The organism is Nocardia asiatica NBRC 100129, assembly GCF_000308415.1.
GTDB classification, from domain to species: Bacteria; Actinomycetota; Actinomycetes; order Mycobacteriales; family Mycobacteriaceae; genus Nocardia; species Nocardia asiatica.
Genome location: NZ_BAFS01000250.1, coordinates 57,672 through 98,280, shown reverse-complemented (window position 1 = coordinate 98,280; position 40,609 = coordinate 57,672). Strand labels below are relative to the sequence as shown.

The following is a 40,609-nucleotide window of genomic DNA, read 5'->3' as shown; positions in this document are numbered from 1 at the left end:
TCGGCATTCGCGCGACTCGCCGAACCCTCTCCCGCACACTAGCAACGTCCTGTATTACCGCGTGACGCGCGGGTCCGACAGACCACGCAAAATACCCCAAAGATTGACGGGCCGAGACTATTTCGACATCCACCATAAACCGTCACGGGTTACGGACGTGGTGTTGCGTTGTTGCACGACGCAGCGGGATTGACACCCCTGGAGGTGATCGCTACGGTCCAGCCATGACTGATGGGGGAGCTTCAGCCTCCGGCGCAAGCATTTCGGTTGTGCCAGAGAAGGTTAGAGAGGTTGGGCAATACACCTACGAGCTAGCGGAATCCTTGCAGTCCGCCCTGCGGTCCGTAGCTCAGGACGTCGCGGCTTTGCTCGACGGGGGCTGGTCTGGCGGCGCAGCGACCGACTTCTCCGCAGGGTGGTCCGAGGTCCGTGATGGGGGAAGTCAGATCATCACGGCGTTGAGGGAGATGGCTGAAAAGCTTGGTGTTTCCGCCCAAACCTACGAAAGCCGCGACTGCACCAACGCATCAGCGTTGAACACCTCCGCATCCAGCCTGGAGCTTCCGTGAGCGAGTTCACCGTCGATGTCGACCAACTGGACCAGATCGTCGCCAGGTTGTCCGGCCTGGCCGGATTCATCAGTGATCACCTCGACGACATCGACGACAAGGTAGCAGGACTCACCGGTACCGGTTGGGAAAGTGTTGCAGGCCGCGCATATTTCGAAGCGCATACGAAATGGGTCACAGCCGCGCGGGAGTTCGCGGAGGGCGTCCGTGACATGAGCGACGCCGCCCGCAAGGCACACACGAAGTACATCAACGCTGCCGAGGTCAACAAGCAGATGCTCAACGGCGGATAACGCCTATGGGGTGGACCATCGATTCCGGCATCTACTTCGATGCGGCCAAGAAATGCCAGCTGCTCGCCAGCGACATCTCTCTCGCGTTGGGTCCGTTGCTGTCCACGTTGGTCCACGAGTGCGGCGGAATGGCAGGCAACCACGAGAAGTGCCAGGCATGGATCACCGCCTACGACCAGTACGCCAGCGATATAGTCCAACTGACAGCGGCCCTGGCGAACGCACTGCAGCGATACGGCGATGTGCTTGCCGCCACCGGCTACAACTGGTGGCAGGCTAATCGCTCCACCGCCAGCGGCGCCGAACCGACACGTCCAACAGAGTCCGAACTGCTGTACGACACCGGGATGGACCTCCCTGCTACCGCGAAGGGGGACAACGGGTCCGGAATCGACAGCCCGATCACGGGTCTACTGGAGAAGGTCGGCAAGATCCCCAACGGGGACGTCACCAAGTTGCACACTGCCGCGGAGGCGTGGAAAACGTTCTCCGAGCACACGAACATCACCGGGGCCGCAGAGCGGATCAAGGGCATCAATGCCGAGTTCGCAGACAGTACCGACCCGAACATCATCGCGATCGAAGAGAAGCTGTCAACGCTGCGGAAGGCCGCGGAACTGTTGGCTCAGGCCGCGAAAGCGTTATACGGACCGGTCCAGGGACACTACGACGCTCTCGACAAAATGCGCTCCGACATCCAGAAAGCTGTCTCCGACGCCAACAAGGAGCTCGCCGCATCGATAGCTGTCACGATCGCGGTCGTCGGAGTCCTAGCCGTCGTAACAGGCGGTGTCGCCGCTGGGCCTGCCGCCGCCGGTGGCGCTGCGGTGACCACAGAAGTCGTCACGGCGACGGCAGCGGTTATCCGCACTGCTGTTCATGCCAGTGACCTCATCCACATCTACGAGGCGGTCACCTCCGTTGGTTCTGCCGGCTCGGGCGTGTTCTCGGCCATCCCCGACCTCTCTCAGGGCGGCACCAAAGCCGCTCTCGACGGTATCGCGGCAATGACCGTCAAGCTGACCGATGGCGGCAGTAGCGGGAACCAGTGGGACAAAGTGGAGGGTGCGAAGCCCAACCCGGCGAACATTACAATTTCTCAGAAACGACGGATCCATATCCTCGACGGCGACGGGAGTGACGACATCAACGGTGGTGGGCACGCGCCCGGGACTGGAATGCCCAACAAGACCGAGTTCCCCGACACCGACGATTGGGAAGACGACAAAATCATCGACCGAATAGTCGACGTCGCGAAGAACCCAGATCAACCGCCAGTCCTCCAGGACAACGGCAACTGGAAAGTCAACGGCACCCGCAACGGCGTCCAAATCGAAGTCATCGTCGCTCCCGACGGCTCAGTCGTGACCGGTTACCCCGTCGGTGGCGAGGGTGTAGTCAGGAACGACGCGAATGGTGACCCGATCAAATAGGCTAGGAGAGCGATGAATTCAGACAGGGCGGCACGAGAAGCGCGAAAGCGTCAGCGGGATCCGCAAGCTATCGAAGCCCGTAACCGGCGGCTGAACAAGATGAGCAAGGACTCGCGAGACCTTCTCGAGAGCGTCGCCGACCGTCTGCCTTCGGACCTGGTCGAAAGCTACCGGACCTATAGCGACGTTGGTGAGTGGGCGATGCTGGTCGACGTGCTGTGCGCCAGTCTGATCAAGCGCCGGATCCCGGTCACTGAAGCGGAACGCGATGCCGTGGCGAACGTGCTCGGCCAGTTCAATCTCCCAGTGGAGGGATACCGCTATCTCAACGATCCCCAAGGCGTGCTCTCGGAGCTTAACGTGGTCACCGCGTAGATCCTTGTGTTCTCGGTCGAGAATGCGTTCAGATGGGCTCGCGTCCAGGCCGTTCGGCATATGGCTGCGTGCGAGCGGACGGGCCTGCGGTGGAGCGAGACGACAATTACTGAGATCGTGACAGCCCACACCTCCCGGGCAGTTACCGTCGTTCCGTTTACCCAGGAGCCGAAGTTCTCAGTGGTGCCGACTGGGTCTGGTGGTGGGTGGACGGCGCGCGACGCTGGCGCGCTCGCAACGCGAGGTGCTTCGTTCCGCTGCTGCGGCGCTGGGCCTCCTGCCTGTATATGCGCTTTACCTCGGGACAGGTGACTACCGGAGGTGGGAGCGCTGCCCGGACGTTCACCGGAGCGGGCGCTGTGTCCATTGCGTCAAGCGCACTACTCCCTGATGCCTGCCCTGCTTGCAGACGAACTGCTTGTGAGTGACGCTGCGTCGACCTATGGGCGGTCTGTGGCACTGGAGGACATGTGGACACGGCCCCCGGCGAGCCCACCGCTGATACCGGCGCTCAACAAGCAGCTCGCACCGGAACTCTCGGACTTCCTACAGAATCGGCAGGACGGCACACGAGCAGTCGCCCGTTCGATGATCGACCGTGTTGAGAGCTCGCTCCGAGCAGTTCAGCGCAGTATCGACGAGTGTCAAAAGCGAGCACTATGGCGGTCATGAACAGCTTGGCCCGGTCTTCTACGACGTCCCCGACGACACGGGGCACTGGGGTCTAAGGTACTTCGAGCACACGCTCAACCCTCTGCGGCACGCTCCGCCCGGCTACGTCCTTGAGATCACCACGGGCGACTTCAACGAGGACCGCGTGATATCGAACCTGCCCGACAACGTCGCAGGCATCGTCGTGGTGCGAGTGCCGCAATACGAGTGAGCAGCAGCGGGTAGCCAGCCGAAAGCCCCGGGCTTCGATCTTCCCGAAGGTCATGACCTCGACAAATGTCGGGTGCATGTTTCATCGAGCGTCGCAGGTGCCGGTAATCGGCAGAACACACAACATATGCGCAACTGGAAAACGCTTGGTGATCTTGGGTACGTATCCCGCCTGACAGATCGTATGCCCTGCCGGAGTCGGTCAGGCGGCTTTAGCTGATGGTCTGGGCGAAGCGTGGTCTAACATGCGAACGGCGACGACCCGCGGTCGGCATCCTGCGGGGTCGTGGATCCGCATCGATCGGCTATATTCTGGTGGTGCCCAGCACGGGGGCGCGGCTCGATGTTGTGGGTCTCCGGCATGTCCTGCAACGAGTCTCAAGGATGCTTACGCTCCACACGTGTGCAGAGAAGCCGATTGTGTTGCGCAGGATCCATGTACCTGCCTCTGACTGCTGAGCCGGACAGCACGGAGGATGTGGCATGTCCGTGCTCGGACCTACCTCGCTCATGGCCTTGGTGCCTTGCGTTGTCGTGCTGACGAGGGCCGTTCGTGTAATAGTGATCGTGCGCACGGCGAAGTCCTTGGTGGAAGACTGTGATTCGGATCAACGAGCGGATTTGAGTGCGCGCTTGGTCGGTGTCCTGGCTGCGGGTCATCGGCCCTACCGGACCTCGCGCCGCCGCCGGACTGCGGCGCTTGGAGAAGAGCGTGACTAAGTCGTCGAACAGGGCTCAGACGGCAAGAATTTGTTCTGCTGCCACCGGCATAAGCTACGTCGAGAGTCAGAGGTGGTTCGATCAGGGGCTGATCAGCCGACAACGGCCGGTGCCTGAGGCATCGACCACAGATCAGAGGAGACTCGAAGCCATTGCGGCGCATGAACTGGCCGAAGCGTTTGGTGATAGCCAACTGGACGGAGCACTACTGGGGATCCAGAAGGCCAAATCCGTGCAAGAGGGATTCCTGTGGCTTGAGCCGCATCCCGCAATGGCGTATGCAGTTGTTCACCGACTCCTGCCGTACCACGACCATAACTATGGTGGACTACGGGGCGTTCCGGGCTTGCGTCCCCGCAGTCTCAAAGACGGACTGCTCGTGCTCGCCGATTCCTTGTCGACCGCTGGGCTAGTCCTTCGGGTGCCATCTGGCTTCTCCTTGCGACCCGTGTCATCCGACGACGGCCACTACGACGCGATCTGGCACGACCATCCCGACCCAATCCATGAGAAGGAAGATGACTATCTGCACAGTTGGTCGAGAACATTCGACACTCCCGGAGCGCACCGGCGTGACCTCGTCCTCAGCCGATTGCTGAGGAGGCCCGGAATACTGCGGCGGATAGGCACTACGCACGGTCTGGCGCACACGTGGTCGCACTGGCCCAGAGATATCGTCATTGCATGGTGCTGCGGTGCCTCTGAATCGGAGGTGAAATTTCGACTACGAAAAAGTGGTTTCACTGACGAGTTGGATGGCGTCGAGGTAGACGACCGCGAGTCAGAGCGTAGGATATGGTGGGGTGACACGGGGCTCGATTTGAGGCACGTTTCATGTTACGTGCCCGACGAGGATTGGGCGGGCAATATCGTTGCGAGCTACAAGATCGACGAAGTTCTGGGCAGGTATCCGTGGTTTAACCGCTATCCTCTGAACTTGCGAAAAATACGTACCGCCGAGCTTGAGATAATGACTCAAGCGTTGTTTACGAAGATGGGGTGGGGCGCGGCTGCCCCAAGCTCGGTCGACACGGGCGGAGACTTTGTCCTGATCGATGACTCGCCGGAGCACAGGATTTGCGTCGTTCAGGTCAAGCACGTAAGCAACGCGATAGGGGCAGACACGGTTCTATCATTCGTCGACCTCGTAGCCCGCAGGAAATTTTGCGAGGGGATCCTCGTGACAACAGGAGGGTTCACAGCGTCCGCTCGTGAATCTTCTCTTCGACACGATCGAATTCAATTGATTGACGGTGATGGCCTGGTGAAGGCGATGGCGGAGCACCTCGGTATCGGCTTGACTCTGTAAGGCTCCTCGGCTCCTCTTTACGTGTTTGGCTCTGGTCGGCCAGAGCTGCGGATCAGACCGCTCGGCTCGCCGCACCACGGTATGCGGGCAGGCCATCACGAAGCCGGTTTAATCTATGGCGCGCAGATCCTCATTCGATGGAACGGTCTCCGATGGCAACGTGGTCAGGAGAAGTTCCTGCGCTGGACCGCGCCCGTTGCGTGACGATGCGGTGTAGTTCAGTGTGACGGTTCTCCTCACGATCCGCCACGCCTTGGTGCCCAGTAGTTCCCGGCTATCCTTGTCGGGATGCATGCGCTTCGCGGCGTAGAGGGCGTCGTCCTTGAGAAGGCGCGCGTCAAAGTCGTAAGACAAGATCCACCGGAACTGAATGTGGCGACGCAGGTATTCCGCGAGCCTTTCGTGTTGAAACATCGACACCCAGTCAAGGTCAGCCTCAGCGGAGTTGTTGGTCGAGTCGAACGAGCGCCGATAAAGCTTGCCGGACTTCGAGAGGTACGGGGGATCAAGGTAGGCGACCACACGGTTCGGGAGCAATGTCTTGTAGTGAGACGCAACCCCGCTGAGGGTTTCCCGCCAGTCGGCGCGCCAGACATCGATGATGCGGCCGGTGTCGTAGAGGTGGCCGACATAACGGAGGCGCTCGGTGAGGGGCTCTAGGTTGAATCGGCACCCGATTCCGTAGGCGGAGGTCTGGGCGCGGCCGCCGATCGGCCCGGCTTGTCCGTGCAGGATTCCGGAGAACGTGGTCCGATTCAGGAACAGGCACTTCGTCGCGAGTTCCAAGTCGGTCGCTGCCCGGCTGCAGCCGGGGGCAGGATTCCAGAATCGCCAGTGGTCCCAGCGCTCAAGGGCGGTCGCACCGCCGGGCGCGATAAAGCGTTTGTGCTCATCGGTGATACGGTCGATCAGTTCGTCGGTACGTCCGGCAGCGACCTGCCAAAATGCTGCTACGAGAGGGTCGGCATCCGCCAGGAGTGCTCGATCGACGATGCCGGCGCCGACAAGACGCAAGGCGGTCGACGCGCCGCCGGCGAACGGCTCGACGAGCAGTTCGACGCGGTGAACCTGCTGCGAGGTCTCGGCCGCAGTAATCATTTCGCCGATGACTGTTGCCAGGCCGCCCTTGGCCCCGGGATAACGTAGCGGGCTCTGGTATCGGCCCCGTGCGAGCGAGTGCTCGATCGTCGCGGGCGCAGCGCTGATCTTCCGGGGCTGGTCGGCGATTGCAACGAGGTTCGGATCGGGACGCTGTTTGGCGCTCGCGCCAACCACTCGGTTCACCTGGAATAAGTTATCGGGTTGTCGGCCTGAGCATCGAGACCGAGTCTTTTGGTCGCAACGAGGCGAAGGACGTCCGTGCCGACACCGATCGGGAAGGCAGCCTTGCCGTGCGCGGCGGCGACAGGAATGATCCCATCGATGTACATCGAGGAACCTGTTCGGTCGATGACGTCAAGGATGGCGGGCAGTGTCGGGTAGTTCTGGGGGTCACTGAGCCCGCCGTTGGTGTCGTAGGGAGATCCAGTTGGCGGCATAACGGTAGGTACGACAATGCGCCCGTCCAGCGTCCGGTAGATGAACTTGCGACCCCAGTAAGTCTCCTTGCCGTATCCAAGAGCGTTGGTCGCGTTGGTGACGCGGCCGATGATGTCGGCGTCGCAGACGAGGAGATCGCCAGGGGCAAGAATGTCGTGTCGAGCGAGTTGGCGGGCGTAATCGACCATTGCGCCGGTCTTTTCCAGGCCGCAGACGTACGGGGCACTCCGGGGTGAGGCCTTGGCCATGTGCTGGAAATACTCCAGCGCCCAACCCCTCAGCTTTGCCGGGGGCCCGTACATCGCGAGCGGGCCATCGACGATGAACAGTGTCTGCGGCAGGATCTCCCTGCGAGACTGCCCCCACAGCAGAGTCGCAAGTCCCACCAATACGAGGAGTTCTACCACGGACATCAGGCGACTCAGGGCTGACTGGTTCGTTCCCTCTTCCCCCACCTCTTCGTGAATGCGTAGCACGTCGGTCGGGAACAAGTGCTCGCCGCACGCGTGGCATTTGACGCCGGCTGGGGGCACCGGGACATCCTTTTGGCAGTCCCGTTTAGGGCAGTTGACCGGAACGTGTGGGGCTGGATCTCCCGGTTTCCCGTGGAGCATGAACAGCAGGTCGAGGAGGGTCTGATCGAGCCGGTTCACCTCGATCTTTTTGAGTCGAAAGAGCTGATCAATCGCTTCACGCCAAGAGGTCGCGATGTCGACACCTTCACGCGTATAGGCGCCGGCGACGGGAAGGTCCAGGGTGACCAACGCGGAGTTCACGGCCCGGTTGATCTCGTAGGGGTCGACGAAGCGCTCTGCCTTCTGAGTTTCCATGATCCCCAGGTCGACGTATGCGGCAGCTGCTTGGGCGAATCCGTAGTACACGGATGGCAGGCCGTCTCTGATCTGCTCGACGACGTACGACCCGTCGACGGCGATCGCCGAGGTGAGCTGGACTTCTGACGCCGGGAAAGCAAAGTCCGTTCGCGTTCGGATTCGCTTCCTCACCTCATCGAGGCCACGGAGCGCCTCGGCGGGGACGTGGAACGTGCGCTGGTCAGCGACTGCGCGGACTGCGGCCGTGGAGTGGCTCAATCGCGAGGCGATTTCGTGGGTGCCGACGACCGTCTCATACGGCATCAGAAGAGCACCTCAGTAAGCAGTGGCGAGTCGCCAGCGGTCGCCCGTGCCTGGTTGACGAGCTCGGTGTCGTAACGATCAATCTGGACTGGAACAATATAGGGCGACGAGAGCGTCTTGAGGCGTACGTAGCCCCGATCCTCGGCGGAGAGGATCGCATCGGCAAACGACCCGAAGTCGTAGAATTTTCCGAGCTCGCTGAGCTCCTTGGTGTTGTTGAGGTGGGCGACAACCCAGTTTGCGGTATTCGCCTTGACCTGGTGGGCCACCCCCGACACTTCTTGGGTGGCATACGTCATGCCGAGGTTGAGTTTGCTCGCCTCCTTCGCGAGCTTGATCCATACATCTGCGTCGTCCTTGTACCGGTCGCTCGCGAAGAGGTTGTGCGCCTCCTCAAGCATCACCTGGATCGCTGGTGGTTCGACATCGGCGCCCGAGGTAAACACCTCCGTCTGCTTCGCAAGGATGCGGCGAACGATGTTCTCGCTCAGAACGCGGGTGATGACTGGCGTGCCGACGTGAAGGTCCACAATGACGATACGGCCCTGGACCAGCTCGGTATAAATCTCTTCGGCAGGGTCGCGTTGGGTATCCGGATTATGGAAGTCCTTGAGTTCGATCAGGTTTCGCCACCCACGGACACGGCCCGAAGAGCCCGAGGTTGAGCCTGTGTAGATGGGCTCCGTCGACTGCCAGCGAATGTCGTCGCAGAACTCATCGGCCTTCGTGTTCCCGGCGTCTCGAAGGGCGAGGATCGCGTCGATCACGGGGCGGATGTCAGCGGTCTGAATTCTCCAGAGCCGCCCCGCTGACTTGAAGGGATCTTTTCCGATATGTCCGGTGATGGCAGCACGTAGGTCCCTATCCATGCTGATTAGGACAGAGTATGGGTAATTGGTGCCAGTGTTAAATTCTGGTACCGGGAAGGCCGCGCGGAGCAGGCATCCGTAGAGCAGGAGTCGACCGCGCTGGGCGCGTGTCGTCTGTGAGTAGTCGTTTTTGACGTCGCCGAACTGAGTTGAGGCAAAATCGTTTACGTATCCCGATGATCCGTCAGACCGGAGCTTGTCGGCGATGAGGCCTTGCACAGCGTCGATCTGCTCAGGGTCGAAGAAGTTGATTCCGAGCGGACGGACGTGAGGCTGCTCATTATCGGCCCCGAACTTGAAGATGCGGACGTGTCGCTCCCCGATCGCGGCGATCTCGGTCCCGTCCTGGGAATTCGGGTTGGCGTACTCACCTTGTGGGTCGAAGATGACCTGACCAATGGGCGTCTTGCCCGCGGCACGGCGATCCTCGGACACCATGAACGTTCGCGCGATGATGGTCTTTGCTGTGTTCGACTTACCCATACGAGTCATGCCGAGGAGGGCGGTCTTGTTTCCGATGAAGTCGTGGATGTTGACCTCGACCGCCGCATCTGCCTGCTTGGACGCCTTCGCTCGTCTACGGGTGGCGGAGTAGCGAACGGCACCGATGCGCACCCGCTTCACTTCGCGATCCGTCGGTTTGAGGTAGGAAGCAATCGTCGACAACCCCTCGCCGACTGGCTTCAGGACCCGGTAGGTCGAGGTGGCGTAGAAGTTATCGACATCGGCGCCGAACTCCAAGACTTTCTCCCCGTCGACGTCGTCCTCGTAGAAGGTGCCCAAGACCTTGCACTTCAGACCGGTGAAGGAGACCCGGTTCCGGGTGAACGGATCCATCTCCACATCGAGGACCGCAGATGGCGACGGGTCTTGCTTGCGGGACAACGCGGCCCGGAGGGACTCCTCTCGGACTGCGTGGAGGTCAGCTTCCATGCTGAGCGCGGCGGTACCTTCGACTCGAAGCAGGAGCACCTCGTCGTCGTCGACCTCGGGCGTGTTGATGTCCTGTGCGGTCGCAAGGAGATAGGAGAACCGTGGGATGCCGCCCGCTTCGAACTTCCAGCGGTCATGGGTGAGCACGATCGCCTCGTTATAGTCGAGGCGGTAGATAGCCCCAATCCTGGTCGATCGATCATCTGCCAGCAACTGGGACTGCAGCAAGGAGCCGGCGCCAACGCCGGGGATCAGCTCGGTCATGTGTCCTCATGGAACGGGTGAACGGTGACGAGGTTGAGAGTGCCACAGTCCACCGACAGCAATGATGGAAATCCCCGCGGTGGTCGGTCGCGACTCACCATCCCCGATGTCGTTATGCTACAACGTTTTTGAAGGGCATGTCCGGCTTCGTATCGATGGGGTGATAGTGATCCACTGGAGCGCCCTTGCCGGCAGCAGGCGTATGCCGCGTCGGCGCACGCGAGCCCCATACGCGCACTGCATCGGCCGCGCCCGATCGGGTCAAGTCCGGGGGCGTGGTGTATTTGGGCGGTCACTGCATGATCCGGTTGTGGGTCAGGCGGTGAGGGCGGCTGGGGCGGTTTCCTCCTGTTCGTCGGTGTCGGTCAGCCCGCGGGAACGGGCCAGGACGTCGAGTCCGAGGTAGCGGCGGCCTTCGATCCATTCGTCGTGTTGTTCGGCCAGGACCGCGCCGACGAGACGGATGATCGCAGTGCGGTCGGGGAAGATGCCGACGACGTCGGTGCGGCGGCGGATCTCTTTGTTCAGCCGTTCCTGTGGGTTGTTCGACCAGATCTGACGCCAGATCTGCTTGGGAAAGGCAGTGAATGCCAGCAGGTCCGCTCGCGCTGCGTCGAGGTGGGCGGCGACTTTCGGCAGCTTCTCGGTCAGCGCGTCGAGCGTCCGATCGTATTGTGCTGCAACCGATTCAGTGTCGGCTTGGTCGAACACCGAGTGCAGAAGGGTGCGGACCCAAGGCCAGGAGGTTTTCGGGCAGACGCTCATCAAGTTCACCGTGTAATGGGTGCGACACCGCTGCCAGGAAGCACCCGGCAAGGTCGCCCCGATCGCGGCGACCAACCCGGAGAGGGCGTCGGAGGTGACGAGCTGGACTCCGCTCAGGCCGCGGGCGACCAGATCACGGAAGAACGCCAGCCAGCCGGCGCCGTCCTCACCGGAGCTCACCTGCAGGCCCAGGATTTCTCGGTAGCCCTCGGCGTTGACGCCGGTCGCGACCAGGGCGTGGACGTTGACCACACGGCCGCTCTCCCGCACTTTCAGCACCAGCGCGTCGGCGGCGACGAAGGTGTACGGGCCTTGGTCGAGGGGGCGGGTGCGGAACGCTCCGACCTGGGCGTCGAGGTCGCGGGCCATCATCGACACCTGCGATTTGGACAGGCTGGTGATGCCCAGTGACTCGACCAACTTCTCCATCCGGCGGGTGGAAACACCCAGCAGGTAGCAGGTCGCCACCACCGAGGTCAGCGCTCGTTCGGCGCGTTTGCGGCGTTCGAGCAGCCAGTCCGGGAAGTAGCTACCCTGACGCAGTTTCGGGATCGCGACATCGATCGTTCCGACGCGGGTGTCGAATTCACGGTGGCGATAGCCGTTCCGGGAATTGACCCGCTCGCTGGACCGTTCGCCGTAGTCGGCACCACACAGGGCGTCGGCCTCGGTGCTCATCAGCTGCTGCACGAACATCGACACCATCTCCCGCAGCAGGTCAGGGCTGTTGACGGCGAGTTGATCGGCGAACGACTCACTCGCCTCGATAGGCTTGATCCTGGTCATCGCGTGAACTTCTCCTTCGTTGAGCTTGGCGGTTCAAGAAGGATCACGCGGTGACCGCCCACTATCCGGCTACGACACGCTCAGGCATTCGCGCCGAAGCCGCTGGTACACCACTCTGCTGGACGCAACCCCCCGCCACCCCTACGTGCTGCGCTACTACGTGCACCACCAGCAATGCCACAAACGTATGTTCGGCAAAACCCGTAAGGGCTACGGCTACTACACCTGCCAGCCGCAACTCGACCGCGTCGGCAACCCCGAGGCGTACGCCGACCACCCCCCGACGGTGTACGTGCGCGAAGACGCGCTACTGGAATGCGTACAAACCTTCTTCAATGAGCGCGTGTTCGGTCCCGACCGCGCCGTGCTGCTACGCCACCAACTACGCGACCACGACTCCAGCGACCGCGACGACATCCAACAGCAGATCGCCGCGATCGAGAAGGCAGTCGCCGAGATCACCCGCCGTCAGAACAACCTCCTCGACGAGCGCGAATCCCGCAGCTTCTCCAGCGGTGACGAGACAGCTGACGCCTGGGCCGGACGACTGCGTCACCGGTTCGCTGAACTCGAACACGAACGCCGAACCAAGAACACCGCTCTGGAGGCACTGCGCGAACAGGCCGCCCGACGACCACCGAACGAGCCCGACCTGATCGAAGACCTACCCCGACTCGCGCTGCAACTCACCAACGCCCCCGACGCCCTGCAACGCGACCTGTACGAGGCGTTCGGTCTCAAGATCGTCTACGACCACAACGCCAAACGTGCCACCATCCACGCCACACTGACCACGGAGACACTCCCCGCCGCCGCACAAGCCACCGCCGCGCTGACCGCACTTGCACCCCCGGAGCCCGCCGTCGAGCCGCCGCCAGCATCAAACCAAACCAGCACACGGCCCGTCACAGGTAGGGCAACAACTGAAAAAGTTGCCCATGTTGGTGGTGCCCTCGGCAGGATTCGAACCTGCGGGGAGCACTGATCAGTTACCGCTGGTCAGGTACCCTGAAATGCGTTCTGACCTGCGGAAACCCCACCGGACAAGATCGGTCACAAGTAGTCATAAGTGGCCATGTGATGACTCCTGAAGGGAACGCCAAGGGAACGCGGAGACCCGAAGGAACACGATCATGGCAAAGAAGACCGCTCGCCGGAGCTGGGGCACCTGCAAGAAGCTGCCGAGTGGACGCTACCGGGCGAGCTACGTCGGACCCGATGCCATCACCTATGCCCATCCCGGCGGCACCTTCAGCGCGAAGGTCGACGCGGAGGGCTGGCTCGCGCAAGAACGCCGGAAGATCGACCTGGGGACATGGCGGCCACCGACCGTGGAGGCCCAGAGCGGGCAGACGCTGAAGGACTACGCGGCCGACTGGCTGGCGCATCGCGACCTGAAACCGCGAACCCGTGGGCTCTACGAAGACCTACTGCGGCTGCACATCAACCCGGCGCTGGGGGACCGCGAATTGGGGTCTATCCGTCCTGCTGACGTTCGGCGCTGGTATGGGCAACTCCAGAGCGGGAAGACCCGCCGCGCCCACGCCTATGCGCTGTTGCACGCCATCTACTCCACCGCTGTCGCCGACGAAGTCCTGGAGGCGAACCCGTGCCGGATCAAGGCGGCCATGCGTACCAAGCGGCGACGCACGATCAACGTCATGACGCCCGCCGACCTGGTCGATTTGGTGACAGAGCTGCCGGAGCACCTGCGCCTTGCGGTATTGGTGACGGCATGGTGCGGGCTACGCCCAGGCGAGTTGAAGGAGCTGCGACGCAAGGATTTCCGGTCGCGGGGACGGGCGATTCGGGTTGAGCGAGCAGTGTCCTACCGCGCCGGGCGCAGGTGGGTGGACACCCCGAAGGCGGAGAGCTGCCGGACCGTCACGATTCCGCCGCATCTGGTGCCGCTGGTGAGGGAACATCTCTCGCGCAACGTCGGTCCGAACGTGGATGCGTTGGTGTTCCCCAATGAGGAGGGTGAGTACCTCAAGGACTGGACGCTGCGGAACTGGCTGAACCGCGCCAGTGAGCGGACCGGCAAGCCTCGCGTCACGCCGTACACGTTGCGTCACTGCGCGGGCACCTGGACGGCTCAGAGCGGGGCGACGCTGCGTGAGTTGATGGACCGACTCGGGCACGTCACCCAGAACGCGGCGCTGCTCTATCAACACACGGCTGCCGGGCGCGATATCGAAATAGCCCGCCGCCTGAGCGAGCTGCACAACGGCGGTTGATTTCGGAATTGAAATAGGGGCAGGTTGACACGTAGGCATCAGAATGCTGTTGACAAACCTACGTGTCAATTCGCCTTTCTCGTGGTGAGACGAAGCTGTTACCCCACCGATGCAGATTTCCCCGGGAAATCGTCCCGCCGTGTCCGCTAACCTGGCGAAAGTCCAATCGGGACTTAGTACGGTCAGAGTTTTTGGAGTTTCGAATGAATCCGCATGTTACCCAGCGGCCTCGCTACGTCTTCTTGGCGGAAGCGGCGGCCTATTCCGGGGTCTGCACCAAGACGCTCAGGCGATACATCGCGGCGGGGAGAGTGCACGCCCACCGCTTCGGACCACGCCTCATCAAAGTCGACCTCAACGAAATCGACGGCCTATTGCGCCCGCTGAATGGGTGAGGCCGAATGAATGGCGAAACCCCCCGCACCGCTGAGCACGAGGGGAATCACTATCCGGCCGACCAAACCGATATCGACGAGGGTACGCGCGTCTGCCGCGTCCGGCACGGTGTTCGTCTGCGTCGGCGCCGCTGGGGCGATGGCCGATTCTTCGCTACCCACCCTTATGTCCGGACGTATACCCGCGCGCCGACCGATTCGGAGATGGCCGCGCTGACCGAGGCGCTGGGCGTCCGACCCGTCGGTGAGATTCAGGTTGCCCGCGATGGGACGCGCGTCTTCGTCGGATCGTTCCGGCTACGCGGTGGCGTCGGCACACACCAATCAATAGAAGCTTCAACCCGAAAGGGACAACATGAGTAATTACGGTCCACGGATCGAACCCGGTTTCTGGGACGACGATCGAGTGCAGGAATTGATGCAAGGTGACGATGCCGACCGTCGTGCGTTGTTGATGTTGCTGGAGGTGCGGTCGTATTGCATGGCGGCGGAGTCGGACGGCTTCATCGGAACCGTGGCGTTGCGGAGGGCGTCCGTCCATCCCGATCCGCAAGCGGGAGCCGCGCGGCTGGAGGGTCTAGGGCTCGCCGAGAAGGTGATGAGAGACGGACGCGAGGGTTGGCAGATCGACTGGAGTGACCAGCTGACGACGGAGAAGATCAACAAAACGCGCCGGGACAAGGCCGACTGGGATCGGCATCTGCACGGTAACCACGCAGCATGCGGCAATCACAGGGGCTACCGCTGCCATACCAACGGCGACTACAAGCGCTACATGGCCAATCTAGGTAATCATCTAGATCACCTAGACGAAAAGACTGACTCGACTCGACCTGACTCGACCCGACCCGAGAGGGGAGTGGGAGATGTCAGGGATGAGGAGAGAAAGAGAAACTCCTCCTCGACCGACGAGACGGACTCCGCGCTGGCGCGCTCCGCCGCTCGCGGCTCGTCGTCGCCAGGCAGCGGTTCCGGCGCGCCAGACATGGGTAGTGATGATCCTTGGGCTGGCGAGGACGAGGACTTCGACTTCGACGACTGGGAGACCGCCGACGTTTCCGCCGAGGTCTTCGAGCAGGCGCTGGAGCGGGAGCTGCAACTCATCGAGAAGCACTATCGCGCGGTCCCGGACTCGGTGGAGTTCAAGATCAAGGGCACGATGATCGAAGCGCGTCTGGTCGAGCCGCTGTGGCGCGTTGTGAAGAACTGGGCCGACGCGACCCCCTACGACAGGGCGCGTATCGACGCAGCCGAAGAAGTGGTGCTGGCGGTCTTCGACAACTTTGCCGGTGTGGAGTGGGACGAGGACAGCGATGGCTTTCCGTACCGCGCCAGGATCACTACTACGCGACGGAGCAGTATCGTCCACGACCTCGATGCGATGCTGTCAAAGATGGCCGGAACCTGCGCCGAACGGAAGCGGGAAGCGCGGGCCGTCGAGAAGGCGATGTCCGAACTGGCGGCGCTACCGGTGGACGCGGCAACGATCACCGAAGCCGGGGCAATGGTGGAGGTAAATCGGGACGGCCTGTGGGTGGAGATCCGCTTCGCTGGCAGGCTGCCGCAACTGTGGCGCGCGTTCAGGGATACCGGAGACCTCCCCGCGCACGATCGTCAACTCTTGGCGGCGGCGGCGCGGATACGACGGTCGTTTTCGATGCCCCCCACCCCCGACGACGACTACGACTGGACGGTGTCCCTCATCACCGACGGGCGAGCGGGCATCGAGGAGGAAATTCGCGGCAGGCTCGCCGAAGCGCTCGAGCAGGCGCGCCGGGAAGCGGAAGTGGGGGTCGGGTGATCAGTAGCGATCCGCCGGACGCGCACAGGTCAGGGGCTCGGCGTCCCAATCCCAGTCCAACGGGGTCGAGTACCCGCCGGAGCGTCCGTCGTATTCCTCGTGGATGGCGACCTTGCCCCAGCGTCTGCCGTCGTACACCGCGACGCGATCGGGGATGTCGGTCCATTCGTCGTCACCGAAGAGGATGCGCATGGGGGTGGCCTTCTCGAAGAGGGGATGGTCGGGGTTCCGCGCTCCAGGATAGCCGAGAAATCTCAACCTTTATCTAGGTTTACTCTACAACGCCAATTATCCATCTGGTAACCCAAGACCAATTCAAGGAGAAGAAACAATGACCGAACAGTTCGACGTGGAGGGCATGTCCCAGAACATGGCGCAGAAGATCAACGCGGTGATCTGGCACGGCATCGAGCGACTGAGCGACACCGACCGCGCTGAACGCATCGCGGAGGGCGACGGCACCCGCACGCACTTCGATGGGGATGACGTGGTGTTCACGTGGGGGCATCACGTCGACGGGACACCGAAGTTCTTGTACCGGATCGAGCGCGCGAAATTGCTCGACGAGTCGGTGACCGTGGAGGACCTCCACCTGCTCGATGACATTCCGGATGACCCGAGCGCGCTGGGATAGCGATTCCTGCCCCCAGAAGCCCGCTGGAGCGATTTCTCGCCACGGGGGGTAGGTCCGTACCTCAGCCGTCTCCGAGGGCGCTACGGCAAATCATTCCCCGAGTTATGGTTTGATCTTGGTGCCCTCAGACCGCTGGAAGCGCTCACGGCAAATCCCTCTTCGAGGCGGAGTTTGATCTTGGCTCTTCGGCTGGCCCGACAGCAAACCCTTACCCCCTAGTGGTATAATCATTCACAAGCTCGGCATCCGCACTGCTTCGGCGTAGACCCGGACGGATCGGTCGCACGAGCACCGGCATCCCCAGCCCGGACGGGTCGGACCACCCCCTACCAGCTGCCGTCGCCGCGAACACAGCCCGAAACCGAGGGCTCTATTCGACGCGCGCACCGAAGGGGATGCCAAATATGAGCAACGACATTCTGCGCAGATACGCAAGCCTGGACGGGGCCACCGGCCGGACGATTCACGGAGTGGCGATTCCGTACGGCGAAGTCGCCGAGGTGCGTGACGGCTACGGTCCGCCCTACAAGGAGAAATTCCTGCCCGGCGCGTTCACCCGCAGCATCCAAGAGCGCGGCCGGAAAGTGCGCCTCATGGCGATGCACAACACCAGGTCGTTCCCGATCGGGCTGCCGGTGACGCTCGCGGATACCCCCGAAGGGTTGGCGGTCGCCTTCCGCATCTCCGACACCGTGGCGGGCAATGATGCCTTGGCGTTGGTGCGCGATGGCACTGTGACCGGTTTTTCGGTCGGGTTCGTACCCATCAGGTCGCGCACCGTGGACGGCGTCGTGGAGCGTCTGGAGGCGTCGTTGCGCGAGGTGAGCCTGGTGACCGAACCCGCCTACGAAGGCGCGCAGGTGGCCGGTATCCGCAGCAAACAGCAGGTGCCGCGAATTGTCACCGCAGACCACGCCCGTCGCGTGATGGCCTTCCTGGACCTGCTGCCGTAACCCTTCTTCTTTGACACACGTAGGACCACATCATGAACAAGAAACTATCCATTGCGGAAGCTCGCGCCGAGTTGACGAGCTTGAAATCCGAAGCGTCGGAGATCATGACCCGAGCCGGCGGTGCCGATCTCATCGACGACGACGCCACCCGATTCGACGAGATCACCGCTCGGGCCACCGAACTGTCCGAGTACATCGAAGAGACCGCCGAACGCTTGGAGCAGCAACGCCAGTCGATGATCGACCGGTATCAGCGCGGTGACTACATCTCCGGCGACGGTGCCCGCCAGGACCACCTGCGGCGCAAGCCCGAGCCCAAGCGCGAGCTCGCGGGCGCGAAAATCCTCACCAGGGAGCAGAAGCTCACCGACTGGAGCCGCGACAACGGGCACGCCGACGAGTTCGCCGGGGAACAGCCCAATTTCGACCGCTGGCTTCGCGGCGTCAGCACCGGCGACTGGCACGACGCACCACTGGAGCGCGCGTTGGCCGAGGGAACCAACAGCGCTGGCGGCTACGTCGTTCCCAGCCCCATCGCCAACCAGGTGCTCGACCTCGCCCGCAACGCCACCCGCGTCGTGCAGGCAGGCGCTCTCACAGTGCCGATGACCTCGCAGACCCTGCGCATCCCGCGACTGGAGAACGAAGCCGCGCCGTCGTGGCGGAACGAGAACGCCGCTGTGCCGGAAGTCGATCTGGTATTCGGCGCGGTCACCCTCCAGGCCCGCAGCCTGACCCGTATGGTCAAGATCAGCCGCGAACTCCTCGAAGACAGCGACCCCAGCGTCAGCGATGTCATCGCGCGGTCGTTCGGCGCTCAGCTCGCCTTGGAGCTGGATCGGGTCGCCCTGCGCGGCAGTGGAACAGCACCGGAGCCGAGGGGTCTACTCAACACAAGTGGAATCACGGTCACCAGCCACGGAGCCAACGGCGCGGCGCTGAACACCTACGACTGGTTCCTCGACGCGATCGGTGTGGTCAGGGCATCGAACTATGAGCCCTCGGCGGTGATCCTTGCGCCACGGTCGATTACGTCGCTGTCGAAGCTCAAGGATTCGCAAGGTGCCTACCTCGCACCGCCCGCCGGTCTGCCGCCGATCCTGCCGACGAAGCAGGTACCGACGAACTTGACGGTCGGAACCAGCAACGACACCTCGGAAATCTACGTCGGGCAGTGGAACATGTTGGCGATCGGCATCCGCACTTCCTTTGCGCTGGAAGTACTTCGGGAACGGTTCGCGGACAACATGCAGGTGGCGTTCCTTGCGCATATGCGAGCCGATGTCGCCGTTCTCCAGCCCGCGGCCTTCACCTTCGATGTGGGCGTTCGTCCGTGAATGTGAGGTTGCTGCAATGCGATTCGAAGACGTCGTACGGATGTGGCGGCTCAACCGCGAGGACGCCGAACGGGAGTTCTACGAAGACCTCGACGCCGAGAAGCGCGAAGGTATCCCGGTGGAGTTGTGGCGGGCGCTGCCGGATTCGGGACCGGAAGGGTGAGCGCTATGTACATCATCGAATGCCGTTCGCTCACGTGGACGCCGGATGCCGATACGCCGGAATGGTTGCGCGGCAATACCTTCTGGTGGACGAGGCATATGCCCGACACTGCGGTGACATGAGAAGGATTCCGCTATCCCCTGGGTTTTCCGCCATTTTCTCGGGGGGGTAGCGGATGCGGTACCGCTGCGGTTTTCCTGCCGGGGGTGTTCCTGCAAGTTCTACCCCGGATTCCTTTGACGCGGCGGTGTTCGCAAAAGTGGTGGGCTATTTCGAAAGGGCCGGGGTTTTCGTCCGGTTCCCCTCGGTCCATCGGGTAGCCCACCACCCCGTGATGGAGTGTGAGAGCTGATGCAGCACAACGGCAGAAGGCAATGCCACCACGGTCAGCGCTGTGGTCGCACGGTTCGACACCTGCCGCTCCACCGCCTGCTGCGCCTGCGTGAACAGGCAGCACGCGCCGGGAACGAGGCAGCGGTTGCGGTGCTGGACAGGCTGATCGCTCAGCGCGACACCGACACCGACACCGACGATCCGACGCCGACTGCGAAGTACACCATCGAGCCCATGCGCTCACCCGATGGTCTGCCCTGACCTATAGTGCCTGCCTGTGCACTGCCACCGTGGCTGCCTGCGCCCTGTGCCTGTGGTGCCTACGCTGTTGGTTGGTGTGCCGTGATTCGAAGCACGATTTGCGCTGCGCAGCGTTGACACCCACCCGCGTACGTCGTCGATGTCAATAGTGCAAGCTTGTAATTTGACCCGTAACCGTCAATGCCCGTGTAAGGAAAATTTCTGACGCGCGTCCACTGCCGACCGACCGAGACATTATCGGAATCGATTTACGGACCTGAGCGTCATCGACTCAAGCCGCGTCGGCGTCCGGGCCGTCCGGCGAAACCCACAGGCAACCCCCTGCCCCCTGGGCGCGACAACCGGCCGGTCGTAGGGAGGGGGGAGGTCTTCGCCGAGGTGAGAGAATGAGACGATGAGACGACAGACCTGTCGGGCCGCCTCTCTCCGGGGATCGCGATTTCTGGGATCGATCTTGAAAAAGTGCTTCTGACCTGCAATTATGCATATGCATATTGACGCCGCAGGGGGCAGGCCGACCGCGACCGCGATGCCGACCTCGGTCCAACTCATCGCGCGCACCTCGACCACGCGGTGACCCCTCGGGGAGTGACCGACCAGCCGGAAGCGTGCGCCGACGAACCGTAGACGTCTCGTGGCGCTACGTAGCGTCGATGATCGCAGTGATGGCGGTTGCGTTGGTATAGTCCTGACCGCGTATTCGGGCGATGCTGATCGCCATGACGTCGCGCATGTTCTCCACGGCCTCGATGTGCTCCAAGATCACGGCGTCTACCGAGTTCTCGCCGCTGGTGGCCTGGCTGAAGAACTTCTTGCGCAACTGCTCGGCCATGTCGAAGTCACCGAACCCCGTGACGTTCTTGGCCTGGTCGACAAGTTGAAGCATGCCACGCAGGTCATTGATGCGGTTGACGCACGCTTTCAGGCATTCCTGGGCCGCCGTCTCGTCATCGAGATACAGTTCCCCCGCTCGCGCCTGTCCCGCCAGACGAGCCCAATGCCCGCCGACACCGTCGCCCACTTGGTTCCCCCTTCCTACTTCGGCATCACCGGCACAAGAACCTGAGCAGCCTGATCGAGAGCCGCGCACGGGTCGGCAGGGCCATCTTTCCCCGGCCACCCCAGCAGCGCGATCTGGAAGATCCCCTGACTGGCCGGAATGATCAGATCGCACTTGAGGTTCTTGGTGGTGCCGTTGACGCGGAACTGCTCACCACTGCGGCCCGCAACCGTCACCGGCCGGAAGTCGACGTTCTCCGGCTTGCTCTTGAAGTAGTCGACCCCCTTGGCCGACGAGTACACCGTGAGCCCGTACTGCGTGCCCTTCCAGGCGCAGATCTCCCACCCAGATTGGTGCACGCCCCCGATATCGCTCTCCTTGCTGGTCGGGTCCAGCCCGAGGGTGCGCACGCTCGCGTCCGAGATCTCCGAGCACGGATTCCACAAGGCCGCTGGCGCTGCGCTCGTGCTGGTCGACGATGCCCCGCTGGTGTCGTCCGCGCAACCGGCCAATACCGGCCCTGTGACCAATAGTCCCACCATGAGGATTGCGCTTGCGATCGGCCGCATGCCTTCCCCCGCTTCCTAGTACGCCGCTCGGTCGTCTCCGGCGACTATACCGGCGGCGCGATCTGACGGCTGCCTGCCCGCGATCAGCGATCAGCGTCCCAAGGGGTTGACCTGAAACCCGCCTCACGCATATCCCGCTTTGCTTCTTCGATGAAGTCGTCAGTCTGCGCTTGGAGTGTCTCCAGATAGGTTGCGGTCTCGCGCTTCGCATCGTCCTCGCTATAGCGGTCGATGCCGAAATGGTCGCGGAAGACTTCGATGAAGGCATTCAGCTCTGCTGCCGCAGACTTGAACGTTACTGGCCTAGCGAGAGGTTGCGTGGTCGTCCTCATCAGCTCCTGGAGGGCTCGGTACACGCGAGTCGCCGACTGCATGATCGGTCCCGGCGCTTCCAACTTGAGGTCGCTGTACGCCTTGCCGACTCGCTTCATTTCGTCGACCTGTGTCTCGGCGAACATGGCCTTCGCCATCGCATTCGGATCGACCTTGCCGGTCCGATCGTTGAGAGCGTCACGGAAAACGTTGAACACACCCTTGACGTCCAACGATGCGGAGAGGACCTCCTCGCAGGTGCCTGCGAATGCCGAGCACGCTTTGCGAATCCGCTCGTCACTCTCCTTCTTGTCCTCTCGCGACTCGGTGCGATTCATCTTCTTGTCTTCGAGTTTCGAAGCTCGGCGATCGCTGATCCAGCCGTTGATGCCTGTGCCGAACTGGGTGAGTATCGCGCCGCATGCAGCGCCGGGTGCGAAGGCTTGCCAGAAGCTCCACTGCGTCAGGAAGTCTGGAACCAAGTTCATGCAAGAAGCGTACTGAGAGCAACCGACACGCGACGTTCGAAACGGCACCGACGCTTCCATCCGATGTGGAGGCTACGGCTCGTAGTCGAGCAGGCCCACCGTTGTCTCGTCCCAGTGGAGGAGTAGGTCGCCGAGCGTAGTCTCCGTGCCATCTTCGAGCCTGACGATGAAACCGGCCAAGTCCTCGCTCGGTCGGCCGTCCTCTATGACGACAAGCTTGCGAACTAGCTGTGTCTTGACCACATCTCCGTTCGCGCGTGTCAGCCGGAACCGCATCGGCGGCGAGACCTCCACAAACCCGTAAAGAGTCATTGCTTCTCCTCGTCAGTGCTCGCCGGAACGTGCCCGTCAGGTGCTCTTACGATGCATATCGGAATGCCGACCCGATCGTTAGACCCCCGCCCCAAAAGGAACGGCAGGGGAACGACTCTTGCCGTTACCCTGCCTGACCTGCAACAATATGGTGCGCCTCCGTGAATCCCTTTCAAGTTTTCCCGCCCCGTTTGCGCGGCTGGTTCGGGAGTTGGGGGAGGAGCTGGAAGTTGAAGTCGAGGGCGCTGAGCTGGGAGTTTGTAATAAACACGGCGATGATGTGGCGTATCGACCGAACCGGAAGTTGCAGCCGAACGAGGTTGCGGCGTTGGTGGAGCGGTATCGGCATGGGGCTTCGATGATGGAGTTGGCGGCAGAGTATCGGTTGCATCGGAACACGGTCGAGGCTCACCTGCGGCGCGCTGGGGTGGCGAAGCGGCCGATGGTGAAGATGACCGAGTCGTTGGTGGAGCGAGCGACGAGGCTGTATGTCGAAGAGTCGTGGACGACGGCGCGAATCGGCAAGGAGTTCGGGGTAGATGCGAGCACGGTAGCGAAGGCATTGAAGCGAGCAGGGGTGAGGATGCGACCAGCGGCCGCGGAGCGTGGGAATCAGGGAGAGAACGAGTTGGATTAGGCGGCGGTTCATTGCAACCGAGCGTGGAGCCCGAAAGATGGCGAGCGTCTACGTAATCGGCGGACTTACCCGGCTGGCGCGGGTAGCGTAGCCGTGACATCTTAAGCAGCATCAGGCGTGGCGATGGGCCGGGTGCATAGAGAAGGGGGCGGCGTCCATGACGCTCGATTGGTCGAGCATCGGAGCCAAGACTTCCACCCCGTTGGTCCGGCCGCGCGACATCTTCAACGCGCTCCCGAAGCCACCGTGGTCCTACCTGCGACAGGAGCAGGGCGAGGTGCTGGAGAAGTGGTACGCCCAGCGCGATAACCACGACAACGTGATCAAGCAGAACACTGGCGGTGGAAAGACAGTCGTCGGGTTGCTGATCGCCCAGAGCACCCTCAACGAGGGTGCGGGCAAGGCTGTATATCTGGCTCCCGATACGTATCTCGCCGCCCGTGTTCGCCAGGAGGCGTCGGCCCTCGGGCTCGCGGTCAGCGAGTCACCGAACGATGCCAGCTTCCGCGGCGAGCGCTCAATTCTGGTCACCACTTTCAAGACCCTGGTGAATGGGAAGTCTCGGTTCGGCGTCTTGGGCGACGGACGTGACCCTATTGACCTGGGCGTCGTGATAGTCGACGATGCACACGCGGCTCTGGCGGAGGCTGAGAAGCAGTTCCGGTTGACGATCCCAGAGTCGCACGACGCGTACACCGAGCTGTTGAATCTGTTTGAGGATGACCTGAAGCTCCAGTCGCTGAAATCCTGGAACGACATCCTGAGCCGCGATTATGCAGCGCTACTGCGCATTCCTTACTGGGCGTGGTCAGATAGGCATGAAGATGTGTGGGCTTCGCTGTATCCCCACCGGTTCAAGGACGAGTTCAAGTTCGAGTGGCCACTGATATCCGAGGTGCTTAGATTATGTGCTGCGACAGTTACTTCTCGCAGTATTGAGATTCGCCCCCCGGCCCTTCCGATCAGCGTGATCCCGTCCTTCGTTCACGCGAAACGCCGTGTCTACTTGACCGCAACGTTGTCTGACGACAGCGTCCTTGTCACTGACATGGATGCCGACCCTTCCACTCTCACACGAGTGATTACACCAGGTAGCGCTGCAGATCTCGGCGATCGCATGATTCTGGCGCCGGTTGCATTAAATCCCTCGCTCGATGATGAAGCTGTGCGAATCCTCGCCCGCCAGTTCGCCGATGGCGACCGTGACGGCGACGGCGTAGCGGATGCTGACCCCGTGAATGTTGTTGTACTGGTTCCGAGCAAACTGGCTGCAGAGCGTTGGGGTGCCTACGCTGACGTGACTGCTTTCGTTGGTGATCTCGAAGACACGGTAGAGACACTGAAAACATCGCATGTGGGCCTCGTGGTGTTGGTCAACAAGTATGACGGGGTCGACCTCCCCTACGATGCCTGCCGACTGCTGATTCTGGACGGCGTACCCGAGCCTCTGGACGCGACCGAGCGCCGCGAGGCAGCTGTTCTTGTACAAAGCCAAGCACGTCGAATTCGAGCGATTCAGCGCATCGAGCAAGGGATGGGTCGGGGTGTCCGCGCAGCAGATGACTACTGCGCGGTGCTGTTGATGGGTGCGTCCCTCGGAATGACGGTCAGCGAATCGCAGCAACGTAAGCACTTCTCGCCAGCGACACGCATCCAGCTTGATCTCAGCGATGATATTGCCCTACAGATCGAGCATCAGGGTCTGGATGCAATCCGAGTCGCCTTAATCGCCTGCCTTACTGAAGATCCGAACTGGGTTGCGCGCAGTCGCCATGCCCGTGCGGGAGTACTGTATGCCGACACCGGACTTGTTCGGCCCGAGGCAATCGCGATTCGCGAGGCTTTTGACTCGGCCGCCTGCGGACAAATCCGCGCGGCAGCCGATCGACTCCAGCGGGCGATCAACGACACAGGCGACATAGCCCTGCGGGGCCTGCTACGCGAACAGCAGGCAACCTATACCCACCTCATCGATCCCAATCTTGCACAGCAGCAACAACATGCGGCTATTGCCGACAACCCGCTGTTACTGCGGCCGGCATCTGGGATCAATCCGACCAAACTTCGCGCAACCGCTACCCAGGCGCGTGCTGCCGCCGAATTCTTGCGAGGGTCATACACCAATCCGACGCAGTTGGTCCTCGGCGTCCGAGCCCTTTTCGATGAGATTATCTGGGGTGACGAGAATCGAACCAAGCAGGCGGAAGCTGCGTGGCAGCAGATCGGATGCCACCTCGGATTCGTCTCGGAACGGCCTGAGCAATTGTACGGCACCGGCCCGGACAACCTATGGCTGCTTGACAACGCCCGACATGCGGTTATCGAACTGAAGACAGGTTGCAGCACAGACACAATCGCCAAGAAGGATGCTGACCAGTTGGGCGGCAGCGTGCGGTGGGACCAGAAGGAGTATCCAGATGCATCGCAGCTGCCCATCATGCTGCACCCCAGTTCGGCACTCCATCACGATGCAACCGCCGTCGACGGCATGCGGGTTGTGACACCTGACAAGCTTGATGAGTTTAAGCAGGCAGTGGCCGGCTTTGCTGTGGCACTTGCTGATGGCCTTGGCCGGTGGGGAGATGAAACTGCGGTCGCGACACAACTGGCTCAGTACAAACTTAATGCAGGCACGCTCTTTGCCACTTTCTCGGTACCTGTTAGACGTCCATAAATTGACACAATCGTTTAAAGTTTAGATGGGCTTATCGAACTAGTCCGCTTGTCGGCTACCAGTGATGGACCGTCCTGAATGAGTATTTTGTGCGAGCCTCCATGAAGGATCGCTGAGATCAAACTGCACATATCGGCAAGCCAAGGTGCTTACTTCGCGCCGCTGCTCCTCGCTGCTTGAATTATCCATCATTACTTCAAAAAGTCTTTTGATATCCATACTCTTAATCGACGACTGCTGTCGCACAACGGAGCGGTACTCATCGACGATGTCTAGTGCGATCGCATCATCGGGATGATGGATTACCGCGACCCTTGCCGAATTCTTGCATTCATACGACGTTCCCAAGAATGAAGTTAGTGCATGACATCGCACTAATTGATTGATTCGTCTACTTCTAATCTGCGGACTGTCCAAGTCCCAGGAGTTGCAGTTTCCACGCAGGGTGAGGTCTCTGTACCTATCATTCTTCCACACGGGCAAGAATCGACTGCTGAATCGGTCGGCGTATTTGACCTCTATGCAGGCTGATAGACTGCCAGAGCTTGTTGCTATGAGTAGCCAGAGGTCGAGTCTGGTCTTATCGCCGAGTGCGAGAGAGGGGCGAGACGGTGCAAATTCAATCTCGCACCGATGGATTTTCTTGACATCAATATCGAAAATATTGCTGAGCACTACTCGGAACCATCGGTCGCAATGACGAAGTGGAGCAAATGCATTGAAAGTCAGCGCTTGACTTGATGTCATAACAGCCGTGCATCGGATGGGATCAACTCCCCATCCCTGTGCGCGTCTATTTGTGTACCAGTCGAACGCCTCAGCCGAAGTGAAGTTCTTTCCCTCCAGCGCTGCCGCGGGCGGCAATACGCTGCCTTTGGGCACCTGTCCATTGGCTGCTGGCATGCACCCAAATCTTTCGATTCCTAGAATCCCTGCTCGATACCAAGCTTGGTGGAATCGGATGCGCGTCGATAGCCTGCTTTCAGGAAAGAAGACCGGACCTATGTTCTGGGGTTCAACTAGGTAACTTGATGCCCGTTCCAGCACGATATCGCCTTCTATGCTGCAATACCGCCAATGCGGCTGCAAAGTCTTGTTAGTGCTCACCGGCGTCTGCGCGGCCATCTTGTGCGGTGCGACTGACGGTTGGGCGCCCTGTCGATCGAGCCCACTTCCTGATGTCTCGTATATCCCAAAGGTCTCCGGCGCGAAGCCTCTTCACCGGCTTCGGGAAGTCGGCGTGACGAGTCTTCCACACATTGACTGTGTTGGACTCAACACCTAGCAGCGAAGCAATCTCGGCTGGCCCGACCAGGTACTGGGCGAGTTCGCGCAAGCTGGCACCGTCTTCGTCTGTCACAGGATCAAGACTATGCGGCACCACGGCGGGATGCGCGGCCACCACGCACCACGCGGGGTGCCGCTGCGGGCCAGACCGTCGGAGATGTCTTACACTGTCGGCATGTCGGTGCCCCATGCAAACATTCAAGACCTCATGACTGGCTTGGATGATGACGAGGTGAGCGAGCCCTTCGCGGCTGGCGAACGCCCCAATGGTACGACGTGGCAAGTGCTACACGGTGATTGCCGCGTCGCGATGAAATCTCTGGAACCCGCCTCGGTGGACTGCGTCGTGACTTCGCCGCCGTACTATTGGCAACGGGACTATGAGGTAGCCGGCCAGTTTGGCCTTGAGCCAAGCATCGATGGCTTCGTAAACAACCTGCGAGAAGCATTCTCGGCCCTACGCCCAGCGCTCAAGGATACCGGCACGGTATTCCTCAACCTTGGAGACACGTACTACAGCGCCAAAGGGCGCCCCCACGGCCATGACGCCAAGCACCGAAGTCGGCGGCTTCCTGGGCTTCGGGCTGTGGATGGCCCCGGCCTAGGCCTCCCACGGAAGTCGCTTATTGGCATACCGTGGCGCGTCGCGCTTGCGTTGCAGCAAGACGGCTGGACTCTTCGCAGCACCATAATCTGGGTGCGTAACAGCGCGATTCCGGAACCGACCAGTAAGGATCGGCCCTGGAGGAAGTACGAGCACATCTTCCTGTTCTCGAAGTCACCGCGCTACTTCTTTGATCGGGAGGGTCTGGAAGGAGAAGAAGACGTGTGGTTCATCGAGCCGGACCGCCGCTCACTCGCCCGCGGAACACACTACGCGCCGTACCCACGCAAACTCGTTGAGCGGTGCATCAACTCAGGATGCCCCGAGGGGGGTGTTGTGCTCGATCCCTTCCTCGGCGGCGGAACCACTATGTACGTCGCTGACGAGATGGGACGCTCTTCGATCGGCGTCGAACTCAACCCCGATTTCTGCTCCCTGGTCGCAGACAACATGGAGAAGCCGCAGTCTCAGAAGGACTGATGCCCCGGTACAGTTGCCTCTGTGTCATTTGCGCCTGCTGCTCTCATCATCAGCGCTGTTGCTGCCCTGGACGGTGCTCATCCGTTTGCAGTCGTTACGTTTCCAGCACTACTACGTGCTGCGGCGAGGAACAGTCGGGATCCCGTAGTGGAGGGCGTTGAGTTCGGCTCTACCGAGGAGACGGCACTCCTGGAGGAATACTTCACACTCCCGCGTCCACCCGAGCCGGAGCGACCGTACCGAGCGCCATGGTCGTCAGCGCAGCCATGGCAGAAGAAGAAGTACGCTGGCGGTGGGCTGCAGCGTCTCCGGACCGACTGGAGTGGTCGGGGACGGGTGATCATCCAAACGAAGGCGACGGGTAACGGCTTACGCCGCGATTCGTGGCGCATAACCCCGGACGCTGGCAGTGTCCTAGTGGAGGCTGGCCAGCAGCCGGTGAGGATTGTTGACCTCGCATTGTGGTTTGGTCGCAACATCGACATCGATAGCTTGAATCCTGCCATTGTCGCAAATCTGGGCAACTCCGCGACAAGTATTGACAAACTAGTGGCATGGTTCAAGAACGAATTCAAACCACAAGCGGCGGATCTTATTGGCACGCTGTACTCAGACGACATTCCGCCCGAATATGGTGCAATTCCGTTTGAGCCTCAACCGATCGGAGAGGAAACTCTCGAAGTGTTGGGCAGCCTTCCACCCGCCCCTACGGTTAGCATGGGACTTCCTGAGCTGGTCGCCAAACTTGAAGAAGGGCTTACTAAACAGGGATACCAGCTTCCAGTTGGTTTGGTTCGTCGGGTTCTCACCGCCTGGCTGCGTGGCGATATCGTCATTCTTGTGGGGCAACCCGGCACTGGTAAGACGCTATTCTCGACACTCCTCGGAAAAGAACTGTCGCTGCTACTCGGGTTGGACTCTCCCATAACGGTGGCGGTCCGGGCCGATTTCGATGAAACTGAATTAATTGGATATGAACGGCTAGACGGTAAACCTGAACTTCGTCAATTTGCGCAGGAAGTTCTTACTAGCACAAACCCGCTAGAAGCCAAGATCGTTCTACTCGAAGAGTTCAATCTTGCGGCCGTTGAGACCTACCTTGCCTCCGTGCTGGTAGCTACCCAGGAGCAAAGTAGGAGCATTCAACTTCCAGGAGGCGACCATGGCAAACTCCCTGTGGACACTTTCATCATAGCCACTTGCAATTCATATAGAGATGAACCTGAAACAAGGACGCGAGTCAGTTCCCCCACGAAGCGCCGTTCAACAATCATCACCATGCCAAACGTACTTGGCGACCATTTTGAAGAAGATCCCGAACACGCCGTCCTGGACCTTGTAGAACCTATAGTTAGGACAGAGTCAAACCGCATAGCAACCCGACGCCTGGAATCGCGTCCGTCGCAGTTCGACGCGATGCGCAGCGCGGGACTTGACAGTATCTCTTCATTGGACGATTTCTCGGAGGAGGTGAAGGATACTCTTGTCGAGATCACCAGTGCAATTCTCCGAACAGCAGTTGGACGCTCATGGTTCACGATGGGCCTCCTGCGGGACGTAGTGCTCGCAATATCCCACGCAGACCGTGACGAAGAAGCGGAACTGCGCGCACTCGGTGAAGTCGTCGCGGATAAACTTATACATCAGGTCCGCGGCACGCATGCTGATATCGAGGAACTGCGCGAGGCGTGCGCAGATCTTCCGAATGCAGACGAGATTGCGAACATGATCGACCGCATAATGGACGGGCCGTCTGACGAACTTCTACCCTTGCTCTAGCTCAGAACGGTGGAAGCTGTAGAGAGCCCATGATTAGTGGCAATGAATCTTCAAGCCCGATTGAGGGTCGGAGTGGGATCTCATGAATCGACCGACCGTGTCCACTTATCGTCTCCGGAGAACCGTCACCGGGATAAATAATCGAAATAGATTCTAATCCGTACAGTCCAAGATATGAGGTAACTTCTTTCCTGCTATCTTCTGAGGCTTTCCCATCTTGGGCTATTCTATACTTGGCATCAAGAATAGCGACGCGACCCGTCTCTCTCTCATGTAGGAGAATGTCTGGTCGAGAATGATCTGGCCGGCTGCTCGAAGCTCGCCAAGAGCGTAGAACTGCTGGCGGACATACGGTGTCGTAATAAAGATCGAACTGTGGACCAGCAAAGGCTATGGCGGATGAGCCGAGTATCGGCTGCGTCTGATGCAGCCCAAGTTCTTTAGCTAGCTTAGATGCGACATACGCTTGGTAAATTTGATCGGACCGGTCTATATAGCTGTACCGCGGAAGGGGTGCAGATGAGGCTGACCAGCCGAACAGTCGGTGAATATCGGTAGCCATGGTGTAAGTCGTCCGGTATCTGCGGTCCGTCAATTCCTCGGGCTGTCGCAGCGCTGGTTGACCGTGGCGTATGTGCTGCAGCGACTGCGCTACTGGCTTTAGTGCGAGCGTGCTCGCTCGATTAGCCCACAGTCGGCATCGTGTCTTCGCTCTTGTCGATGGGTCGCTTGCAAGCACTTCTTTTGTTAGCTTTATTAGCCAAGTAAGCAACTCGACAACTCGCCTATTTGCGATAGTGTCCAGTGTTGAATAGCGTTTTTTAACGACTACCCGAAGCGGGTCGTAGCGACGCCCATCGGGCATGGTTAGGATGCCCTCGGCGTCTGGAGCCAAGTACTCACGAGGCGCAGATCGTAAAAGTTTTAGAGTTGGTGCTCGAAGTACATTGGCTCCTCCTCGGCGGCTCAGCGCTGTGGAGCGGGTGTTGATCATCCGTGGAGCTGCCAAAACTGCTGCAGCAGCGGTCAGCGCGAGTTCCGCATATGCATCAAGCCACCCGTATACCACATGCGGATCGCGCATGCCACGACCATCCGAGAACAGCATTTGCCCACTCCAGCCGACGCCGAGGCTGTTGAGCTCGTTCAGCATGCTCTCGATGCCAGCTAAACGAAGTTTGGCGTCCTCAGTGCCGAACCAAAAAGTCCGGCCGTCTACTTCAAACCGGTGGTACCCGGTTGACCGGGTTAGATCGACAGGCAGCAAGCCGCTTGACAGCCGCATCAACCTGCCGTCGAGTGATACTGAGCTGCTCTGGTTGCCTTTTACCACCAACACAAGTGGTGATGCTGGAACAATCCTGGGCTCGTCTGCCAAAATCCAATCCCGAGCTCCAGCTACCAGCCGAACGCTGATCTCTGTCACATCAACAGCATTCCAGACTGCAGACTGGATAGCCACGCCACGACAGGCAGACGCCCTGGAGTGAGCACGCCTCCAGCGGGGACGCGCATCCACAACACCCAGCAGCAGATGCGGGAGACGGGCGCCGGGTTCCCAGGCGACCGGCGCGGCCACCAGAAGGGAAACGGCTCGGATCGAGACGACAGCGGAAATGAGCTCATTGGGCGGAAGCACAATCGGGGTCGGTCGCTCGGTGCGTGAAAGGTCGTGGCACTAAAAGGTCGCATGCTGTCGCCTGTTCGATACGGCAAGCAGAATTTGTCACCGCTGCCAGCGAGAAGGTAGACACTCGGCAGGGCTCAGCTGGCGGCTTCGGGGTGGCATAGACACTTGGTGCCAAGGCCTCGGCCCAATGCTGGCGTGCGATCTTCGAATAGGGGTTGCCGCCTCCACGCAGCAGGGATGATACCGAACCGGTCACGGCTGATGTCCTCAAAGCCATGCACTTCATCGTCGGTGTTGAACCGCAACGAGTAGCTAATCCCACACGCCTCGCGGGTCTTGCGGGGCCAACCGCACGGACGTCACTCGCGATCCGGCGAGTGGGTACGTGTGACCGAGGTGGAAAGTTATCGGCGGCACGCTGACGTGATGATCGCCGTCCGCTCGCTGGTGCGGCTGCCCGCGGGCGTCACCGTCTAGGAGTCGTGCGGTGGTTACTGCATGTCGCATGACGGAGCCCTCTCGATCACCGTCTACGCTTGCCTGTTCCGGCAGTCTGACGAACATGAAGGGGCAAAGTACGTGGCAAGGAAGGTCACCGTCGAGCTGGTCGACGACTACGACGGCAAGTCCAAGGCCGAGGAGACCGTCGTTTTCGGGCTCGACAGCACGACCTACGAGATCGACCTGTCCGTCCTGAACGCCAGCGCGCTCCGCGGGTTCTTCGAGCAGTGGACGCCACATGCCCGCAAGGTAGGGCGAATCCCCAAGGGCAAGAGCGTGGCTCGGTCGGCGACAAGTCGCGAGCAGACCCAGGCGATCCGCGAGTGGGCCCGCCAGAACGGTTACGAGGTTTCCAGCCGCGGACGGATTCAGGCGGACATCATCGAGGCGTACAAGAAGGCGAACGAATAGGGGGCGAACACCTCGGTGTGGCGCCTTCAGCTGGGTTGTGCATATCACCGCTCCCCGTGGGCAGCGGTACTGATCTCATTCTCCAGATAGTTGCATGCCTAGGTATATCCCACGCACAGTGTGGTGTCGCACCCGACAGTTACGATCGTCTAGATGACTGGGGATGGTGTCGGGCCAGGCAGTCTCGGCACGATCGAACCGTCCCGTCCGCTCGCGTGGTGTGACCTACACTCGTAGCCAATCAATGCCCACCGTTCTTGGGGGATCATGCGGCGAGATTCGCGCTCGACAGACGTCACGAACGGGGCTGTGGCTGTCTTCCTGGATTTTGAGAACCTTGTCCTCGGTGCTGGCAGCAATGGTGCAGGAGCCAAGGCGATTCCCTCGTCCGCACTGCGGTGGCTCTGCCGCGGGTTCGGCAACGCCTCGGTACGCCGAGCGTACGCCGACTGGCGTGATGAGCGGTTCGGCCAATACGAGCAGGCGCTGGCGGAGAACGGCATCGACCTAGTGCAGCTCGGCCGTTTCGCACCGGGCACACACAAGAACGCGGCCGACATCCGGCTGGCGGTCGATGCCATGGAGACCCTGATTGCCCACGCTGACATCGGCGTCTTCGTCCTGGTGACGGGGGATAGTGACTTCACTCCGCTGGTGCAGAAGCTGCGCGAGTTCGGCAAGCACGTCATCGGCATCGGCACCAACGAAGCCACGACCAGCGCTCGACTGGTGTCGGTGTGCAGCGAGTACAAGTTCTGGGAGACGGTACTGCGTCAGGCCGAGCCGAGTGCGTCCCCCGCCGGCGTAGTGAAACCGGCTGGCTCGGCGTCTGGCTTGATGCCTACTTCGAGCGCGAAAAACAAGAGGCCGACGAAGCGCGGCTCCGGCGGCTACTGATCGAGCAGGCACCCGCCATGAAAGAAGCCGTCATCAAGGGATTCGCCTTTGCTGACGATGACCTGCGGCGGGTGGCCACTCCCGAACTCCTGGACGAGATCATCGTCAACAGCTTGGCAATGCGACTCAAGGACAGAGAGTTCGCCCGCGAGCTCTACACGGACATTCGCGACCAAGCTGTGCAGTCCATCGAGCGATGGCATGACGTCAAGCTTTCGGTTCGGATCACCACCCCGACATCGAATACCGCCCATGCAATCTCCGCCGATCCCGCCGGGCTTGTCATCACGGTGCGGCAGGAATACACCACCGTGCCATCAGGCACCGTGCGCCGGTTCGTATCGGTATCAGATGCCGACGAGTACCGCGCCCTGACACACGATCCCGCCTCCACTTTCGCCTGGTACTACAACCCGACCAGCGGCATCGACGCTGGCGCCAAGGAAGCCTTCGAACTGGTCCAGTTCACCGTTGACGGCGAGGAACGTGCCATCCGGCGAAGCGCTCGAAAGGGAGCGCAAACCTACACCGTCGATCTCGGACTGCCGGATGAGGATGGTGATCGGACGCGGCCACGGACCATCGCTTTCACCTACCGCCTACAACCCGCGCCGCAGAGCCGGTGGCTGCAGTTCACGGTGGATCAGCCCAGCCGCGGGATCGACATCGACCTGGACTACAGCGATACCGATATCGCCTACGTCAACCTGATCGACTTCATTGCCAGCAGCCACAAGACGGTTGTCACCAAGAGCCCGGACATGGTGCCGGGCAGAACGATCGGCCTGCAGTTCGATGGCTGGATCATGCCAAGGAGCGGCGTCGCCTTCGTGTGGGTGACGAAATCCGAACTTGAGCTAGCATCGTCCGCCTACCAGCGCAGCTCAGACGTGGCCGCACTCGCCAACCCAGAACGGGCCCGGCGGTGACTCGATCACGAGATATGCGCTGGCGGGCCCGTAGTCGGGGCGCTTGGGATCGCTCGGTCCGCGCCTTGGGCTCCTTCCCCAGCAGCTCCGAGGTCGCGAAAAGACCCATTGCTTCGAGCGCTGTAGGGCTGCTGCTCAGATCTCTCCCCATCGTAACTGTCAAATAACGTCTCACCGCGTCTTGCGTACGTATCGAAATAATGCAGTCGCCGCGTAGGCCACTACCCCGAAGACGGGCACTATCCACCAGCGGCTAGTGGTGTCTTCGGCGGGAATCTTTTTATCGAGCCAGAGGTAGACGAAGAGGACGAATCCGGTGCCTGCGCCCATTAGAAAAGGTAGAGCTTCGTCGCCCACGTCGCGGAATCGGTCATCATCAGCCTTGAGTGCCATTACTAAGTCGATGGCAAGACCGGCAACGGCGACAAACGCGCAGCTCCAGGCTATGGTGCTGTAACTACCGGGTGGGAATTTGACCCTGTCGGGGTCGAACTGCGTCAGAAATTCTATTGCTTTCATCAACGCAGACAATCCGACCCAGAAGATCACCAGAATGACCGAACGCGCGATGAATTGTCCTCGCGCAGAGCGGACTCCGGCTCGATTGTAGCGAGGGCGAGGCGAGCGGGGCGCGGATCGATAGTCTCCGATGCCCCTACCGGACGTGTCAAACCGTGTCAGCGCCCGACGCAGTCGGTCAGTATAGTGCGGGACGGCGTAGTTACCTGTCCGGAACCAGCCTCGCCCGTCTTTGCCGGGAGTCTCCTGATAACAGCGGTCCCAATCGATGATCGCAAGCGGGCTGATACTCAGCTTGTCGGTGGTGAGACCACTCGGGATCAGTTCGGTTGTCTCGCGTCGGCCACCATGAAGCCGTCCGTCCCGACCGAGGATTGCCACCTCCTGCCAGTTCCACCGCTCGTGATTGTCCTCTCCGATAGCGACTGGCCGTTCCGCGATAATCCAGCCTTCGATGCTGGATTCGTTCACCTGAGCGGGCAGATCTTGATGTCGGGCGGCGACCTCGCGTGCAAGCGCCTCAAGCTCTCGTGTCGCTTCAGGGGTGACGGTCGGCTCGTAACTGGCCTCGTCGATTGTCATATTTGCTACCTTCTTACGCCTGCGGCAGGTCAAGGCGGCGGAAGAACGCCGTGAGCCGTGGTGCGCGAACGGCAGCCCGAGCCGCTCGCGACCCATGCGACTGCGGTCGACCACACATACAGAAGCCCCACCGACCTGCCAAGATATGCCGAATACTCCCGACCCGCTCAGCCAGTATCCCTGTACATGCCCGCTGGACATCCGAAATGGACAGCCGTCACGCTGTACGCCTTAGGATTCCGGCACGAGCATCGTTTGGCAGGAAAAATGTCGAATCCGACATGAGGCATCGCGCCGCTATTGCAGGAACCCATCCAGACCCAGCCCTCGTCCTGGTCCCGCTACGACACCGCCCGCCACAGCACACCCCTGTCTCCGCTGCGGAGCGACCGCACTCGCACCTCCAGCTGCTCGGTCGCGGCCGGCTTGTGCGGCGCCAGGCGGATGTACGACGCGATCGAGTGCAGCTCGGCAATGTCCCGCAGCAGTCGCCAGCCCGGCCAACTGAGGATGTCGTAGCCGTAGGCGTCGAGGAACTCCCGCCGCTCGGGCTCCGGCCGCTGAAAATGATCCGGTAGCCCGCCGATGAGATCCAGTTCTCGTGGGCCGATGCAGGATTGGTCCCAGTCGATCAGCACGTAAGCGTGTCCGTTCCAAACGACGTTCTCGGTGTGGGCATCGGCGTGGACAACTCCGATGCCGAGCGGAAAGTCGGTCGCGTGGTACGCCCCGACCAGTTCCTCAGCCCGGTTCCGTATCCACTGGCGATCATCCACTGACAGTGCAGGCTCCCGCCGGGCGTCGTCCAGGTCGAGCGCTTCGCGTAACCGATGCAACGGTCGGTACTCCGGTACGGCAAACGGCGGCATCGGCTGGCTGTGGAGACGACGCAGCAAGGTGGCGACATTGGTCAACGTCGCCGGGGTGTTCGGTGGGCAGTACGGCCAGAAGGTGGCAACGGCACCAGCTGCGAACACCGGTTGATCGCCCAGAAGCGGCTGCAGGCCAATCGGTTCCGTTGCTTGTTTACTCAGCCAGCGCGTGACCGTGACGGCGGTGGTTGCCCGCTGCCTGCGCAGATCGGTATCCGGCGCCAAACGGACGATGACGCCGCGCTCGCCCTCCCCTGGCAGCAGATAGACGGCGTTCGAACGGTGGTGGAGTTGTCGAGCACCCCGGCTGTTCATGCCGAAGATCCGGCACACCGTCGCGAGCGCGTTGCGGCCGGGCAGCTCGCTGTCTGAGCGGCCCGGGGCTGCACACACTGCTATGCCACCACGGGAATGGCTGCCCGGATGTCGGCGCGCAGGTCGGCAACCTCGGGCTGGCCAGCGAACGGGGCGGCGGCTTTGGAAAGATCCTTGAGCCGGGCGTAGCAGCGGGTCGAAGACACGTTGCCGATCGCCGAAATGGCTTGGTAGCCAGTCTTGATAGCGCTTTCGGTATCACCAGCGCGGAACTGGGCAGCAGCCAGCGGCGGCAGGTTGACCGCCCGGCTGCGGGCATGGGCGTTCTCGTAGCTGCCGACGGCCTGGCCGAGCATGGTGACGGCCTGCGGTGCGTACTCCGGCTGTGATTGCGACAGCAGGTGCATGGCATAGCCCTGCTGCGCCGTGATCTCGGCCTCGGACACGACACCCCGCCAGCACCGTGCCCAGGACGGCACTGGTGCGGAATTGGCGTCGTCGTAGCGCTCTTCGGACTGACCGAGCGCCCGGCGCATCGGTTCGACTTCACCGCGGGTGGCGCGGGACCATCCGAGTACGGCGAAGATGTACGCCTCGGTGGTGATGGCGGCCGGATGCTTGCGGTTGCCCGCGGTGGCCTGGGCCAGCTGCGCCACCTTGAGCGCTTCGTCCGGCCGACCGAGGTGCAACGACTGGTGCGCCATGTCCAGCAGAACGCTGACGGTGAGATCGGTGCTGCGCGGGTGGTCCTCGCCTTCGTGCGCGGCATCGAGGGCGTAGGTCCACAGCTTGCGGGCGGCGTCGTGATCTTCGACGTCGTAGGCCAGCCAGCCCGCCATGCTGGCCAGTTCGGCGGTGGCGATCAGGAGACGCGGCCGGACATCCTCCGGGCACGAGGCACTTTGGAGCGCTCGTACTTGCTGGAGTTGGGTGAGCGCGGCGCTGCGGCACAGCCCGCCACCGTGCGCCAGATCCCACCGCCGGAACCCGTCAGTAATCGCCTCGATGGCGTCGATATCGGCCGCCCCGATGTGCGTGCGCGATGACGGCACGGCTTGCCCTGGCAGTTGGTTGCCCAGCCGGGCGAGTTCGGGATGCAGATTGGAGCCGAGTGTGGCTGCTGTCAGGAGTACTAAGAAATCGCGTCGGTCCACCCAACTCACCTCCTTATTGGCCAGGCTACCGGTCACTCCGGCGGCGAAGCCGAGTAGTTCAGCTGGGATCCCCAGCCTGGTGGCAATGCGTGCCACCAACTTCACATGGCCAATGCCGCGCTCGCCGCGTTCCACCGCGGAGACCCGCGATTGGCTCATATCGAGCAGCTCGCCCAGCTCCGTTTGGCTGAGCCCGGCCTGCTGGCGAACGGCAAGGAAAATCGCACCGAAGTCATAGCTGCCGAGGGCAGCGCGCAGCGCGGGAGATTCGTAGAAATCCTCGGGCAGGCGCCCCAGCATCTCGGCGATGGACGCGCACGACGGGCAGTCGCTGATCGAATTCGCCTCTCCGGCACGGCATGTACACCACGCCGGTATCCGCCTGTTCATGGCCGCTCTCGATTCGTCGATTGGTAACAGCCTGCCGTTGTCGGTACGCCCCCGGAATACCCCGGAATGGCCGGTATTTCGGCCCCTCCGGCGACAAAGTGCCGTACCGCGTTTTGCCAGGTAAACCCACCAAATACGGGCCTGTCAAGCCCCATTGGGGCTACCCCTGCCGGGCCTTGGCCCGTCCCCGCACCCCGATCAACGCTTGACCTGCACCCGGTACCGGGACGACGCCGTACCCCCTTGCGCGGCGCACCGGCCGCCAGGAGTGGCTAGCCGGTGGCGAAAGCCCTCGGTGCCGGGTGCCACCTGACCGTTTCGCCCCAGAAGAGATGACCCACTATGCCCACAAGTTCCCTCGCCATCTACCAACTCATCGCCATGTGCGACGAAGCTGCCCATCAGGCACCACACGTGCCATTCACCATCCAGCAGGCGCACACGGTGATGCGCTACCACGTCGCCTGCCGGGCGAAGCGCTGCCCGCGGAAGGCGTCAGCCCTCCAGACTCTCGTCGACGCCGGCGCTGTCGTGCCGTCCCAGTGTCATCCGCGGTGATCGCAGATGACCACCGCATCAAGTGGCGACGACCACGGCGAGCGGCCAGTAGACGCTAGTGAACCCGATTCTGGTCAACCGGCACCGGAGTGGGCACCGCTGGAGCCGCTGCCATCGAGCCAGATGTTTCTGTCGGCCTTCGCGGGGACAGCGCCACTGACAGCTGCCGACATCCTCGATCCGGCCTTCGATCTGGTGGCCTGCCAGACGCAGTACCGGCTGGCTTTTGAGGTCTTGGGAAGCGATACGGCGTCAGCCGAACAGCTGAAACACGCTGCCACGGAACTGGTGACAGCGCAGGCGGATATCGAGGTTCTGATCGCCATCATCAACGACTCCGTGGCGGACCGGTTGAAGCAGCGACTCAATCGGGCGGAAATGGCGACGCCTATGCGGGACATCGCCCCGATCGATGGGCTACCGCTCAAGCCGGTCCATACCGAGTCGATTGGTGAGATCGCGGCGCGAATGGCGAGTCTCTGGGAAACGATGATCGACAAAGCCAAAAAGTTTGCGGTCGAGGAATTCCCAGAAGCCGCCCAGCTGATCGAGTTGTGCTGCGGCTACGACTGCCTGGCGGCGGAGATCGAGACCGGCCGGCGCTTACCGCCGGGAGTGTGATGCCAGATGCAACCCCCACGACCACCCCGCCGTATCCGCCACATCCATATCGAATCCGGCGCGCTGAGCCTGGATTACCAAGCCAGCGCCGAGCAGGCGCAGAACGTGGCCGACGAACTGGCGCAGGGGTTTCCGGACCTGGTGGTCACTGTCGATGACGACGTGCATGCCGATTTGCCGCCCCTGCCCTGCGCGGCGCTCTGGGATTGAGCCGGTCGCCGCCGGATGCGTGAGCGGAACCAACCGCGGCACTTACCCCATCTGCCCATGACTGAATGAAATACGAAGGGATACCTACCTGTGCCGTCTGAACCTTCGCCATCGAAGTACGTCGTCTTCGGAATCACACCGAACAAGCCTATCGCTTTCACGGTTCCGCCCGTCGAAGCTCAACCCGATCAGCCGCTGCCAGATGTGGGCCCGTTTCTGCGGCTGTGCTCGGGCGTAGAGGAACCGACCACGGTGATGCTGCGCTGCGCACGTGGGCTAGTCGGTGAGTGGCGCTATGTGCATGAGCACAGCCGGATCGCTTCGAACTCGGTCAATGAGCAGCTCAATTTGCTGATATGGCTGATCGACCGGGAGGCGGGCGGGCATACCGGCGGGATTGTGCTCAAGGCCGACGCTCCGACATGTCCCTCGTCGTATGGCGACTGGGTGGCGTGGCTTGTGTGGAAGTACGTGCTGTACGCGCTCAGGCAACACGAGCCGGAGCATCACGAGCGTGATGCGGCCGAGCTGTCGCGGTGCATCGAAGCCTTCGACCGGTTGGTGGCCGACGTTCGGGCGGGGCGGGTTCGGCTGCCGAAACAGGCGACGGATGTGTACCCGCCGCAGACGGTCAGGGCGAATGCGGAACCGGATGAAGCGGGTAGCGGAAGGGAGCTGTGATGCCAGAACCGCTGCGACACAGAACGTTCGTGCAGGCGGACGGCATGCTGGCGGAGTTTATGTGCCAGGTGCACTTGATGGAATTGAGCGTCGAACGCGCCGAGCAGCTGCGGCACATCCACCGCTTTCATCACCCGGACGAGTGCGTGGTGCACATGGAGGCGGCGTACTTCCTGCTGACCGAGGACGGCGACTGAATGGTGTCGCCTC

The 40,609-nt window shown here is 61.5% G+C and carries 40 protein-coding genes; 26 read left to right on the top strand and 14 right to left on the bottom strand.

The genetic code is table 11. The features are described from left to right. The first annotated feature begins 224 nt into the window (after window positions 1-224). The 6 genes from ON27_RS24740 (at window position 225) to ON27_RS41535 (ending at window position 5,581) form a co-directional block, all read left to right on the top strand. Window positions 225-569 carry a WXG100 family type VII secretion target gene (locus tag ON27_RS24740; protein WP_043732574.1) on the top strand — a complete coding sequence of 115 codons (345 nt, stop codon included), beginning with the start codon at window positions 225-227 and terminating at the stop codon, window positions 567-569. Then, window positions 566-862, top strand: a complete 297-nt coding sequence (locus tag ON27_RS24735) for a WXG100 family type VII secretion target (protein ID WP_043732571.1) — start codon at window positions 566-568, stop codon at window positions 860-862. The genes ON27_RS24740 and ON27_RS24735 overlap by 4 nt, the downstream gene beginning before the upstream one ends. Window positions 863-867: 5 nt before the next feature. Further along, window positions 868-2,295 carry an EndoU domain-containing protein gene (locus tag ON27_RS24730; protein WP_043732568.1) on the top strand — a complete coding sequence of 476 codons (1,428 nt, stop codon included), beginning with the start codon at window positions 868-870 and terminating at the stop codon, window positions 2,293-2,295. Window positions 2,296-2,394: 99 nt separating this feature from the next. Further along, a complete protein-coding gene (locus ON27_RS24725; protein ID WP_043732565.1) occupies window positions 2,395-2,670 on the top strand; it encodes a hypothetical protein in 276 nt (91 codons plus the stop codon). A gap of 598 nt (window positions 2,671-3,268) precedes the next feature. After that, entirely contained in the window at window positions 3,269-3,553 is a 285-nt protein-coding gene (locus ON27_RS44890) for a hypothetical protein (protein WP_043732562.1), read from the top strand. 711 nt (window positions 3,554-4,264) lie between these two features. Continuing rightward, on the top strand, window positions 4,265-5,581 hold the full coding sequence (locus tag ON27_RS41535) for a restriction endonuclease (RefSeq protein WP_157227327.1): 1,317 nt from the start codon (window positions 4,265-4,267) through the stop codon (window positions 5,579-5,581). Window positions 5,582-5,689: 108 nt separating this feature from the next. Here ON27_RS41535 and ON27_RS24710 read toward each other — a convergent pair whose 3' ends face one another. The 4 genes from ON27_RS24710 to ON27_RS24695 form a co-directional block, all read right to left on the bottom strand. After that, entirely contained in the window at window positions 5,690-6,865 is a 1,176-nt protein-coding gene (locus tag ON27_RS24710) for a DNA adenine methylase (RefSeq protein ID WP_043732558.1), read from the bottom strand. Beyond that, entirely contained in the window at window positions 6,862-8,256 is a 1,395-nt protein-coding gene (locus tag ON27_RS24705; protein ID WP_043732556.1) for a hypothetical protein, read from the bottom strand. Before ON27_RS24705 ends, ON27_RS24710 begins: the two co-directional genes overlap by 4 nt. Next, window positions 8,256-10,322: a helicase HerA domain-containing protein gene (locus ON27_RS24700; protein WP_043732553.1), complete on the bottom strand. Its 2,067-nt coding sequence runs from the start codon at window positions 10,320-10,322 to the stop codon at window positions 8,256-8,258. The genes ON27_RS24705 and ON27_RS24700 overlap by 1 nt, the downstream gene beginning before the upstream one ends. A gap of 315 nt (window positions 10,323-10,637) precedes the next feature. After that, the gene (locus ON27_RS24695) at window positions 10,638-11,873 is read right to left on the bottom strand and encodes an IS256 family transposase (RefSeq protein WP_043732550.1); all 1,236 of its coding nucleotides are present in this window, start codon (window positions 11,871-11,873) and stop codon (window positions 10,638-10,640) included. A 19-nt stretch (window positions 11,874-11,892) separates the two neighbouring features. Here ON27_RS24695 and ON27_RS24690 point away from each other — a divergent pair, with 19 nt between their 5' ends. From ON27_RS24690 to ON27_RS24675, 4 genes are all read left to right on the top strand, one after another. Continuing rightward, window positions 11,893-12,858 carry a hypothetical protein gene (locus ON27_RS24690; RefSeq protein ID WP_157227326.1) on the top strand — a complete coding sequence of 322 codons (966 nt, stop codon included), beginning with the start codon at window positions 11,893-11,895 and terminating at the stop codon, window positions 12,856-12,858. 148 nt (window positions 12,859-13,006) lie between these two features. Next, window positions 13,007-14,110 carry a tyrosine-type recombinase/integrase gene (locus ON27_RS24685; RefSeq protein WP_043732545.1) on the top strand — a complete coding sequence of 368 codons (1,104 nt, stop codon included), beginning with the start codon at window positions 13,007-13,009 and terminating at the stop codon, window positions 14,108-14,110. A gap of 203 nt (window positions 14,111-14,313) precedes the next feature. Then, complete coding sequence (locus ON27_RS41530; RefSeq protein WP_083887793.1) at window positions 14,314-14,505, top strand: helix-turn-helix transcriptional regulator; 192 nt, start codon at window positions 14,314-14,316, stop codon at window positions 14,503-14,505. 355 nt (window positions 14,506-14,860) lie between these two features. Further along, window positions 14,861-16,306 carry a hypothetical protein gene (locus tag ON27_RS24675; protein ID WP_157227325.1) on the top strand — a complete coding sequence of 482 codons (1,446 nt, stop codon included), beginning with the start codon at window positions 14,861-14,863 and terminating at the stop codon, window positions 16,304-16,306. Here ON27_RS24675 and ON27_RS24670 read toward each other — a convergent pair whose 3' ends face one another. After that, on the bottom strand, window positions 16,307-16,498 hold the full coding sequence (locus ON27_RS24670) for a hypothetical protein (protein WP_043732537.1): 192 nt from the start codon (window positions 16,496-16,498) through the stop codon (window positions 16,307-16,309). Between the two features lie 139 nt (window positions 16,499-16,637). Between ON27_RS24670 and ON27_RS24665 the strand changes: the two genes are divergently transcribed. The 5 genes from ON27_RS24665 (at window position 16,638) to ON27_RS24650 (ending at window position 19,987) form a co-directional block, all read left to right on the top strand. Continuing rightward, complete coding sequence (locus ON27_RS24665) at window positions 16,638-16,940, top strand: hypothetical protein (RefSeq protein WP_043732534.1); 303 nt, start codon at window positions 16,638-16,640, stop codon at window positions 16,938-16,940. 404 nt (window positions 16,941-17,344) lie between these two features. Next, window positions 17,345-17,893 carry an HK97 family phage prohead protease gene (locus ON27_RS24660; protein WP_043732531.1) on the top strand — a complete coding sequence of 183 codons (549 nt, stop codon included), beginning with the start codon at window positions 17,345-17,347 and terminating at the stop codon, window positions 17,891-17,893. 32 nt (window positions 17,894-17,925) lie between these two features. Then, window positions 17,926-19,230, top strand: a complete 1,305-nt coding sequence (locus ON27_RS24655; RefSeq protein WP_051046970.1) for a phage major capsid protein — start codon at window positions 17,926-17,928, stop codon at window positions 19,228-19,230. A 16-nt stretch (window positions 19,231-19,246) separates the two neighbouring features. Beyond that, complete coding sequence (locus ON27_RS43130) at window positions 19,247-19,393, top strand: hypothetical protein (protein ID WP_157227324.1); 147 nt, start codon at window positions 19,247-19,249, stop codon at window positions 19,391-19,393. A 351-nt stretch (window positions 19,394-19,744) separates the two neighbouring features. Further along, window positions 19,745-19,987, top strand: coding sequence for a hypothetical protein (locus tag ON27_RS24650; protein ID WP_043732529.1), 243 nt, complete (start codon window positions 19,745-19,747; stop codon window positions 19,985-19,987). A gap of 640 nt (window positions 19,988-20,627) precedes the next feature. Here the strand turns inward: ON27_RS24650 and ON27_RS24645 are convergent. From ON27_RS24645 to ON27_RS24625, 4 genes are all read right to left on the bottom strand, one after another. Next, entirely contained in the window at window positions 20,628-21,008 is a 381-nt protein-coding gene (locus ON27_RS24645; RefSeq protein ID WP_051046969.1) for a hypothetical protein, read from the bottom strand. Between the two features lie 14 nt (window positions 21,009-21,022). After that, window positions 21,023-21,556, bottom strand: a complete 534-nt coding sequence (locus ON27_RS24640; RefSeq protein ID WP_083887792.1) for a DUF3558 domain-containing protein — start codon at window positions 21,554-21,556, stop codon at window positions 21,023-21,025. An 83-nt stretch (window positions 21,557-21,639) separates the two neighbouring features. Continuing rightward, window positions 21,640-22,356: a hypothetical protein gene (locus ON27_RS24630; protein WP_043732523.1), complete on the bottom strand. Its 717-nt coding sequence runs from the start codon at window positions 22,354-22,356 to the stop codon at window positions 21,640-21,642. Window positions 22,357-22,428: 72 nt separating this feature from the next. Next, a complete protein-coding gene (locus ON27_RS24625) occupies window positions 22,429-22,668 on the bottom strand; it encodes a hypothetical protein (RefSeq protein ID WP_043732520.1) in 240 nt (79 codons plus the stop codon). Window positions 22,669-22,879: 211 nt separating this feature from the next. Here ON27_RS24625 and ON27_RS43125 point away from each other — a divergent pair, with 211 nt between their 5' ends. Together ON27_RS43125 and ON27_RS24615 are read left to right on the top strand one after the other, a co-directional pair. Further along, a complete protein-coding gene (locus ON27_RS43125) occupies window positions 22,880-23,305 on the top strand; it encodes a hypothetical protein (protein WP_157227323.1) in 426 nt (141 codons plus the stop codon). Between the two features lie 157 nt (window positions 23,306-23,462). Further along, on the top strand, window positions 23,463-25,979 hold the full coding sequence (locus ON27_RS24615) for a DEAD/DEAH box helicase family protein (RefSeq protein WP_043732515.1): 2,517 nt from the start codon (window positions 23,463-23,465) through the stop codon (window positions 25,977-25,979). 39 nt (window positions 25,980-26,018) lie between these two features. On the opposite strand, the gene ON27_RS43120 is transcribed toward ON27_RS24615, so the two are convergent. Next, window positions 26,019-27,086: a PGN_0703 family putative restriction endonuclease gene (locus ON27_RS43120; protein WP_157227322.1), complete on the bottom strand. Its 1,068-nt coding sequence runs from the start codon at window positions 27,084-27,086 to the stop codon at window positions 26,019-26,021. A gap of 355 nt (window positions 27,087-27,441) precedes the next feature. Between ON27_RS43120 and ON27_RS24610 the strand changes: the two genes are divergently transcribed. Then, window positions 27,442-28,350 carry a DNA-methyltransferase gene (locus ON27_RS24610; protein WP_157227321.1) on the top strand — a complete coding sequence of 303 codons (909 nt, stop codon included), beginning with the start codon at window positions 27,442-27,444 and terminating at the stop codon, window positions 28,348-28,350. Between the two features lie 21 nt (window positions 28,351-28,371). Further along, the gene (locus ON27_RS41525) at window positions 28,372-30,129 is read left to right on the top strand and encodes an AAA family ATPase (RefSeq protein WP_157227320.1); all 1,758 of its coding nucleotides are present in this window, start codon (window positions 28,372-28,374) and stop codon (window positions 30,127-30,129) included. A gap of 1 nt (window position 30,130) precedes the next feature. Here ON27_RS41525 and ON27_RS43115 read toward each other — a convergent pair whose 3' ends face one another. Continuing rightward, window positions 30,131-31,555 carry a hypothetical protein gene (locus tag ON27_RS43115; protein WP_157227319.1) on the bottom strand — a complete coding sequence of 475 codons (1,425 nt, stop codon included), beginning with the start codon at window positions 31,553-31,555 and terminating at the stop codon, window positions 30,131-30,133. A gap of 783 nt (window positions 31,556-32,338) precedes the next feature. On the opposite strand from ON27_RS43115, the gene ON27_RS24600 reads away from it, so the two are divergent. From ON27_RS24600 to ON27_RS24590, 3 genes are all read left to right on the top strand, one after another. Beyond that, the gene (locus tag ON27_RS24600; RefSeq protein ID WP_043732622.1) at window positions 32,339-32,671 is read left to right on the top strand and encodes a histone-like nucleoid-structuring protein Lsr2; all 333 of its coding nucleotides are present in this window, start codon (window positions 32,339-32,341) and stop codon (window positions 32,669-32,671) included. Window positions 32,672-32,980: 309 nt separating this feature from the next. Further along, entirely contained in the window at window positions 32,981-33,568 is a 588-nt protein-coding gene (locus ON27_RS24595) for an NYN domain-containing protein (RefSeq protein ID WP_051046967.1), read from the top strand. Between the two features lie 17 nt (window positions 33,569-33,585). Continuing rightward, window positions 33,586-34,497, top strand: a complete 912-nt coding sequence (locus ON27_RS24590) for a hypothetical protein (protein WP_051046966.1) — start codon at window positions 33,586-33,588, stop codon at window positions 34,495-34,497. 171 nt (window positions 34,498-34,668) lie between these two features. Here ON27_RS24590 and ON27_RS43110 read toward each other — a convergent pair whose 3' ends face one another. The 3 genes from ON27_RS43110 to ON27_RS24575 all read right to left on the bottom strand — a co-directional run bounded on the left by ON27_RS43110 (window position 34,669) and on the right by ON27_RS24575 (window position 38,329). Continuing rightward, the gene (locus ON27_RS43110) at window positions 34,669-35,598 is read right to left on the bottom strand and encodes a hypothetical protein (protein ID WP_157227318.1); all 930 of its coding nucleotides are present in this window, start codon (window positions 35,596-35,598) and stop codon (window positions 34,669-34,671) included. Between the two features lie 341 nt (window positions 35,599-35,939). Further along, window positions 35,940-36,785 (bottom strand): phosphotransferase family protein, encoded by an 846-nt coding sequence (locus ON27_RS24580; RefSeq protein WP_083887796.1) that lies wholly within the window; start codon window positions 36,783-36,785, stop codon window positions 35,940-35,942. Between the two features lie 80 nt (window positions 36,786-36,865). Next, window positions 36,866-38,329 carry a helix-turn-helix domain-containing protein gene (locus ON27_RS24575; RefSeq protein ID WP_083887788.1) on the bottom strand — a complete coding sequence of 488 codons (1,464 nt, stop codon included), beginning with the start codon at window positions 38,327-38,329 and terminating at the stop codon, window positions 36,866-36,868. Window positions 38,330-38,893: 564 nt separating this feature from the next. Between ON27_RS24575 and ON27_RS24565 the strand changes: the two genes are divergently transcribed. The 4 genes from ON27_RS24565 (at window position 38,894) to ON27_RS24550 (ending at window position 40,596) form a co-directional block, all read left to right on the top strand. Further along, on the top strand, window positions 38,894-39,508 hold the full coding sequence (locus ON27_RS24565; protein WP_157227317.1) for a hypothetical protein: 615 nt from the start codon (window positions 38,894-38,896) through the stop codon (window positions 39,506-39,508). A gap of 6 nt (window positions 39,509-39,514) precedes the next feature. Continuing rightward, a complete protein-coding gene (locus ON27_RS24560; RefSeq protein ID WP_043732504.1) occupies window positions 39,515-39,718 on the top strand; it encodes a hypothetical protein in 204 nt (67 codons plus the stop codon). Window positions 39,719-39,808: 90 nt separating this feature from the next. Next, window positions 39,809-40,399, top strand: coding sequence for a hypothetical protein (locus tag ON27_RS24555; RefSeq protein WP_157227316.1), 591 nt, complete (start codon window positions 39,809-39,811; stop codon window positions 40,397-40,399). Then, entirely contained in the window at window positions 40,399-40,596 is a 198-nt protein-coding gene (locus ON27_RS24550) for a hypothetical protein (protein WP_043732611.1), read from the top strand. The genes ON27_RS24555 and ON27_RS24550 overlap by 1 nt, the downstream gene beginning before the upstream one ends. The last annotated feature ends 13 nt before the right edge of the window (window positions 40,597-40,609 follow it).

Coding starts and splice junctions, on each gene's coding strand:
- ON27_RS24675 (WP_157227325.1), top strand. CDS start 14,861: ATGAGTAATTACGGTCCACGGATCGAACCCGGTTTCTGGGACGACGAT.
- ON27_RS24630 (WP_043732523.1), bottom strand. CDS start 22,356: ATGAACTTGGTTCCAGACTTCCTGACGCAGTGGAGCTTCTGGCAAGCC.
- ON27_RS43130 (WP_157227324.1), top strand. CDS start 19,247: ATGCGATTCGAAGACGTCGTACGGATGTGGCGGCTCAACCGCGAGGAC.
- ON27_RS24550 (WP_043732611.1), top strand. CDS start 40,399: ATGCCAGAACCGCTGCGACACAGAACGTTCGTGCAGGCGGACGGCATG.
- ON27_RS24580 (WP_083887796.1), bottom strand. CDS start 36,785: ATGAACAGCCGGGGTGCTCGACAACTCCACCACCGTTCGAACGCCGTC.
- ON27_RS24590 (WP_051046966.1), top strand. CDS start 33,586: ATGAAAGAAGCCGTCATCAAGGGATTCGCCTTTGCTGACGATGACCTG.
- ON27_RS24705 (WP_043732556.1), bottom strand. CDS start 8,256: ATGCCGTATGAGACGGTCGTCGGCACCCACGAAATCGCCTCGCGATTG.
- ON27_RS24640 (WP_083887792.1), bottom strand. CDS start 21,556: ATGCGGCCGATCGCAAGCGCAATCCTCATGGTGGGACTATTGGTCACA.
- ON27_RS24700 (WP_043732553.1), bottom strand. CDS start 10,322: ATGACCGAGCTGATCCCCGGCGTTGGCGCCGGCTCCTTGCTGCAGTCC.
- ON27_RS24655 (WP_051046970.1), top strand. CDS start 17,926: ATGAACAAGAAACTATCCATTGCGGAAGCTCGCGCCGAGTTGACGAGC.
- ON27_RS24740 (WP_043732574.1), top strand. CDS start 225: ATGACTGATGGGGGAGCTTCAGCCTCCGGCGCAAGCATTTCGGTTGTG.
- ON27_RS43110 (WP_157227318.1), bottom strand. CDS start 35,598: ATGACAATCGACGAGGCCAGTTACGAGCCGACCGTCACCCCTGAAGCG.
- ON27_RS24625 (WP_043732520.1), bottom strand. CDS start 22,668: ATGACTCTTTACGGGTTTGTGGAGGTCTCGCCGCCGATGCGGTTCCGG.
- ON27_RS24685 (WP_043732545.1), top strand. CDS start 13,007: ATGGCAAAGAAGACCGCTCGCCGGAGCTGGGGCACCTGCAAGAAGCTG.
- ON27_RS24670 (WP_043732537.1), bottom strand. CDS start 16,498: ATGCGCATCCTCTTCGGTGACGACGAATGGACCGACATCCCCGATCGC.
- ON27_RS24615 (WP_043732515.1), top strand. CDS start 23,463: ATGACGCTCGATTGGTCGAGCATCGGAGCCAAGACTTCCACCCCGTTG.
- ON27_RS24725 (WP_043732565.1), top strand. CDS start 2,395: ATGAGCAAGGACTCGCGAGACCTTCTCGAGAGCGTCGCCGACCGTCTG.
- ON27_RS24695 (WP_043732550.1), bottom strand. CDS start 11,873: ATGACCAGGATCAAGCCTATCGAGGCGAGTGAGTCGTTCGCCGATCAA.
- ON27_RS41530 (WP_083887793.1), top strand. CDS start 14,314: ATGAATCCGCATGTTACCCAGCGGCCTCGCTACGTCTTCTTGGCGGAA.
- ON27_RS24665 (WP_043732534.1), top strand. CDS start 16,638: ATGACCGAACAGTTCGACGTGGAGGGCATGTCCCAGAACATGGCGCAG.
- ON27_RS24610 (WP_157227321.1), top strand. CDS start 27,442: ATGTCGGTGCCCCATGCAAACATTCAAGACCTCATGACTGGCTTGGAT.
- ON27_RS24565 (WP_157227317.1), top strand. CDS start 38,894: ATGACCACCGCATCAAGTGGCGACGACCACGGCGAGCGGCCAGTAGAC.
- ON27_RS24730 (WP_043732568.1), top strand. CDS start 868: ATGGGGTGGACCATCGATTCCGGCATCTACTTCGATGCGGCCAAGAAA.
- ON27_RS24560 (WP_043732504.1), top strand. CDS start 39,515: ATGCAACCCCCACGACCACCCCGCCGTATCCGCCACATCCATATCGAA.
- ON27_RS24650 (WP_043732529.1), top strand. CDS start 19,745: ATGCAGCACAACGGCAGAAGGCAATGCCACCACGGTCAGCGCTGTGGT.
- ON27_RS24660 (WP_043732531.1), top strand. CDS start 17,345: ATGAGCAACGACATTCTGCGCAGATACGCAAGCCTGGACGGGGCCACC.
- ON27_RS24575 (WP_083887788.1), bottom strand. CDS start 38,329: ATGAACAGGCGGATACCGGCGTGGTGTACATGCCGTGCCGGAGAGGCG.